This window comes from Synergistaceae bacterium, from assembly GCA_012521675.1.
Taxonomy (GTDB): domain Bacteria; phylum Synergistota; class Synergistia; order Synergistales; family Aminobacteriaceae; genus JAAYLU01.
Map to the genome: position 1 here is coordinate 1 of JAAYLU010000007.1, position 43331 is coordinate 43331.

The following is a 43331-nucleotide window of genomic DNA, read 5'->3' on the forward strand; positions in this document are numbered from 1 at the left end:
CCTCGAAGCAGACGCCTTTGACGGTCCTTCCGTCGAGGACGTCAAGGCATGGGATGATGCGGCGTCCTTTCACAAACGAGCCTCCTCGAGGGCGGATGATAGAGATATCCTCCCCTCGTAAAGGGTTTTCCCGAGCACGACCCCGGAAAGCCCGGCATTCTTCAGGACCCGAAGGTCGTCGATGGAGGAGACGCCCCCGGCCGCGATTATCTCTATGTCGGGATAGTCGGCCTTCAACCCTCGGTACAGTTCGACGTCAGGTCCGCTTTCCGTGCCATCCTTGTGGACCGCGGTTATTAGGAACAGACGAAACCCGATGATCCTCAGACGCTCTATCAGAGCCTTTGGGGGAATGCCTCCCTTCTCCTTCCACCCGGAGATCACAGTCTCCCCGTCACGGATGTCCACCGCGGGTATCACCTTGTCCCCATAGTAGTCGAAAAGCCTGTCGGCCAGGAAGCGATCCTTGACCAGGATGCTCCCTATGTAGATCCTGTCCGCTCCCGCGGCGAATGCGGCGGCGATGTTCTCCTCCGACCTGAGTCCTCCGCCGTACTGGACCTTCAGCCCCTTCTCCTTTATGCGCTCGATTAGGTGGAGGTGCCGCGGTGCTCCCTCGTCGGCCCCCTGCAGGTCGATCAGGTGAATCCAACTGGAGCCGGCCTCCAGGAAGCCCGCAGCCGTCTCCTCTATCTTGACCGGGTACACGGTCCTTGCCTTGAAATCCCCCCTTTGCAGCCTTACGACCTCTCCTTCGTACAGATCCATGGCGGGAAACACCATCATTTCAATCGCGCCTCCTTTCCTTGGAACGCGGAATCCATCTCGCCCGGAGGTCCGAATTCAGACCAGGGCCCCCTTTGTACTCTGTAGCTCGTCGGCCGGGAAGAGCGCCTGTCTGAACGCTCGTCCAGCGCCCTTGAACAGCGCTTCCGCGAGGTGGTGCGAGTTGTCGCAGGCCAGTGTCCGGGCGTGAAGCGTGATGCGCCCCTCCCTGCATACCGCGCGCCAGAACTCAGGCAACAGCTCAAGGTCGAAATCTCCGCACCTTGGAGACGGGAAACCGCCGTCCCACTCGAACTGCCCCCTGCCGCTGAAATCCACGGCGACAAGGACAAGAGATCCGTCCATCGGCATTGCGCACCAGCCGTACCTTTGAATGACACGTCCCTCCAGCTCGCTAGCGAAGGACCTGCCCATCATGATGCCAATGTCCTCGGTCAGATGGTGGTAATCGACCTCCACGTCCCCGCAGGCGTCTATCACCAGCCCGATCTTCGCGTGGAAGGCGAACAGCTCCAGCATGTGAGCCAAAAAACCGCACTGAAAGTCCAGATCTATCGCGGAATCGTCCAGATCCAGCGCGAGGACCACGGACGTCTCTCTTGTATTCCTCCTGAACTCCATAGGCTGCCTCCTCTCCGACCGCTACGATCGTCAAATACCGACGGCGGGTCTCTCTCTGATGCAGACTTCCTCGATCGCGTCGCTTATCCTGACGATCTCGGCCCTCCTGAGGGTCGCGCTCCTCCTCCCGGCCACCAGCCTCATTGATACCTCGGCTACGAACTCAAACTCCTGCAGTCCGTTGGCTCTCAAAGTACTTCCAGTCTGTACTATGTCGAGGATGCAGTCGCTGAGCCCGAGGCTCGGCGCCAGCTCGATGGAGCCGTTTAGGCATATCACGTCCACCTGCACTCCCTTCCTGGAGAAGTGCGCATCCGCGATGCGGGGGTATTTGGTCGCGACTCTGAGCCCCATCAGCTCCGATCGGTGTCCGCTGAACCTGGGGGCCTGCTGGGCTGGTCCCGCGACTACGATCCTGCACCTGCTCCTGCCCGTGTCGAGTATCTCGACCAGGGGAAGCGAACTCTCCTGCAGGACGTCCCCCCCGGCGAACCCAAGGTCGGCCGCGCCCCGACTGACATAGAGCGGTACGTCCGAGGGCTTGGCGAGTATATAGCGAAAGCCTCCCTCCTCCAGTACCAGCCTGCGTCCCGTCGATGCCAGGCTGGTCGTTGGCAGGCCCGCCGACGCCAGCAGATCGGCGGCCTCCGGGAAGCTCCGCCCCGTTGGAAGTGCGACAGTCAGCAATTATTTTAACTCTCCTTTCCAGAATTTGCACGGTTTAGTCCGATTTTTATCCAGTTCTATCTTCGATCCACTTGAAAGATCGATCCAATATGAACACTTTTTCGCCCGGGCTTGCTCAATGGACGAACTCCTGTCCTCGCTCCAATTCATCTCGATTCTTCCTCCCGCCATCGCCAGGCGTTCGGCCCTTTCGAGGGCCTCGCCCGGTCGAAGGCCGGCGAACCACGCCATGGCGGCAGGGGCTTGAGACTTGAAGCGCGACAGCTCTGCCATACGCTGAAGATCGAGCCCGAAGCCCGTAGCCTGACCATCGATCCCGCATAAAGACAGAAGCCTGTCGTAGCGACCTCCGCCTCCGATCGGCCGACCGCTGCTCTCCGAGTAGACCTCGAAGAGCGGGCCGCTGTAGTATCCGAGCTCGCGCACCAGAGACAGGTCAATCGTGATCCTCTCGCCGTACCCCAGGGACTTCAGAGTGGAGAGGATGCTCCTGAGTGGCAGAAGGGGCTCATCGTTGCCGAGGAGCCTTGATGCCTCGTCCAGAGCCCCTTCGTCCCCCTGCAGATCGGGGATCCTCTCCAGCACGGCCCTCCGGGAGTTAGAGAGTCCGCTATTGCCGACGACCCTGCGGTACTCCACAAGCGACCTCCTGCCGAGTGCCTCGACTAGATGTCTCGAAGTATCATCGTCCAGCCCCCTGGTGGCCCCGGCAAGAAAAGATGCGTCGCCCAGGACCAGGACGCTCCGGCCCAGCCCGATTTCCTCCAGGAAGCGCATCAGCAGAAAGAGCACTTCCGCGTCGGCGCCGGGCCACTCGCCTCCCACCAGCTCCCCGCCGATCTGAAACGACTCGATCGATCCCCCGCTCTGTTCTGCCTGCACGTAGACCCTTTCGGAGTAGCAGATGCGCAGAGGCCTGTCGCCGGGGGAGTGGTGCGACGCCAGGTGCGACACAGCCGCGAGAGTGATGTCCCCTCTCAGGCAGCACGGCTCCCCGAAAGGAGAGGAGAGGGCGACAAGTCTGCGTCGAAAAGGCGAGGGCAGGCGCTCCCAAGCGGACTCCATGAGCTGCATCCCGGACGGCAGAAAAGGCGTGTAGCCCCACCCGCCGAATAGAGAGTGAAAGGCGTTCCTGCACTCCTCCATGGCGAATGCCAGGTCGCCTCCTATATTTGCGCATCCTTTGGGTAGTCTGTTCACACGCCCTCGCTCCTTTCCAACCCTGTTCGCTTTAACCAAATGACATGCTAGCATAGTGTTTCGGCCCTCGGCATGATATCATTCTATTGCGCACGTGTAAAGGTCTCTCGACAGAAGGACGGGAGAGATATACACTTTGTGCGGGAGGCTGTTGCATGGCTAAGAGAGAGGCTGCAAGGTACTTCTGTTCCGTGTGCGGCGCGTCCTCCGCCTCCTGGGCGGGGCGATGCCCTTCGTGCGGAGAGTGGGGTACGCTGGAGAAAGGAGTCGCCGAGGCGTCCGACGGCTCGCGCGCTGCAGGGAGCGTTGTCGCCAGGCGAATCAGGGCGACTGACGCTGTCCCTCGGTCGCGTGTCTCGTCGGGCTTCGACGACTTGGACCGGGTGCTTGGCGGCGGCTTCGTCCCCGGGGGGGTCTACCTCCTGGGGGGGCAGCCCGGCATAGGAAAATCGACCCTGCTTCTGCAGACCTGCGGAAAGATGACCGAGCGGGGCGCCCCTGCGCTCTACATCTCCGGGGAGGAGTCCGAGGCGCAGATAGCGATGCGCGCCAAGCGCCTGGAGGTACTATCGGACGACCTCATCCTGGTCTGCACCGGCGGTATTGCCGGCGCTCTCGAGGCTCTGCCGGGAATGAGCTTCATGGTGGTCGACAGTGTGCAGGCCATGAGCGTGGAGGGGGAGAGCGGCTGGCCGGGGAGCCCCGCGCAGGTGCGAGCCGTGGCGCAGATGTGCATATCCGCGGCGAAAGACCTCGGGATCCCGGCCGTGCTGGTTGGCCACATCACGAAGGAGGGGCGCATAGCGGGCCCCATGCTGCTTGAGCACATGGTGGACGCGGTGCTCTCCTTCTCGGGGGAGGACTACTCCCCCTACAGGATGCTGCGGGCGGTGAAGAACAGGTATGGCAGCACGGAGGAGCTCGGCGTATTCGAGATGAGCGAATCGGGGCTCGCCCCCGTGCAGGACGTGAGCGGGCTCTACTGGAACAGGTCGCCCGAGACCGTCCCCGGAGTTGCGATGACCGTCGCGGTGGAGGGTAGCCTTCCGCTGATCGCGGAGATCCAGTCCTTGGCCGTTGCCACTGCCTTTCCGTATCCCAAGCGCACGGGAAGAGGTGTGGACGTCAACAAGATGCAGCTCTTCTCGGCCGTTTTGGAGAAGCGCTGCGGGGTGGGCTGTTCCCTGTTCGACATATACGTCAACATAGCCGGGGGGCTTCAGCTGAGGGAGCCGGCGGCCGACCTCGCGATCTGTGCGGCGCTGGCATCTTCGGTCCGCGACGAGCCCCTTCCCGCCGACTGCGTCTTTTTAGGAGAAGTTGGACTGGCGGGAGAGGTTCGCCCGGTGGTCAGGCTGGGCCGCAGGCTGCAGGAGGCGGCCAGGCTCGGCTTCAAAAAAGCGGTGATAAGCTCTCGCGAGAGGGAGTCGGGGAGGAAGCCTCCCCTCGAGACGATCCGTGCCTCTACCCTCAAAGAGGCTCTTAAGGCGGTGATTGGATGAGAAAGTATTTCATGCTGGTCGTGCTCCTGCTGCTCGCCTCGGGGCTCGGCGCCTCGCCCGCCCTTTCGGGGGAGAGGGGAGCGGTGTTCACCGCGCCGCTTGAGGGCACGGTCGGAGTGTCGATGGAGGTCTTCGCCGCCGGGGTTTTGGCGCGTGCGGCGGAAGAGGGGGCCGGACTGTTGGTCTTCACCATGGATACGCCGGGTGGCTTGGTAAGCTCGATGAGGGCCATGACCGCGGCGATACTCGACTCCCCCGTCCCTGTGGTTGTCTGGGTGTCCCCGGAGGGTGCGAGGGCGGCGTCGGCGGGCGCCTTCATTCTTCAGGCGGCGCACATCGCGGCGATGGCCCCCGGCACCAACGTCGGGGCGGCCCAACCGGTCATGGCCTCGGGTCAGGACGCCCCCGAGGAGGACATGAAGAAGAAGATAACCAACGATCTTGCCGCGCACATGAGGTCCCTCTCCCAGCTCAGAAGGCGAAACCCGGACCTGGCCGAGCGCATGGTCACGAACAGCGTCTCTCTCACGGCGGAGGAGGCGTTGGCCGGAGGACTGACCGACCTCGTCGCGCCTAGCCTGGAGTCGCTGCTTACCGCGGTGAACGGCAGGAGCGTGCTGATGAAGGGGGAGGAGAGGGTTGTGTCGTTCGACCCGTCCCTCGTAGTGGAGCTCTCCATGTCCCCCCGCGAGAGGGTGCTTCAGTTTATCTCCAGCCCGGACATAGCCTACATGCTGCTGTCGGCCGGTATCCTGATGATAGTGCTGGAGGTGCTGTCGCCGGGTGGCTTCGTGCTTGGTACGGCAGGTGCCGTGATGGTCCTTTTGGGCGCTTTCGGCCTCAGGATGCTGCCCTTCAACTGGGCGGGAGTTGTGCTCCTGGTCGCGGGCATCGGAGTGCTCGTACTGGACCTGATGGTCGGAGGCATGGGCGTCCTAAGCCTGTTCGGACTGGCGTCGCTGGTCACGGGCGGGCTGATCCTGTTCAGAGCACCGGGAGGTGAGCTGTTGAACGTGTCGATGAGCGTAATTGGCGGCATGAGCCTCGCCTTCGGTATCTTCTTCATAGGGGCGCTCTTCCTCGTGGTTCGCTCGCACGGGAGGAGGCCGGTCTCAGGTGTGGAGGGAATGATAGGCAGGAGGGCGGTCGTTGTGGAGGAGCTTGACCCCGACGGGATGGTCAGCTGCCATGGAGAGATGTGGAGGGCGAGGGGCGTCGGAGGCGCTGTCTTCGCAAGGGGAGAGGAAGTAGTCGTGTCGGATATGGAAGGGTTCACGCTGCTGGTTCGTGATTCCGCCCGGGAAGGAACGCCAGAAGCGTATATCGAGTCTGTCAAGGAGGTTTGATCGACATGTTTGACCTTTTGGATCTGCTGTTCAGCCTGGGGACGTCGTTCGGGTTTCTGCTTATCCTGGTTTTCCTCCTTACGTCCGCGATCAAGATCGTCCCCGAGTATCAGCGACTGGTGGTCTTCAGGCTCGGGCGCCTGGTCGGCGCCAAGGGGCCGGGAATGGTGCTGGTGATACCCGTCATCGACAGGATCGTCAGGGTGGACATGCGCGTTGTCACTCTGGACGTGCCGGTGCAGGAGGTAATAACCAGGGACAACGTGCCGATAAAGGTGAACGCAGTGGTCTACTTCCGCGTGATGGACCCGTCCTTCTCGGTCGTCGAGGTGGAGAACCACGTCCTCGCCACCAGCCTCCTGTCGCAGACGACTCTGCGCTCGGTCATAGGCTCGGTGGACCTGGACGAGGTTCTGTCGTCGAGGGAGAAGATCAACAGCGAGCTTCAGAAGATAATCGACGAGAGGACCGACTCGTGGGGGATCAAGGTCAGCGCGGTCGAGCTGAAGGAGCTTGAGCTGCCCGAGAGCATGAAGCGCGCGATGGCCAAGCAGGCGGAGGCCGAACGCGAACGCCGGGCGAAGATAATAAACGCCGAGGGAGAGCTCCAGGCCGCGGAGAAGCTGAGCGAGGCGGCCACGCAGATGGAGAGGTCGCCGATAACGCTGCAGCTTCGCTACCTGCAGACGATGCGGGAGGTGAGCGTGGCGGACAAGGCGACCACAACAATCTTCCCGCTGCCGCTGGACCTGGTGAGGCCCTTTATTGACCTCTTTGCCGGCCGGGAGAAGAAAGACTGATACAAGTAATAATCGCAGGATTCGAGGAGGAAGGTACATGGGCTACGATTTTCGATCCATCGAGCTGAAATGGCAGAAGAAGTGGGAGGGCGAGGGCACATTCAACGCGGACGCCGATCCGGGACGGGAGAAGTTCTACTGTCTGGAGATGTTCCCCTACCCGAGCGGCGCGCTCCACATGGGGCACCTTCGGAACTACTCGATAGGGGACATGCTTACGCGTTTCTTGTGGAAACGCGGCCTGAACGTGCTTCACCCCATCGGCTTCGACGCCTTCGGCATGCCTGCCGAAAATGCGGCCATAAAGAGCAAGACCCCCGCGCACAAGTGGACGTGGGACAATATCGAATACATGACCGAGCAGCTCAAGAGGATGGGGTGCAGCTACGACTGGCGGCGCAGGATCGAGACTTGCAACCCTGACTACTACAGGTGGACCCAGTGGATCTTCCTCCAGTTTCTGAAGAAAGGACTGGCCTACAGGAGGAATGCCCCCGTCAACTGGTGCGAGAGCTGCGGTACAGTACTGGCCAACGAGCAGGTGATAAACGACGGTCGGTGCTGGAGGTGTGACTCGCTGGTCGAGAAGCGGAACCTAGAGCAGTGGTTCCTCAAGATAACAGATTACGCTCTGGAGCTCCTGGACGACCTCGACAACCTGCCCGGCTGGCCGGAGAAGGTCAAGACAATGCAGCGCAACTGGATAGGCCGGTCGGAGGGGGCCCGTCTCTCCTTCACCGAGAGGACGACAGGAACCGTGATCGAGACCTTCACCACTCGCTTCGACACGATCTTCGGCGTGACCTTCCTCGCTCTCGCGCCGGAGCACCCGTTCGTCGAGAGGATGTGCGAGGTCTCCCCCAAGGCGGATGAGATCAGGGCGTTCGTCCGGAGCTGCGCCGCCCAGAGCGCGATAGAGAGGATGGCGGTCGGGGGAGAGAAGGAGGGGCTCTTCACCGGCTTCAATGCGGTCAACCCGGCGACCGGCGAGGAGGTCCCGATCCTGATCGCAAACTACATCCTGATGGACTACGGTACCGGGGCAATAATGGGCGTGCCTGCGCATGACCAGAGGGACTTCGAGTTTGCGCGAAAGTATGGCATCCCGGTGAAGGTCGTGATACAGCCTTTGGACGAGACTCTCGACGGGGATTCGATGGAGGTCGCCTTCGAGGACGACGGCCTGACCTGCAACTCCGGGGAGTTCGACGGCATGCCCACCGCAGAGGCGATCCCCGCCATGATTGACTGGGGTGTGGAGCACGGTTATTGCGAGAAAGAGGTGAACTTCCGACTTCGCGACTGGCTGATATCGCGCCAGAGGTACTGGGGTGCGCCCATCCCGGTCGTCCACTGCGATTACTGCGGCACGGTCCCCGTGCCGGAGGAGGATCTTCCCGTGCTTCTGCCAACTGAGGTGAAGCTGACCGAGAGCGGCAGGTCGCCCCTTGCGGACGATCCCGACTGGCTCTCCGTCCCCTGTCCCAAGTGCGGCAAGCCGGGCCGACGCGAGGCGGACACCATGGATACCTTCATCTGCTCTTCCTGGTACTTCTTCCGCTACTGCTCGGCCCGCGACGACACATCGGTCTTCAACACGGACGAGGCCAACTACTGGATGCCGGTCGACCAGTACATAGGCGGCATAGAGCACGCGTGCCTCCACCTGATCTACGCCCGCTTCTTCACCAAGTTCTTCGCGGACCTGGGGCTGTCCCGCGCGCGCGAGCCCTTCACCAACCTGCTGACCCAGGGCATGGTCATCAAGGATGGGGCCAAGATGTCCAAGTCGCTGGGCAACGTAGTGGACCCCAACGATATAATCAAGGTCCACGGCGCGGACACGGCGAGGCTCTTCATACTGTTCGCCGCCCCGCCCGCCAACGACCTCGACTGGAGCGAGCACGGGGTGGAGGGGGCGCATCGCTTCCTCAACCGGGTGTGGCGGCTGGTGGAGGAGAACCTTCCTCTGTTGAAGGCCGAATGCGCAGGGATCCCGATGAGCGCACTCGAGGACAGAAACCTTCGGGATATGAAGAGAAAGATCCACAGCACGATTCAGACCGTGACCCAGGATATTTCCGGCGAGAAGCAGTTCAACACCGCTGTAGCCCGGCTGATGGAGCTGCTTAACGCCCTGTTGGCCTTCGAGCGCGAGGGGGAGGCGGAGAGGTCGCTTTTCCGCGAGGGAGTGGAGACTCTGCTCGCATGTCTGAACCCGTTCTGCCCTCACATCACGGAGGAACTCTGGGAGATGACGGGGCACGATGAACCGCTGGCGATGTCCCCTTGGCCCGAGGCGGACGAGGATGCGCTGGAGATGGACTCGGTGACGGTGGTCGTCCAGATAAACGGCAAGCTGCGCGAGAGGACGGAGCTCCCGTCGGGATTGTCGAAGGAGGAGCTGCAGGAGAGGGTACTCGCCCTTCCGTCCGTCGTCAGGAGGCTTGAGGGGAAGCAGATTCTGCGCACCGTGGCCGTGCCGGACAGGCTTGTTAACATAGTGGTGAGGAATTAGTGCCCCATCTGAGGGTCATATCGTCAGGCGGCGCCTCCAGCAGAAGGCTTCTGGCCTCCGAGCTGGAGGCGCTCAAGAAAAAGGGACGGGCCCATGCGAGCACTCGCGAAGGTGGCGATTGGCACGAGATAATCTCCGCGGGGCAGACCATGGGGCTGTTCGAGGAGAGGCGGGTCACTGTGGTCGAGTCCGCCGAGAAGCTCGGCCCCTTCCCGGACGAGCTGATAGCGGGCCTCGAGGACGAGGATGCGGTCGAGGTCCTGCTTCTCGTCTACGAGAAGGATCCGGGAAAGACCTTCCCCCCCGCCGCCAAGAAGAAGATGTCGTTCGTCAAGGGGGAGTCGGTCCCATACTGGTCATCCCAGAGGAAAAGATGGCTGCTGGACATAGCGAGAGGGCAGGGGGCGGTGCTCGATGACGCCGCCGCCGCCCTGTTGGTGGAGCTCCTGGACGATCCGGAGGAGGTGCGTACGGAGCTCGACAAGCTGACCGGCTACGCGGACGGCGCCCGCATAGACGCAGACATGGTAAAGCGCCTCTCCTTCGACGAGGGGAGAAACCTGATGCTCAAGTTCCTCGACTCCTTCTGCCAGGGCAGGGCCTCCGACGTGCTGGCCCTCATGGAGCGGTTCAAGAGGGAGCCCTCCGTTCTGCCGCTTCTCACGGGCCTGTACAACAGGATCAGGCCCGCCTTCTACCTCGGGGCTCTCCCTCCCGCCGCGGCCGCCAGGGCCATGAGGGCCCTCAAGATCAACGATTATCCTATCAGGATGGCGAAGGAGGCTCTTCGGCACTACTCGCCAAGCGCCCTGTCCGAGCTCGCCTTCGGACTAGTCGCCCTATCGTGGAGGGAGAAGTCGACCCTCGCGGAGGGATGGCCGGGCTTCGAGGTCCTCGTGTTGAAATGCATGGGCGAAGCGGGAAGCGGGGGATAGGACAAAAAAAAGCTGAACGTTTTGCTCGTTCAGCTGGGTTCCTGGTCTGTCAAAGGGTGTTCCTATTCGGGTTGCTCCACAGCGGAGAGCCCTTTGACCTTCTTGGTGATCATGGATTTTCTTCGCGCCGCCGTGTTTCTGTGCATTACTCCCTTCACGACAGCCTTGTCGATAACGCTCTGGGCGACTGCAAGTTGCGTCAGGGCAAGAGCCTCGTCTCCGCCTTCGACCGCTTTCAGGACTTTTTTAACGGCGTTCTTGCAACGAGTCTTCCAGAACCGATTGTAAAGCCTGTTCCTTTCGTTTGTCCTCATTCGTTTGATCGCTGATTTCGTATTCGGCATGTTGTTCACCTCCTCCCGACACAACCGCGCCATTTTAGCACGGTTTAGGATGCTTATGCAAGAGAGAGCCGGGCGAAATTTTTAGCCTTCCCGGTCTCCGCATCGCAGGGCTCGATTCCGATCTACGCTGGCGATGGTCGGAATAGCAGTGTTTTTGGTGTATTATATTGCGACGCTTGGCAGGATATATGAGAATAGGAGAGAAAAGTGTGAAAAAAAGGCCTGTGATCGATAAGAATGAACTATACAGCCTGCTGCTGGACTTTGTGAGGATTCCAAGCGTGTCTCCGTCGATGGAATTCGAGAACAAGGCGGCCCGGTTTATATACGACAGGCTGGCGCGCTTGCCCTATTTCAGGGAACATCCGGAGGACCTCCGGCTTCTCCCGCTCGAGGACGATCCTTATGAAAGGCACTTTCTCGCCGCCATGGTGCGAAGCCGAAACACGACGGGGAACACGGTGCTCCTGGGAGGACATTTCGACGTCGTGACCGTGGCTTCCTGTGGCGATCTTGCCCATTTCGCCTTCGATCCGGAGGAATACACCGCTCGTCTTGACGCCGATTCCCTTCTGGAAGGGGCAGCGCGGGATCTGGGGAGCGGAGAATGGCTTTTCGGACGTGGCGTGGCCGATATGAAAAGCGGCCTCGCGGCGGGGATCGCCCTCCTGGAAGGAGCGGCGGCGAGCGCCGAGTGGCTTTACTCCAATATCATGCTGATCGCCGTTCCCGACGAGGAGGTGAACTCGACCGGGATGCTCTCGGCAGCTCAGCACCTGGCACGTCTGCAGAGAGACGAAGGGCTGAGATATCTCGGCTTCATAGAGCTGGAACCGACATTTGCCCCGGGAGACGGCGGGGGGCCCGCCATATATCTCGGCACCATCGGGAAGATAAACACCTTCTTCTTCTGCGCCGGGAAGGAGACGCACGTCGGGGAGTATTACGAGGGCTTCGGGGCCTCGCAGGTCCTGTCCCGGATCAACCTTGAGCTTGAAGGAAACCCTCGCTATTCGGATACCTTCGAAGGCGTCATTTATCCCCCCTTCGGCTGCATGCGCCAGTCCGACCTCAGGGATGAGTACTCGGCTACGATCATGTCTCGCGGTTTCTCCTTCTACGGATATTTGACGTCCACTAAACTCCCGGTCGAGATTTTGGAGGAGATAAAAGACGTGGCGAAACGGGCCGTGGCGGACAGCGTTTCTTCACTGGATCGGAATGCGACGGAGTTCGCGCGGTCGAGCGGACGTGAGACGGATTTTCAAAGGTGGAAACCTACCGTCGTCTCATTCCGGGAGCTCGAGGAGACGGTCAGGCAAAAGTTGGGAGGGGAGTTCGACTCGCTGGTCGAGGACACCCTTGCCGCAACGGCCTCCACGGACGATACAAGGATGAAGGCGATAAGGCTCGTCGAAAGATTGTTCGAGGCGGGTGGGCTGAGGCCACCTCTGGTGGTTGTCGGATTCCTGCCTCCGTGGTACCCTCACAGGGCCAATTACAATCTCACCGACGCAGAGCGCGATATGGTGCGTATATCCGGGGAAATCGCGGCCGAGGCTCGTGAGCGGCACGGTATCCAGCTTGAAATCCGCCCGTTTTTCGAGGGCGTCTCGGATCTGAGCTACTGCGGTTTCCAAGGAGATGCCAAGGAGATGGAGGCGTTCGCCCGAAACATGCCGGGTTGGAGAAGGCTTTACAGTTTGCCGACCGAGGCGTTGGGGGAACTGGATATCCCGATCCTTAACTTCGGGCCCGTGGGCAGGGATGCCCATAAAAATACAGAGAGGCTTCACTTGCCCTTCTACCTGGACGTCTACCCGAAGCTGCTGTGCAGTGCGGTGGCAAAGGTGTCGGAGCGGGGCGGTCTCTGACTTAAGCGGGCCGGATACGTGTGCGCCGGCCGGAAATAGGGGGCAGGCTCTATGTTGGTTCCGTCGATGGACTCCGTTTTTGGCCCGGACGGCGTACTCAAGGGAAGATTTCCAGGTTTTGAATACAGAGAGGAGCAGGCCGAGCTGGCAGAGGCGGTCGGCGAGGCTCTGTCCACGGATGAGTCATTCATCCTGGCGGCCGAGGCACCTCCGGGGGTAGGCAAGACCTTCGCCCTGCTGGCCCCAGCCATGCTTCGCGCGGCCGCGACCAATGAGACGATCCTCTTCCTCACGGCCAGCATCCCCCTGCAGGAGCAGCTGATAATAAAGGACCTGCCTCGCCTCAACTCTCTGCTGGGGCTGAGCCTGCCCTTCGGCCTTTTAAAGGGCAAGGGCAACTACGCCTGCCTCTCCAGGGCCGAGGAGGTCTATGAAGGAGAGGACGGACGCCAGGGGTACCTTTCACAAGGCGACGGAGGGCTGGCCTCGATGGAGATCGCGGAATGGTTGAGCAGAACCGTCACAGGCGATCTCTCGGAATTGCCCCTTTCTCCCGATTCTCCGGCCGTGAGCAGGATTGCCGCCTTTCCACGCATGTGCAGGGGGTTTCGGTGCCCCAGGCGAGGTGAGTGCTTCGTGCAGAGGGTCCTGAAGGCGGCGAAGGACTGGCGGGTCGTAGTGGCGAACTACCATCTCTTCTTCTCTTACCTCCTCGCCGCCGGGAAGCCCTTCCCCGTGCATTACGACATCCTGATATGCGACGAGGCCCATCGTCTGAGCGAGGCGGGACGCTCGTCCATGACCGTATCGGCCTCGGACGACGATATGGCGCGGCTGCTGCGCGCCCGTTCTTTCACGGAGGCATTGGCGGATATCGAGAAGGGGGGAAGGGATATCGCTCCGGCCCTCTCTCTCTCCACGGAGATAAGGGAGGAGTCCGCCCGTTTCTTCGAGCTGCTCGACGCTCTTCTGCCCGGAAGGAAGGAGATAATAACCGCACGCAACGAGGAGCTGCTCCAGGGACAGAGGATCCTATCGGGGAAGGTGGCGGACCTTCTGGCCTTTCTCGAACCCTTCCTGACGGGCGATGAAGTCCTGGATGGCGTGGACGACGGTGGACAGCCGGCATGGCTCGAGGAGTGCAGAAGGGCGAAGAGGAGCCTCGCCTGGTGCACGGAGGTGACCGAGTACCCGTCCTGGGCCTACTGGAAGAGTGATAGATCGCTTCACAGTTCGCCCGTATCCCCGGGGGAGGAGCTGTCGGCCGCGCTCTTATCGTCCCCCGCGAAAAAGATGATCTTTATCTCCGCGACCTTGACGATAGGGGAGAGGCTCGACTACTGGAGCAGGGAGACGGGGATAGTTCCCGACAGGCTGTTCGTCTGCGGGTCGCCCTTCGAACTGGCCGAACAGATGGAGATCATAGTCGTCGACACGGGGCTTGACGTCATGAACCCCGCCTACGACGGTACCATATGCAGGGTGGTGGAGAAGCTGGTGGAGGCAAACGGCGGCGCCACCTTGGTGTTGCTGGCCTCCCACAGGCTGTTGCGCAAGGTCGCGGGGGTTCTGAAGGGAAAAAAAAGAGGCTACAGGGTGCTTGTCCAGGGAGAGGGGCCCAGGAGCGATCTGCTTGAGGCGTTCAGAGACGATCCGTCGTCGGTGCTGGTGGGCACTGCCTCCTTCCGCGAGGGAGTGGACATCCCCGGAGAGGGGCTGACCCAGGTCATCATCGATAGGATACCCTTCCCGCATCCCGCGGACCCTCTTGTGCAGGCTCGAAACGCCCTTGAAGGCAGGGAGTCGTTCGCTCGCTCTACCCTTCCGGAGGCGAAGATGCTGCTCAGGCAGGCGGCCGGCAGGCTGATAAGAAGCCGGGATGACCGAGGAAAAGTGGCGATCCTGGACGGCAGGGTTCTGAGCAAGACCGAGTGGAGGATCCCGGCGGCTCTTCCGAAGGTTAAATATCGGCGGCTGGTCGTATCCTCTTGAAGAGTTTGTAACCGGAGAGAGGGCACACTGGGGACGACGACCGGAGCCGCCGGTGTCCTCCGTGCCCCAGTCGCGGGACAGCCGCGGATACGACTGATTGGGATGAAAATCCTGTTGCCCGCGACGAGGGTGTGTGATATAGTATCGAAGCTGAAAAAACGCCGTCCAAGACGGCTTGCTTTTATCGTTGTCAGGAGGTGTCGTCGTTGAAACGTACGTTCCAGCCGCATAACAGGCCGAGAAAAAGGAAGATGGGTTTTCTCGCCAGATCGAGTTCGCCCGCGGGCCGTCGCATACTCCGGAACCGCAGGAGAAAGGGCCGCTCCAGACTGGCCGTGTAGCCTTTGAGGTTCTTCTTCCCTCAGTCTTCTCGCCTGAAAAGAGGGTGGGAGTTCGACGTTGTCATCCGCACCGGTGGTCTGCTGAGAGGCGAACTGGTGCGGTTGTCGTTTGTGAAAGGCGTGGAGGGCAAAATCAGAGTGGGCATGGCTGTGGGAAAGAGGCAGGGAAAGTCTCACGAGAGGAACAGAGGGCGAAGGATGCTCAGGGAGGCCTTTCGCAGGCTGTTGCCTTGGATGCGCGACGACGTGTGGATCGTGGCTCGCCTGAGCCGTGCGGGCATGAAATCCGGGGCCAGGGAGATCTACGAGGAGCTGTCAAGGCTTCTGGCAAAGGGCGGATTTATGCTTCCTGAATGGCCGGGTCCGAACTGGGACGATCCCTCGAAAGGCGTGGCGGAGCAATGACGCCGGCCTCGTGGACCGGAGTGAAGCTCATCAGGGGCTACCAGCTTTTTATCTCCCCCCTGCTAGGACATAACTGCAGGTTTCATCCGACGTGTTCGCAGTACGCGATCGACGCCCTGACCATGCATGGCTTCTTCAAGGGCTCGTATTACGCCCTTATAAGGCTTTTCAAGTGCGCCCCATGGCACCCCGGAGGATACGACCCAGTACCGCCGGTGCCTGAAGATTCGGGGCTTAATCGTACGAGGACGGTGATTTAAGGTGGGTGCTATTTGGAAGTTGGGTGGAGACCTTATGATGAGGCTGATGGAGTTCGTTCACGGCTTCACCGGGTCTTGGGGATTTGCGATAATTGTCCTCACTCTGATCGTTCGGTTGCTTCTGCATCCTCTGACGAGAAAGCAGATGGACAGCATGCAGAAGATGCAGAAGTTGCAGCCCCGTATCAAGATGCTGCAGGAGAAGTACAAGGACGACAAGGAGGCCCTTAACAGGGAGATGATGGCGCTCTACAAGGAGAACAAGGTCAACCCGGCCGCGGGATGCCTTCCTCTGCTGGTGCAGCTGCCGGTCTTCATTCTGCTGTACCGGGTGCTTACAAACTACGATTTTTCCGGAGTCTCCTTCCTGTGGATACAGCTTGACGGCTCGGTACTTACCACCCTGGCCGAGGCGCTCAAGATGACGGTCGAGAAGGAGCAGCTAGGCATAATCGCCGTCATCTACGGGATAATGGCAAATCCCTACGCCCTGATCAACATCGGGGTCTATCTGCCGAACCTCCTTCTGCTTCTCGCAATAGGCTTCCTCACATGGTATCAGCAACAGCTCACCTCCAGCGGCAACCCGCAGATGTCCACGATGAACTGGTTCATGCCGCTCTTCCTGACATTCATCTGCCTCAGCCTGCCCGGCGGCGTGCTTCTTTACTGGGGAGTCTCGTCGCTTCTGGGAGTGTTGCAACAGCTGAGCACCGCGAGACGGACCAAGTTGGAGATGCAGCAGAAGCCCACCCTGCTCAGGGACAAACCGACCAAGAGCGGAGACTAGCCCGCGCAGCTTGGAGACCGAGAGAGGTTCGATAGGCACCGGAGTCCTCGTTGAGTCCGCAAGTCAGTGTCTTTTGGGAAATGGAAGGAGGATTATAGTGACCGAAAATATTCTTGTTCTGGACGTGGCCTCCGTCGAGGAGGCCAGAAGGAGCGCGGCCGAGACTTGGGAGCTCGATCTGGAGGATGTGACAGTAAAAGTCCTTGAGGAGGAGAAGAGCTTCTTTGGCCTTCTTGGCCGGAAACTCAGGGTCGAAGCCCGTCCTCTCGCCCCCCTTCAGCTCTTGAAGGGAAGAGGAGTTGTAGACAACCTGCTTGAGTTGATGAATCTGCACGTGACCTCCGAGATAGCGGAGGACGGCAGGATCAATCTCTCCGGCCCCGACGCCGGGATAGTAATTGGAAAGCACGGCGAGACCCTGAAGGCCACGGAGTACCTGCTGAACCTGATCGCAAGGGACGTCGGGGAAGGCCGCAGGATAGTGCTCGACAGCGATGGATACAGGGAGAGACGCGAGCAGAGCCTTCAGCGCCTGGCCCTCGCCGCGGCGCGCAAGTGCGCCGACAGGGGAAGGCCCGCCCACCTAGAGCCGATGACCAGCTGGGAGAGAAGGATAGTGCACCTCGCGCTCAAGGATAATCCCGATGTGGAGACAAGGTCCGTCGGAGAGCCTCCCTCGCGCAAAGTGGTGGTGTATCCGCTTCGCAGAGGTAACTTAAACGGGAGAGCCTACAGAAGGGGCTCCTGATGTACCCCGTCCTGTTCACCATCGGAGACACGCCGGTCCACAGCTACTACCTGCTGTGGACCTTGGCATTGATGATGGCCGTGCTGCTTGTTCGATCGAGGATGACTGGCATGTACGGATTAGTCGATGACGATGCCAGGGCGATAATCATATGGGGGTTCCTGGGAATGCTGCTGGGGGCTAGGATGGGAAGCGTCTACGACTCCTGGGCCATATACCGGGCCGACCTTTGGAGGATACTGAGGGTCTGGGAAGGGGGGCTCTCGGCCATTCCCGCCTTTTTGGGCGCGGCGGCTCTCTCCTTGGTCGCATCCCTGGCACGGGGCGTCTCTTTCTGGAAAGTGGTGGACGCCGCTGCGACGCCCGCGGCCCTGACTGTCGCAGTAGGTCGATGGGGGTGCTTCCTAAACGGCTGTTGCTGGGGAATTGTGACTACATCCCCTCTCGGAGTGCGTTTTATATCGGATTCCCCCGATGTACTGCGGCATCCGACCCAGCTTTACTACTCCTTCGGGGCCCTGGCTATCGCAGGTCTGCTCCAGTGGACGGAGCAGGCCCTCCTGGGGGACGGCGATGCCAGAAGGGTCAAGGGAGCGGTTCTCTGCCCCCTGTTCTCTGTTCTCTACTCGGTTATGCGCCTTTCGATAGACCCCTTCAGAAGTGATTATTACGGTGCCGGAATGCAACTGAACCGGTATATACTCTCGGTCACGGCAGTGGTGGGGGCAGCCTGGCTCGCTCATTCCCTGTTCGCAAAACGTGGCGGAGAGCGAGGTTTATAGAAAATGCGGATTCATCATTAGGTAAAAAAAACGATGTTTTTCCGCCCAAAAAGAATACAATAAAACCATCCAGATTCGGAGGTGGTTTACAGTGCAGTTAAAAAACAAAAATTTAGGGATCATAGGCGTCCCAGTAGCGCTGTTGCTCGTTTTGACGTTTCTGTTGCAGCTGACTTCACTCGCGACGCCCTCCTTCGCCCAGGATCCTTTCACGGACAACCCGGTGGCGAAGATCGCGAAGGAGCTCTCTCCGGCCGTCGTCAACATCGATGTCGAGGCGATGGTCACCCGCTCCATGAGCCCGTTCGGGGACGACCCGATCTTCCGGCAGTTCTTCGGGGAGGAGTTCCGCCGCTTCTCGAGGACCATCCCCATGAAGGGCAGGGGATCCGGGTTCATCGTGTCCAAGGACGGTCACATAATCACGAACAACCACGTCGTGGACGGTGCGGACAAGATCACCGCCACTTTCGCCGACGGCAGGACTTTCGAGGCCAAGGTGCTCGGCAAGGACCCGACCTTCGACCTGGCGGTGCTCAAGATCGAAGGCAACGACCTGCCCTTCCTCGAACTGGCTGACTCCGACAAGACCGAGGTGGGCGAGTGGGTGGTCGCCATCGGCAATCCCTTCGGGCTCGAGCACACGGTGACAGTCGGGGTCATCTCGGCGAAGAACCGCAGCATCCACGCGGGCAACGTCAACTTCGACGGTTTCCTCCAGACAGACGCGGCGATCAATCCGGGCAACAGCGGAGGCCCTCTGCTGAACCTCAGGGGAGAAGTGGTGGGGATCAACACTGCCATAGTACCCTATGCCCAGGGGATAGGTTTCGCGATCCCGGTCAACATGGCCAAGCAGGTGATGAACGACCTCATCGAGTTCGGCAAGGTCCGAAGAGGGTGGCTCGGTGTCACGATTCAGCCCCTGACCAGGGAGTTCGCCGAGGCGTATGGGGTTGACGGGGAGAACGGCGCTGTCGTCAGCGACGTGATGCCCGACTCGCCGGCGGAGAAGGCCGGGTTGCATAGGGGCGACGTCATACTGGAGGTGGACGGGGCAAGCGTCAAGAACCACCAGGAGTTCGTGATGAAGATCCGCCAGATGCTCGCCGGCACCAAGGTGAAGCTGACCGTGGTGCGCCAGAAGAAGACCATCGAGATAGACGCGACACTGGGCGATATGCCCGGCAGCGAGGTTCGCGCCGTCCCGGGGGAGGGAGGAGCCAAGGCGCTCAAGGGGCTTGGAATAGAGGTGAGCTCCGTCACCGACGAGGTGCGCAAGAAGAACGGCCTGAAGAAGGATGAGGGCGTGCTGATCTCCTCGGTCGAGGAGGGCTCGATGGCCCAGAGGGCGGGCATACGTGAGAACGACGTAATACTGGAGATGAACGGACTGAGGCTCTCCGGCCTCTCGGATCTAGACAGGGTGGATGACAAGAGCGGGTCGGCGGTGCTGTTGATCATGAGGGACTCGAGGACGTTCTTCGTCTCGATCAGGACCCGCAAGTAGTCTCCCCTTATTTTGGAAGGCAGATGAGCGGACGCCCCCGTCGCGAGCACGGGGGCGTTTGCTTATTTTCGCGGCAGGTGATAGTATTCGTCTCGACCCTTACTCGGATCTGCGCTCCGGACGCTCTTCTGAGTTTCGGGATTCTTTTCAAGAGGTGAAACAGTATGTTGCAGGGAGAGAAGAAACAGGGAATCATCGAGGAGTACCGGGTTCATTCAACCGATACCGGTTCCCCCGAGGTGCAGGTGGCGATGCTGACGCAGCGTATCCGCGAGTTGACGGAGCATCTCAAGATCCACACGAAGGACTTCCACTCGCGCAGAGGACTGCTGAAGATGGTCGGCAAGAGACGCAGACTGCTGCGATACCTGAAGGGCAAGGATTTCAACCGGTACAAGGTCCTTATCGAGAGGCTCGGTCTGCGCCACTAAAAATGCGATCCCGGGGAGCGAGGACGCGAAGTCCTCGCTCTTTTTTGGTCGATTGTGGTATTCTTACTCCGCATACGAGAAGAGATGAATACCGAGGAGGAAGAAAATTAATGGAGAAGACGTTTTCAGTCGAGATCGGAGGGCGGCCTCTGCAATTTTCCACGGGCAGAGTGGCCAGGCAGGCTAATGGAGCGGTGGTTGCCGCACATGGAGAGACCACGGTCCTGACCACGGCCTGCATCACCGACAAGCCGCGCACAGGGATCGACTTTTTCCCTCTGCTCGTCGATTTCGAGGAGAGATTTTACTCCGCCGGCAAGATACCCGGCGGTTTTATCAAGCGCGAGGGGCGCCCGTCGGAGACGGCGGTGCTGAGCTGCAGGATGGTGGACCGTTCCATCCGGTCGCTATTCGACGAGTCGATGCGTTACGACGTGCACGTGGTTTCGACCGTGCTCTCGGTCGACCAGGTCAACCCTCCCAACGTTCTGGCCATAAACGCGGCATCGGCAGCGCTCAGCATCTCCGACATCCCGTGGGGCGGGCCGGTAGGCGCGGTCAGGATAGGCCGGGTGGGCGACGATTTCGTGATCAACCCCACAGAGGAGCAGATGGAAGAGTCCACGCTCGACCTGCTGGTGACGGGACACCTGGATGGTGTGACTATGGTCGAGTGCGGATCCAGGGAGGTATCCGAGGAGCTGCTGGTCGACGCGCTGGAGCTGGCCCAGGGAGAGATAAAAAAGATTGTCGCCCTGTTCAACGAGATGCGCGACTCGGTCGGGCGCGAAAAACTGGTGTTCCCTGTGCCCCCCGTATTCTCGGATATCGACTCGTGGGCCGAGTCCAACCTGTCGGCCGATATACGAGCCGCGGTGACGATTCACGATAAGAAGCCGCGTGGAGACGCTATATCGGCGGTCAAGAACAGGCTGCTGGAGCGTTTCGAGGAGGAGTACCCCGACGCGGGCGACTATATTTCGGCGCTGGTGGACGAGATGGTCAAGAGCACCATGCGCTCGCTCATAGTCAACGAGGGAAAGAGGGCGGACGGTCGCAGCATGGACGAACTCAGGAAGGTGACCTCCGAGACGGGAGTGCTGCCGAGGGTGCACGGTTCGGCCCTGTTCACCAGGGGCGAGACCCAGGCTCTCGTCGTGACGACCCTTGGAATGATGGGAGTGGACGACCAGATCCTGGATGGTTTGAAGCAGGACGAGCCGGCCAAGAGGTTCATCCTCCACTATAACTTCCCCCCCTACTCGGTCGGGGAGGTACGCCCGATGAGGGGGCCCGGCAGGCGCGAGATCGGCCACGGCGCTCTGGCCGAGCGAGCGCTCCGACCGATGATACCGGACGAAGAGAGCTTCCCCTACGTCATGAGGGTCGTGTCGGACATACTGGAATCCAACGGCTCGAGTTCCCAGGCCTCGATCTGCGGTGCCAGCCTTGCCCTTATGGATGCCGGAGTCCCGACCAGCAAGCACGTGGCCGGGGTGGCCATGGGATTGATAAAAGAAGGAGACAGAGTGGCGATCCTCACTGATATCCAGGGGTTGGAGGATCACTTCGGCGACATGGACTTCAAGGTTGCCGGGACGCGCGAGGGTGTTACAGCCCTCCAGATGGACAACAAGGCGGGCGGGATAACCAGGGAGATACTGCAGCGTGCCCTCTCCCAGGCTCGCACTGCCAGGATGCTGATCCTGGACTCGATGGAGGCGGCGATACCGGCCCCGGCCGATCTCTCTCCCAACGCCCCCAGGATATTCATGACCACGATAGACCCGGAGAAGATACGAGATGTGATCGGCCCCGGCGGCAAGGTCATCCGCGGAATCACGCAGAAGACAGGTGTCAAGATAAACGTCGAGGACAGCGGCGAGATCTACATAGGCGGTCCGACGCAGGAGAAGGTCGACGAGGCCCTCTCGATCATTCGCGGACTCACCAAGGACCTGGAGGCGGGAGAGGTCTACTATGGTACGGTCACTCGCCTGATGGCGTTCGGCGCTTTCGTCGAGTGCCTCCCGGGCAAGGAGGGGCTTCTGCATGTCAGCGAGGTTAGCACTCGCCGCATACCCAAGGTCGATGACGTCTTCAAGGTCGGAGACCAGGTGCTCGTCATGGTTAAGGAGATAGACGACATGGGACGAGTCAACCTCACCAGGAGGCGCATACTGGAGAACGAACGCAGAATAGCCGCCGAGGGTCTCTCGGACGTGCTCCCGGCGGAGAGGGAGAGGGAGAAGGCGATAGAGGCTCTCGCGGAGGCGAGCAGGCAGAACCCCCATCCGGAGCGAGACAGGCCCGGCGGCGGGCGTGACAGAGGGGACAGGCGTTCGGGCGGAGGAGGGCCCAGGAGGCACTCCTCGGGGAGGTCTTAGACCCAGATGCCGGTCTCCGTACATATAACCCGAGACGGAAGAGCGAAGGGCTTTCCCCTTCCGGAGTACGCCACGGAGGGCGCCGCAGGCGTCGACCTTCGTTCAGTGGAGGACACTCTGCTGCTTCCGGGAGAGAGGATAAGCGTTGGGACGGGAGTCCGATTGGAGATCCCTATGGGATACGAGGGGCAGGTAAGGCCGAGGAGCGGCCTGGCCATCAGGCACGGGGTCACCGTGCTCAACGCCCCCGGGACCATCGACAGCGACTACAGGGGAGAGATTAGGGTCCTCTTGGTCAACCACGGCAAGGATCCCTTCAACATAGCCGCGGGTGACAGGATAGCGCAGCTCGTGATAGCGCCCGTCTCCAGGGTCGAATGGGTAGAAGCGGAATCGCTCGAGGCCACGGAACGAGGCGAGGGAGGTTTCGGCAGCACCGGGAACGGTTGACAGCCGTCATATTTGGCTGTATAAGAAACAGGCAAGAATGTTACCTGCGATGATGGGGAGAGTAGGGGAGTGGAGTCCGGACAGAGACGGGGGCACGAGGCTGAGAGGCCCCCTGCGGATGCCTCCCTGAAGACCGCCCTTGAGCGGGCGCCGAAATACCGTCAGGACAAGGCGCCGGGGTTTCGCCCCTTACAGCGGGTTCAAGAGCCGCGCGGCTTTTGCGCGGAAGTGGAGTGGGACCGCGACATGCCCGTGTCGTCTCCATAGCGGAGACGACACGGGCATTTTTCTTTCAATAATGAGGAGGTAGGGAGTATGGTGCGGTTTGTCGGAAACAACGGAAAGTCCGTGGACGTTCCCTCCGGGACGAAGGCGGGCGATGTGCTGGACTCGCTGGGAGTGAGGAAGGGGGCGGTGGCGGCCATCACCGGAGACGGTTACGTGGACCTGTTCCGCCCGCTGGAGGAGGGCGGCGAGATAGAGCCGGTGCTCGCTGACTCCGAGGAGGGGCTGGATATACTGAGGCACTCGGCCGCTCACCTGATGGCCCAGGCGGTGGAGCAGCTCTACCCAGGGACCAGGTACGGAGTCGGCCCCTCCATCAAGGACGGGTTCTACTACGACATGGAGATACCGGGTGGCATCACCGAGGAGGACCTGCCGAGGATAGAGCGCGAGATGCGGCGCCTGGCCAAGCGATCCATCCCCGTCGAGAGGCTCGTCATGAGCAAAGAGGAGGCCGTCGACTGGTTCAGAAAGAAGGACGACCCCTACAAGATGGAGATAATCTCCGACCTAGAGGAGGATACGGTGACCCTGTATGCCCAGGGCGACTACGCCGACCTCTGCCGGGGGCCCCACGTCCCGAACACCTCCTACGTCAAGCACTTCAAACTGCTCTCGGTGGCGGGGGCCTACTGGCGCGGAGATGAGAAGAACATAATGCTCACGAGGGTGTACGGCACGGCGTTCGCGGACGAGGCATCGCTTGCGGCTCATCTGCACAGGATGGAGGAGGCGAAGAACCGCGACCACCGCAAGCTCGGCAAGGAGCTCGATCTATTCAGCATACAGCCGGAGGGGCCAGGTTTCCCCTTCTTCCACCCCAAGGGAATGGTCGTTCTGAACAGCCTGCTCGACTTCTGGAGGAGGGAACACGTAAAGAGAGGCTACTGCGAGATACGCACCCCGCTGATACTCGAGAGGTCTCTGTGGATCCAGTCGGGGCACTGGGACCACTACAAGGACAACATGTACTTCACGGAGATCGACGAGCGTCCTTTCGCGATCAAGCCCATGAACTGCCCGGGAGGGATGCTGATCTACAAGAGCCAGATTCGCAGCTACCGCGACCTTCCCCTGCGGATGGCGGAACTTGGCGTGGTCCACAGGCACGAGAGGAGCGGGGTGTTGCACGGCCTGATGAGGGTCCGCTGCTTCACCCAGGATGACGCCCACCTCTACTGCGCTCCGGAGCAGGTGAAGGACGAGATAAAGGGCATAATGGATCTGTGCGACTTCATATACAGGGAGGTCTTCGGGTTCAAGTACTCGGTGGAGCTCTCCACCAGGCCTGAGAGCTGCATGGGCACGGAGGAGCAGTGGAATATCGCCGAGACCGCGCTCAAAGAGGCGTTGGAGGAGACGGGGACAGAGTACAGGCTCAACCCGGGCGACGGTGCCTTCTACGGGCCCAAGATAGACTTCCAGCTCGAGGACTGCATAGGCAGGACATGGCAGTGCGGGACCATCCAGCTGGACTTCCAGATGCCCGAGAAGTTCGATCTCAACTACATAGGCCCCGACGGCAGGGAGCACAGGCCGGTCATGCTGCACAGGACGGTGCTCGGCAGCTTGGAGCGCTTCTTCGGCATCCTGATAGAGAACTTCGCGGGCGCCTTCCCCTACTGGATATCGCCGGTCCAGGCACGCGTGCTGCCTGTGTCGGCTGAGTACACCGAGTATGCAGGCGAGGTGGCGGAAACGCTCAGGTCGTGGGGAGTGCGCACGGAGACCGACGAGCGAGACGAGAAGCTGGGCAAGAAGATCCGCGACGCCCAGACCCAAAAGATCCCGTACATGATCGTAATCGGTGAGAAGGAGAGGGAGTCCGGCTCGGTCGCCCCCAGGGAGAGGTCGAAGGGGGATCTGGGCTCGATGTCGCCGGAGCAGTTCAGGGAGGTCCTCAGGGGAGAGTTCGACCCTATGAGGTAGTAGCTGAAAAACCCGGTAAAGCCCTGCCGGACTCGTGTCAGGCCGACATAGCGGAGGAGTTGCTTCTTTTGCTCGAAAGCCCTACAATCCTTGAGAACTATTTCCAGTTCCCATCATGCGGGGAGGTAACTCAATGAGCATAGAATCCAAGTTCGCGTCCTACGAGGGGTTTACATTCGACGACGTCCTGCTCGAGCCGGCGTTCAGCGACGTGCTGCCCTCGGACGTCTCCATAAGGACAAGGCTGGCCGAGGCGATTCCGCTGAACATCCCTCTGTGCAGCTCCGCAATGGACACGGTGACGGAGGGGCGACTCGCCATAGCCATGGCCCGCGAGGGAGGCATAGGCATAATCCATCGCAATATGCCGATCGACAGGCAGGCCAGGGAGGTGGACATCGTCAAGCGCTCCGAGTCCGGGGTGATAGTGGACCCCTTCTTTCTGAATCCGGAGGACATGGTGAGGGAGGCAGTCTCCCTGATGGATCACTACCATATCTCCGGGGTACCGATAGTAGACGAAAGGAAGCGACTGGTTGGGATAATCACGAACAGGGACCTGAGGTTCATCCAGGACTTTGATCAGCCGATCAGCCGGGTGATGACGAAGGAGAACCTCGTGACGGCGGCCGAGGGCACGACGCTCGAGGGCGCAAAGTCCATCCTGATGAAGTACAAGATAGAGAAGCTCCCCATAGTGGACGGCGATGGCATACTCAAAGGACTTATAACCATAAAGGACATACAGAAGGTCAAGGACTTTCCCGATGCGGCGAAGGACTCCGGGGGACGCCTCCGGGTGGGTGCCGCGGTCGGGGTCGGCGCCGATCTCTTCGAACGGGCGGCGGCCCTTGTCGGGAGCGGTGTTGACGTGCTCGTCGCGGACACCGCCCACGGACATTCCAAGAAGGTTCTGGACTCGATCGGAACCCTCCGGTCCGAGTACCCGGACATGACCATCGTGGGTGGGAACATAGCCACCGCCGAGGCAGCGGACGCGCTCGTCGACGCGGGAGCGGACGCCGTCAAGGTGGGGGTCGGCCCGGGAAGCATATGCACCACTCGGATCATCGCAGGCATTGGAGTCCCCCAGCTGGGGGCGATCTACAACGTCGCCAAGGCCGCTCACGCCCGGGGAAAGGCTGTCATCGCCGACGGCGGCATTCGGTACTCCGGGGACATAGTCAAGGCACTGGCCGCCGGCGCCGACTCGGTGATGATAGGCTCGCTCTTCGCGGGCACCGAGGAGAGCCCGGGAGAGCCGGTCATCTACAGGGGCCGCTCCTACAAGAGCTACCGTGGAATGGGCTCGCTCGGGGCGATGAAGGACGGGTGCAGCCAGGACAGGTACTTCCAGGAGGGGGCGGCGGGAGACAAGCTGGTGCCGGAGGGGATAGAGGGGCTGGCCGCTCACAAGGGGCCGATATCGGGCGTCATTTTTCAACTGACGGGCGGGCTGCGCTCCGGGATGGGGTACGTCGGTGCCAGGGATATCCTGGAACTGCAGCGGAAGGCGCGCTTCGTAAAGGTGACCCCGGCATCGGTCAAGGAGAGCCATCCCCACGACGTCGTCGTCACGAAGGAGGCCCCCAACTACTGGTTAGAGTAAATTTATTCCGGACTCTGCTTGAGCATAGCCCAAGAGTCTGATATTATACCGAAATGATTTACGGCACTGGTTTTTCGTGCGCCGGAAGTCCAAAAAAAGAGGAAGGTGGATGAGGAATGAGAAAGAAGAGTATCGTTGTTCTTTGTGCGTTGTTGCTTGCATCCGCATTTGCGGGGGCCGCCTTTGCCTCCACACAGTTCATCACTATCGTGACCGGCTCCACGGGCGGCACCTACTACCCGATTGGGACCATCCTGGCCAATCACTTCAATGCGGAGCTGATGGACAAGGGATACAAGTTCTCGGCTCAGAGCTCCGGCGGCACGGTGGAGAACCTCGACATGATGCTGCGCGGAGAGGCAGAGATGGCCATCGCGATGGCCAATCTCACGGGCTTTGCCTACACGGGAACGGTGCAGTACGAGGGCAAGGAGAAGAATGAAAACCTTCGCTACATAATGGGGCTCTGGCCGGATGTGACCCAGTTCATAGTCAGCGGCGCCTCCGGGATAGAGAGCTGGGCCGACCTCAGGGGCAAGAAGATCGCGGTGGGACCAGCGGCCTCCGGCACGGAGTTCAGCAGCAGGGTGTTGCTCAAATCCCTTGCGGGGCTCGACTTTGACGATATAAAGCCCGAGTACGTCGGCTACAGCGAGGCCGCCCAGGCCCTCCAGAACGGTCAGCTCGACGGCTTCAACGCCGAGGCCGGCTTTCCCGTGGGGGCCGTCGCGGAGCTCTACGCCGGCCGCCAGAAGATCAACATGATGGAGTTCTCCTCCGAGGACCTGGAGAAGCTCAAGGTGGACGCCCCCTTCTACGCCGGAGTGGTCATCCCTGCGGGAATCTACCCCGGCCAGGACGAGGACCTTCGGGTGGCCGGGATCAAGTCCGCGCTGATAGTGAACGAGGACGTGCCGGAGGACCTGGTCTACGAGATGCTGAGGATCATCTACTCCAAGAAGGACGAGTTGCTCAACGAGCATGCGGGCTTCAAAATGGTGGACTTCGACAACCCAGTCGACGGACTCTTCGCCGCGCCCCTTCATCCAGGCGCTGTGAAGTTCTTCACCGAGATTGGGATGGCGATCCCCGAGGACCGTCTCCCCTAATTCACATAGCACATTACCGCAGCACAACGAGGGCGGCGTGGGGCATCCCCATGCCGCTCATTGTTCAGGAGGGTCTTATTAATGCTGATGAAAAGCTTTTTATCTCTTTTTACTCCGGGCGACTCCATACCCGCCAGGAAGCTTACGGGATCAACCGGCATGGCCGCCCTGGTTCTGACCGTGTCCACCTCATTGGTGCACTGCTGGATGAACAGCATAGGGCTTCTGATAGCTGTGAAGATGAACTCTATTCACCTCGGCACCCTCATGGCCATCGTCTTCCTGTTCTACCCCGCCACGCGGAACTCGCCGAGGGATCGTCCCTCCCTGCCCGACTGGATCCTTGTCCTCGCGTCGCTCGGGAGTATGGCCTGGCTTCTCCTCACCTACGACAGGCTCCTTTACGCCAACCTGCAGACAACCATTCCCGACCTCGCCGTAGCCGTGCTCACGATGGCGCTCCTAGTGGAGGCGAGCCGCAGATCTGTCGGTCTGCCCTTGACAATACTGAGCGTCCTTTTCCTGGCGTACACACGTATAGGCCCGATGCTGCCCGGCCTCTTCGCGCACCGGGGATTCAACTGGGAGCGCATCATAGTAAGAATGGCTCTGACGGACCAGGGGATCTATGGAGTAACCCTCATGGTTTCATCAAGCTACGTCTTCATGTTCATCCTCTTCGGGGCCTTTCTGTCCGCGTCGAGGACGAGCGACTTCTTCAATGACTTCTCCCTGGCCCTTGCGGGAAAGTACCGAGGAGGTCCGGCCAAGGTGGCTGTCGTTGCATCGGCGCTCATGGGAAGTATCTCGGGCAGCGCCCAGGCCAACGTTGCGACCACCGGGGCTTTCACAATACCCTTGATGAAGCGTGTCGGCTATCTCCCCTATTTTGCAGGCGCCGTCGAAGCCGCGGCGAGCACCGGCGGCATACTGATGCCCCCCATAATGGGCGCCGCCGCCTTCGTCATGAGCTCGTTCCTGGGGATTCCCTACGGCAAGATCATGCTCGCGGGCATCACCCCGGCACTCCTGTACTACGTAGCGATAATGTTCATGGTCGACCTGAGAGCCAAGAAACGAGGGCTGACAGGGCTGTCGGATTCAGAGATCCCTTCGCTGAAGGCCACCATGCTCGACAAGGGACACATGACAGTGCCGCTGGTGGTCATCATCTATTACCTGGTCGCAGGCTACACGCCCCTCTTCTCCGCCTTCTTGGGCCTGTTCGCAATAATCCTGGTCTCATCACTGAAAAAATCCACCCGCATGAGCATCAAGGACATGGTCCTAGCCCTTGACGAGGGCGCCAGGAGCGCCGCTCCGGTCGGCATCTCCTGCGCAATAGTCGGGTTTATCGTCGGGGCTGTGGGAATGACCGGGCTTGGGCAGGTGATCGCTATGAACATCGTTATGTTTGCAGGAGGCAAACTCTGGGCGGCGCTGATACTATGCATGATCGCAGCTCTGGTCCTGGGGATGGGACTGCCGGCCACTCCCTGCTACATAATCACCGCGACCATCGCGGCTCCCGCGCTGCAACAGATGGGAGTCCCCGCCCTTGCCGCTCACTTCTTCGCCTTCTACTACGGCTCCATGTCCGCGGTCGTTCCCCCCGTGGCCCTGACCAGCTACACGGCAGCGGGCCTTGCGGGGGCCAGACCGTTCAAAGTCGCGATAGCTGCGCTGGGGTTGGCCCTTTCAGGGCTGCTGCTCCCCTTCCTGTTCGTCTATAACCCGGACCTCCTGTTCGTAGATTTCGAACTTGCGAAGTACCTCGTGAACCTCTCCACGTCGATAACGGGCCTGTTCGCCCTGTCGTGCGGCCTCATAGGGATGTTAAGACGAGACATGCCAGTCTGGGAACGAGTGCTTTTTGTCGCATCGGGGATCATGATGGTGAATCCGTTGATGGTCCTCAGAATAGCCAGCTTTGTCTTCCTCGGCGTGCTGCTGGCGTTTCACTTTTTGTTTGGGAACGACGGAGGGCTTGAGGAGAGACCGGCGTGATTCAAGCGGAAAAACATTTGCGACATACTGCTTCTCATGATATAATTCTGCCGTCAATTGAATACGAGTAAGAAGAGGGGCCACCCTCTCACCTGGCGAAGTGCCCATTCGCATGGTTTGCAGAGAGAGTCGCGCTTATGCGGGCCGGTGGTTTGCCATCGGCCCCTGATTTTTTCATGGAGGTGAAAGGCTATAGTAGTAAGAAAGGGCGAAGGAGATCCCCGAGTCAACCGGGGAATTACAGCCAAGGAAGTCCTGATAATCGATGAGAACGGGGTTAAGCTTGGAGTCCTCCCGACATCGGAGGGCATCGCGATGGCCGAGGAGAAGATGCTCGACCTCGTCGAGGTGGCGCCTCAGGCCAATCCGCCTGTTTGCAGAATTCTCGATTACGGAAAGTATCGGTACCAGCTCCAAAAGAGGGAGAAGGACGCCCGGAAGAAACAGAAAGTACAGACCCTGAAAGAGATGAAGATGCGCCCCAAGATCGACGAGCACGACTACAACTTCAAGGTCAAGGCCATAAAAAACTTTCTTGAGGACGGGCACAGGGTGAAGGTATCCGTATTCTTCCGAGGCAGGGAGATGGCCTTCCTCAACAAGGGTGAGGAGGTCCTCTCGAGGGTTGTTCAGGACTGCAGCGGCCTGGGTAGGAGCGAGGGAAGACCCCGCATGGAGGGGCGCTACATGAGGATCATGATGACTCCTCTGCCACAGGCCCAGTTGAAGCAGGCTGAAAAATCGAGCGCGAAGGACGGCTCCCGAAAGGCCTCCGACAACTCGAGGCAGGCCAAGAACGAGACCTTGCCGGTAATGGTGCCGAGCCAGGCGTCTTCCGAGTAGCCCGGGCCAATAAATTAATTTGCGATGACGTCAAGCTCGCCGATCGCGTTTTTTGCGGCGGGCTTTTATCTTGATACAACACTCGAGGAAGGAGGATTCAGAAGATGGCTAAACATAAGACCCATTCGGGGGCGAAAAAGAGGTTTTCCTACACTGGGACCGGCAAACTTTCCTACAGAAGAGTGGGGAGAGGGCACAATCTCACGGTCAAGGGAACTGCGCGCAAGCGCAAGCTGCGCAAGACCGGCTATGTGGACGACGCGGATTGCAAGAGGCTTAAGAAGCTTCTGCCTTTTGGCTAAGACGAGTTCTATTTTACGAAAGAGGTGACATGCGATGCCCCGAGTCAAAGGCGGTAGCGCAAGCGATAGAAAAAGAAAGAAACTTTTCGCTGTAACAAAGGGTTTTTGGGGACGCAAGAAGAACGTCTACAGAAGAGCCAGAGAGGCCTATCTTCACTCCCTCTCCAGGGCGTACATAGATAGAAGGCGCAGAAAGAGAGATTTTCGCAGGCTGTGGATCACCAGGATTAACGCGGCCTCCAGATCCTGCGGGTTGTCATACAGCTCTTTCATGAACGGGCTGAAAAAGGCCGGAATCGTCATAAACCGGAAGATGCTATCCGATCTTGCGGTCAACGATATGGCGGCCTTCACCCAGCTGACCGTCAGAGCGAAGGAGGCCCTGGGCAAGTAATCCGGGGCCGACCATACCAGTTCGGAAGCGTCGCGGCCCCTGCGCCTTATAAGGCGAGGGGCCTTTTTTCATGGCGGGCGCGATGATGAAAAATATGGAGCGCACCTGCCCGTGATGATATAATCCACGGTAAACAATTGAATCGTCCTTTAGGATGGGAGGAGACGGCGCATGACGCCCATTAGTGCAAAACTCGACACAATCGAGCAGGAATTCATGGAACAACTATCGGAGGCGGACTCCTCGGAGGCGATTCAGCGGGTCAAGGTCGCCTTTCTCGGAAAGAAGGGGACCGTCACCTCCTTCCTGAAAACCCTGGGCTCTCTGCCTCCAGATGAGCGTCCCGCGGCCGGACAGGCGGTGAACACCCTTCGCGACCGCATGGACGAGATGATCGAGAGGAAGAGGGCGTTGCTGGAGGGGGAGGAGGCGGATGCCGCCGAAAGGGCGTCCTTCGTCGACGTGACCCTTCCGCCGAGGGGCAGGGGTGCCGGAGGAATACATCCGGTCGAACAGATGACCCACGACGTGGTAGAGATCCTTGCCGGCCTCGGCTTCTCCGTGGCCCTCGGGCCGGAGATAGAGGAGGACTTCTACAACTTCGAGGCGCTGAACATCCCCCCGTCCCATCCGGCCAGGGATATGCAGGACACTTTCTACTTCCCCGACGGCAGGCTTCTTAGGACTCATACCTCTCCCGTCCAGGTGAGGTCCATGCTACGACACGGCGCCCCTATCAGGATAGTTTGCCCCGGAAAAGTCTATCGCCGCGACAGCGACCCGACCCACTCCCCCATGTTCAACCAGCTCGAAGGGCTGCTGATAGACAGGGACATATCGGTGGCGGACATGAAGGGATGCTTGGAGACCCTCATGGCCGCCATCTTCTCCCGTCCGTTGAAGGCCCGGTACAGGGCCAGCTACTTCCCCTTCACCGAGCCCTCCCTGGAGCTCGACATAGAGTGCGTCGAGTGCTCGGGCAGCAACCCGTCCTGCAGGATCTGCAGGGGTAGCGGATGGCTCGAGGTGGCCGGAATGGGAATGGTCCATCCAACCGTCGTGCGATACGGAGGGATAGACCCGACGGTCTACAACGGGTTCGCATGGGGTATCGGGCTCGACCGCATCGCCATGCTCAAGTACGGTCTTACAGACCTGCGTGTCCTTTTCGAAGGAGACGTGCCATATCTTCTCTCGGGGAGGAGCTTCTGATGCTTATATCCTGGAACCTTCTGAACGAAATACTTGCGATCCCCGCCTCCCTGGAGGAGGTCGCCGAGCGCCTGACACTCACGGGCTGCGAGGTAGAGTCCATAGACTACCCGTGCGCCCGGCTAGAGGGGGTCCTCTCCGCCGTCATCGAGAAGCTGGAGAGGCATCCTGCGAGGGAGAACCTGTATGTCGCGACCGTGGAGGACGGTGCGGGGAGCGCTCTGGTTGCAACGGCCGCGCCCAACCTGTCGGAGGGGGACGTGGTCCCGTGGGGTCGACCGGGCGCCGTCCTCGCCGACGGTTCAGTTCTCGGCACAAGGGACTTCGACGGGGTGGAGAGCCAAGGCATGCTCCTGTCCGCCTCGGAGCTGGGCGTCCCGGAGGTCGCGGACGAATTCGGCATTCTGAGGCTCCCCGCGGACACATCGCCCGGGGAGGATGTGAAGGCCCTCATGGGACTGGACGACGCCGTGCTGGACCTGTCGGTGACGCCCAACCGGGGCGACCTGCTGAGCATGCTCGGGGTGGCCAGGGAGGTCTTCGCCCTCTTTCCCGGTGCTGAGTGGAAGGACAACCCGCTGGACATCAAGATCGACGGCGGAAAGGAGTGGCCCGGGGAACTGGAGTTCAGGGGGATCTCCCTGGAGGACGAAGGGTGCTCTCTATACTGCATGGGGTTGATAACCGGCCTTGAGCAGGGCGCGTCGCCTCTGAAGATCAGGGTCCTTCTGACCCTTCTCGGCATGAGGCCGATATCCGCCATGGTGGACGCCACCAACTTCGCGATGCTGATGTTGGGACAGCCGACTCACGCCTTCGACGCCGCCTACCTGCCGGCCAGGGAGATCACAGTGCGCCGCGCACGGGAGGGTGAGGGTGTTACGACCCTGGACGGAAAGGATCATGACCTCAAGACGGAGGACATGCTGATAACCAGCGGGGGACAGGCCGTTGCAATAGCCGGGGTGATGGGCGGGGAGAACAGCGAGATACTGGAGACCACGAAGGACGTCTTCCTCGAGGCGGCGAACTTCGACCCGATACGGGTCAGCAGGACCTCCCGCAGGCTGGGGATACCCTCCGAGGCGGCATACCGTTTCTCGCGGACGGTTGATCACCGGCTGACGAAGGCCTCGTTGCACTATATTTTCTCCCTTCTCGAGGAGTGGAGCGCGGGTGGCACAGGCTACGCCGTTAAGTACGCCTCCAACGTGCGCGACGAGGAGAGGACGGTCGTCCTCACACGTGAAAAACTGAAGAGATACCTTCTTACCGAGGACATGGAGGAGGCGTCCGCCATTCTCGCTAGGCTCGGCCTGGAGGAGGTCTCCTCCGCGTCGGACGAGAGGGCCTACTCCGTGCCCTCTTGGCGTCCCGACATCTCCATAGAGGAGGATCTGATCGAGGAGGTCGGGAGGATAAGGGGGTACAACGAAGCCCTTCCCTCGACCCTTCCCGGTGCACTGCACGAGCACGGCGATATAGGGGGCACGACCCGTACCAAGGGGGACGTGCGTGCGACTCTGATGGCGAGGGGCTATGTGGAGCTGATGAACTACAGCTTCGTGTCCCCCTCGTTTGTTAAGCTGCTTCGCCTGCCCTCCGACGACCGCCGGGCCAGGCCTCTCTCCCTCTCCAATCCCCTGAGCGTTGAGCAGTCTAGGATGAGGACCATGCTCCTGCCCGGGCTGCTTCGCAGCGTGAAGCGCAGCGTCGCCTCTGGGTGGAGGTATCCCGTGCGAGCCTTCGAGATCGGCAGTGTCTTCCTGCCGCTCGAGCAGGGCGGACACGAGGAGGTCGAGAGGATCTGCGGCCTTTCATACGGAGGAAGGGATCCTCGTCTGCCGTACGGCCCGTCGGACGCGGACGACCTGTTCACTCTGAAGGCCGACATAGAGGCCCTTGCGCGGAAAAGCTGCGTATCGGTAGAGTATGAGCAGGGAGAGGAATGCTTCGGGCACAGGGGACAGACAGGCCTTCTGTCCTGGGAGGGCAGGCGGATCGGCTATCTCCTGCGCTTAAAGCCCTCGATAGAGAAGGAGCTCGACTGCTCCCCTCTCTACGCCTTCGAGATAGACCTCGAGCCCTTCGAGTCGGCGCGACTTCCCTCTTTCAGGGAACCCTCTCCCTTCCCGCCGGTCTTCAGGGATATCTCCCTCTTCGTTCCGGTCTCCGAGTCGCACGAGAGGGTGCTTGAGCTGATAAGAGGCGAGGGAGGGAGTCTGCTTGGAGATGTGCGCCTGTTCGACGTCTACACGGGCAAGGGGGTGCCCGACGGTTTCAGGGGGCTTGCCTTCTCCCTGGCCTACAGGAGCGAGGACAGGACCCTTACCGATGAAGAGGTGGACAGGGTGAACGAGCTGGTGCGAAAGAAAATGGCCGATATCGGCTATATCCTCAGATAAAGGAACCCGGATATGACTAATATAAACAAGTTGGACGAGCTTGTGGACAAACTGTGTTCGACCGCCCTCTCGCTTCGCGAGGAGAGGGATCGACTCCGCCAGGAGGTCGAGGAGCTTCGGGGAAAGTTCGCCGAGAAGGATCTCGAGATGATCCGGGCGGGAAAGGAGAGCCGGAGGGCCGTGGAGGTGCTGGAACGAGAGAAGATGGCCCTTCGAAAGGAAAAAGAGCAGATTGAAGGTCAGCTCAAGGCGATACACGAGCGCATCTCCGTCCTGATGCCCGATTTGGTCGACGGCGTTCGCGGGACAGGAGGCGAAAGGAGCGCTGGAAGGTGACGTCGTCTTCGCGCGATGTGACGATCAAGGTTGGAAAAAACTCCTACAGCATTAAAACCACTCTCGACGACGACAGCCTGGGCAGGATTTCGTCGCTTCTGGCCGATGCGGCAGAGAGAACGGATAGCTCGCAGGACCAGGAGAAGGTGTTGCTGATCCTCTGTCTTCAGCTCGCCTGGGCACTTGAAAAGACACTCTCCAAACTAGAAGCGATCAGCGAGGAGCTTGAGAAGGAATGAACGTGGCGTCCGTTTTCGATATCGTGGTGTTGCTAGTCGTGATAACCCTCGTGATAAGAGGGGTGGCCCGGGGGCTTTCAGGGGAGGTCTTCTCCCTGCTCGGGACGGTGGGAGGGATAATCCTCGCGTGGAAGTACTCCGACGCTCTGGCCGATATACTGGCGGGATACTGGCCGCAGGCGGGGGGCGCCATACTCTCCGTCTCGTCGATGGCGGCCATCTATATCACCTCGGTCGTCTCGGCCGCTCTCATGTGCAAGGCGGTCCGGGCATTCCTCAAGTTCACCTCCCTTGCCTTCGTGGACAGGGTGCTCGGCGCCCTCGCCGGCCTGCTTAAAGGGGTGGCGCTCGTCCTGTTCCTCTATGTCGCCTTGTCCACCTATTCACCCATACTTCCGTCGGAATGGATGGAGAAGAGCGTGGTCATGATGAGTGCGCACGCAGCATGGCCAGCGATCCAGAACAGGCTGAGGGAGTGGAACGTCTTCCCAGAGGACTTCTCACTGCCCGAGCTCGATCTTCCCTCCCTCTTCGGCGCGGGTAAAGAAGAGGGGGCGTAGTTCGGCTCGATGGAGCTCTCCGAGGGCATCCGGCGAATACTCGAGATCCCGAAGGTCGTGGGAGTCTTCGCAGCCTGTGTGCGCGGCGATCTCGGCAAATCGGCCCTTGAAAGATTAAAACCTCAATCATCCCTTCGGGGTCTGTTGGACAGACTGGAGCTGTTCGACTCCTTCATGGAGTTCCAGGACAGGGGCGGCGAGTGGCCGTGGAACCCCAAGGTAGCCCTGGTCGGCGAACTGCTCGAGGGCGCGAAACGCTCGGGCATGCTCTCCGGCCCCGAGCTCGTCTCCGTCCGTTCTCTCCTCTCTCTGGCCGGCGCCACGAGGGAGGCCCTGGGGAAGAATCGTGAGGACTTCCCCTCCTTCGAGGCCCCGTACCGCAGGATCCGGGACTTCTCCTCGGAGGTTCGTGCCCTCGGTGTTTTGGACGACAACGGGGAGCTCTTCGATACAGCGTCGCCCGAGCTGGCAGCTATACGCAGGGACGTGGAGCACCTTCGTACGCGCCTGCGCAGAGCAGCCCAGTCCCTCCTGGAGACCTCCTCCATTTCGCAAATGCTCCAGGACAGGGTCGTGGCCTACAGAAACGGCCGGTTTTCGTTCCTGGTGCGACAGGAGTGCGTCAATCGTTTTCCGGGCACAGTGGTCGACAGGTCTGGCTCGGGCAGCTCCGTCTACATGGAGCCGACCGAGCTGGCACCATTGGACAACGCTCTGGCCGTGCGTCTTCGCGACCAGGAGGACGAGGAGAGGAAAATTCTTCGAAATCTCACTGAGGCGGTTCTGTCGCGCGAGCGGCCCATCGCGGACGCGCAGGATATCCTCTGTGACCTTGATCTTCTGTACGGCGCCTCCGAGGTAATAGCAAAGCACGGGTGGAAGCTTCCCCGGATCGAGGAGAGACCGCTCTTCTCCCTTCACGAGGCGAGGCATCCTCTTCTCGGAGAGAGCGCCGTTCCCGTCAGCGTCAGGTGCGGCGAGGGCTTCAGAAGCCTCGTCATAACAGGGCCGAACACCGGAGGAAAGACCGTGGTCCTCAAAACGGTCGGAGTGTGCGTGTTCCTCGCCTGGTGCGGACTGCCGATTCCGGTCGAGGACGGCTCCAGGGTGGGGAACATAGGCGCTCTGTTCGTCGATATCGGAGATGAACAGAGCATGGAACAGAACCTGTCCACCTTCAGCGCCCACCTGAAGAATATCATCTCCATCCTCGACAGGGCCGATCGCACCTCCCTGGTCCTTCTGGACGAGTTGGGGGCGGGAACGGACCCGCAGGAAGGCGCTGCCCTCGGAGTCGCCCTGCTGGAGACCCTGACGAGGGAGAAGGGGCTTACCCTGGCCACCACCCACCACAACCCGATAAAACAGTATGCTCTGACGGCACCCGGAGTGGAGACAGCCAGCATGGAGTTCGACTCGGACACTCTCTCTCCTACCTACAAGCTGCTCATGGGGGTGCCGGGAAAGAGCAACGCCCTGCTCATAGCAAGCCGCTACGGCATGCCGGAGGCAGTCCTGGAAAAGGCGCGCAAAGCCCTGAGCGAGCGGGAGACCCCGGTTGAGGAGCTCATCGGAGAGTTAAACGAGAGGAAGGCTTGGCTTGACAGGCAGGAGAGGGAGATGCGAACTCTCAGGGTCGATCTTGAGAGGGAGAAGAAAAAATACAGGCACGCTATACGCGAGACCGAGGCCGAGAGGGACAAGATGATCTCGGAGGCGGAAAAAAAGGCCGACGAGATACTTGCCAGGGCGGAGGAGTCGAGCAGGGAGCTGATAAGAAAGCTCGACGAGGCCTCCAGATCCGGGGCGCATCGAGCGACAGCCGACACCTCCGAGAGGATTCGCAAAGAACGCAAAGCCATCGAGGACAGGCAAGAAAAGAGGCTCCTGAAAGGACGCGACCACTCCGGGGATCAGCCGTTGAAGGTCGGATCGGCCGCGCAGATCGCCGGGACCGACTATGTCGGAATCATAGAAAAACTTCACGGGGGAAAGGCCATCCTGCGGGTCGGTGCGATCAAGATGGATGTAGACGCAAGAAAGCTGATGAGGACCGAGAAAATGCCGAAAGGGCCCCCTCTCCCGAGGGAGCACGTCTCCCGTGCACCCAGAGCTGTCGGCTCGTCGATACTCGTCAGGGGCATGAACGTCCAGGAGGCTCTTCCCCTGGTCGAGCGGTACCTGGACCAGGCCATGAGGTGCGGCTACTCAAGCGTCCTGGTGATCCACGGACGCGGGGAGGGGATACTCAGGCGGGAGATACACGCCCTGTGCGCCTCTTTGAAATATGTCGACTCCTATCGCCTTGGGGAGATGGGAGAGGGAGGGCACGGAGTGACAGTAGTGTCCTTCAGGAGGTAGGCTTGTCGACCGGCCTTGCTTGGTTTCCTTGCGAGATGACAGCAGATACCGGGGGGAATGACGATGATAGTACTGAAAGAGGCGGAGAGCCGTGCGCCGAAGGAGGACCTTGTACTGGAGGGCCTGGTCGCGGAGATACTTGAAAGCATCCGGATCGGCGGGGACGAAGCCCTGCTCGACTGCTCCGAGCGGTTTGACCGGGTCCGGCCTCTATCCCTGCGCGTGACCCGCGAGGAGGTAGAATCCGCCTACGACTCGGTACCCCCGGACGTGGTTGCCACCATAGAGTTTGCCGCGGACCGCATCAGGGACTTCGCGGTCCGTCAGAGGGGGAGCCTCGGCGACCTCGAATACGAGATATCGCCGGGAGTGACGCTTGGACACAGGCTCATCCCCGTCGCGTCGTGCGGCTGCTACGTGCCCGCCGGGCGATATCCCCTTCCTTCATCTGCACTTATGTCCGTGATCCCGGCGCGCGTCGCGGGGGTCGGGCGGATAGCCGCCTGCTCTCCCCCTCGCGGGGAGAGCGGCATCCACCCCGCCGTACTGGTGGCGATGGATATAGCCGGAGTGGATGAGATCTACTGCATGGGAGGGGCCCAGGCTATCGCGGCGTTCGCGTACGGGACGGAGACAGTGAAGAAGGTGGACTTCATCACCGGCCCAGGGAACAGGTACGTCACGGAGGCGAAGATGCAGGTGTACGGCGTCGTCGGCATAGACATGCCTGCGGGGCCGAGTGAGGTCGCGATACTGGCCGACGCTTCGGCCAACCCGGATTGGGTTGCCGCGGACGCCCTGGCCTGCTGCGAGCACGACCCGGACTCCTGGTCGGTTATAGTGACCACCGACAGGAGGCTGGGCGAGGAAGTGTTGAAGAGAGTGGAAAAACAGCACCCCTCCCTCCCGACCGGGGAGCAGGCTTACAGGGCTTGGAAGGAGAACGGAAAGGTGATCTTGGCGGAATCGCTCGACGAGGCGGTGCGTATAGTGGACGAACTGGCGCCGGAGCACGTCCAGGTCATGACGGAGGGCGCGAAGGAGGCGGCGGCCAAACTTTCGAATTATGGCTCCCTCTTCGTGGGGGGCCACGCCCCGGTGGTGTTTGGAGACTATGCGTCCGGCCCCAATCACATCCTGCCCACGGTCGGGTCGTCGCGCTTTGCCAACGGAGTTTACGTGGGGACCTTCCTGAGGACCTGTTCATTCCAGAGAGTGTCGGCCGAGGGTGCGAAGGTCCTGGCCGGCCCCTGCTCCGTTCTCGCCGGCCTGGAGGGGCTGTTCGCCCATAAGCGCTCGTCGGAGCTGCGACAGGGTATAGAAAGCTGATATTTTTTTCAGGGTGTCGCACACGACGGATTATCGGCTATAATGGCTTCTATTCAGCCAAAAAGCATCCTTAGCAGGCTGAGAATTTTTTATGGATGGAGGGATTGTAGTGAGAGTAAGAAAGAGAGTAGCGAGCAGAGTTTGCTTGGTCCTTATGCTGTCCCTTTTCCTCGTCTCCGGGCAGGCCACGGGAGGAGAGAGACTGGACAGGATCTTGGACACCGAGGTACTATTGGTGGGAACGCCCGGAGATTATCGCCCCTTCTCGATGTATGACGCAGATGACTGCAAGTATGAGGGTCATGACATCGATTTGGCGGAGCTCCTAGCGCGGGAACTCGGTGTCAAGGTCGAGTTCGTTCCTACAACTTGGACCGACCTTATGCAGGACTATTTGGACGGGAAGTTCGATATTGCCGTTGGAGGCATAACGAGAAGCCTCGCCAGGATGTTGAAGGGAGATTTTCTCCCCCCCTACGCGCCAAACGGCAAGGTGGCGATCATCCACAAGAAGAACAAGGGCAGGTTCACCTCGCTTGAGGCCATGGATGTCCCGGAGACCACAGTCATCGTCAACCCGGGCGGGACCAACGAGAAGTACGTCAACGAGAACTTCAAGAGGGCCAAGGTCGTGACGCACGAGAACAACGCGGAGATACCCGGAATGATCGCCGAGGAGAAGGGGGATGTGATGATCTCGGAGGTATACGAGGCCGTAGTCTACTCCAGGAAGGACGACAGAATCTACGGAGCGTTCACAGACAAGCCTTTGACCAAGATAAGCTTCATGGGGTTTTTCATCCAACAGGACGACCCGGAGTTCCTCAAGATAATGAACTACCTGTGGAACGATGCTAAGTTGCGAGGTGACCTGGACGTTCTAGAAGAAAGGTGGCTTAAATAGCCATTGTGTATTCCGCTTTAAAAGTGCTATAATGTCGTGCGCTTAGCGACGGCAAGAGCGGTTGCCTGCGGGGAATCCAGTCCCGTGCGGCGGAGACCTTCGAATCCTGTCAGGCCCGGAAGGGAGCAGCAGTAAGGAGAAATCTCCGGGCGCCACGGGGAGGCTGGGTTTCCCGCAGGCAACCGCCTTTTACCCGTCGTCCTCCGGTAAATCCGGATTTGAAGGCGATAGCTCGATCAGCGCCTCGATGAGCTTCTCCAGGTTCTCGAACTCCGGCGACTTTATCTCGCTGACGCATTTTTGAAGGTAATTCTTCAGTATCTCTATGCACGCTTTCTGCATGGCCTTTCTCGCGGCCGAAAGCTGCAGAAGTATGTCGTAGCAATTCTTCTCCTCGATTATCATGCGCTGTATTCCGCGCAGCTGCCCCTCAACGCGGCGAAGGCGATTAAGCAGGGCCTTCTTCTCCTTGGGCAGGTTGTCGAGTTTCTCTATAAGCGAGTTGTTCGTCATTCCCGGCACTCTCCTCGATTAATAATATTCCTACAGGGTATATCTTACTTCGCGAAAGGTTGAAGGTCAATCGGTTTTTATGCTATAATTTCGTGTCCTCAATACGCACACGGGCTGATGGCGCGGGCGGTGTCGACTCTGTTGATCCCCGCTTCAGGCGATGTCCGTGGAGGGAAAACCATTTTACATCAGGAGGGGTTATTTTGGCAGTTGTCAGCATGAAGCAGCTCTTGGAGTGCGGGGTTCACTTCGGTCACCAGACGAGGCGGTGGAACCCGAAGATGAAGCCGTACATATTCACCGAACGGAACGGCGTCTACATAATCGACCTTCAGAAGACAGTCCGCGGCCTTGAAAAGGCCTACAACTTCGTAAGAGAGATAGCACAAAACAACGGGACCCTACTGTTCGTCGGCACAAAGCGCCAGGCGCAGGACACGATCAGGGATGAGGCCGAAAGAGCGGGACAGTTTTACATCAACCAGCGCTGGCTTGGAGGGCTGCTGACGAACTTTGCGACCATCAGGAAGCGCGTGATTCACATGACCGAACTGCGCAGGATGGAGGACGACGATGACTGGGGCGACCTCCCGAAGAAAGAGATAATCCTTCTTCGCAAGCAGCTTGCCAAGCTCGAGAAGAACCTCAAGGGGATCAAGAACATGAAGACCGTTCCGGACGCTGTCTTCCTTATCGACCCCAGGAGAGAGGAGAATGCCGTCCTCGAGGTCAGGAAGCTAGGCATTCCAGTCATCGCGATAGTTGACACGAACTGCGACCCAGAGATGATCGATTTTCCGATACCCGGAAACGACGATGCGATCCGAGCCATCAAGCTGATCTCGAGCCTAATAGCCGACGCCTTCATCGAGGGCAAGCAGGGCGAGGACTCCGTCGCGGAGATAGAGGCGGAGGCCCCGGAGGACGAAGAGCCCGAGGGCATCATCGAAAAAAAGGAGCGTCTGCACAAAGTCTATGATGACGATGACGACGCCGCCGAAGAGGCCTAGAGTTTCTTTGTAAACCTGTAAAGAGTTGTTAATATAGAGGAGGCAGTGAATATGGAGATCAGCGCGGGCACTGTAAAGGAGCTCCGTGACAGAACCGGCGCGGGGATGATGGACTGCAAGAACGCCCTTGTCGAGAATGCGGGAGACGTCGAAAAAGCCATCGACTATCTGAGGGAGAAGGGCCTGGCCAAGGCCGCCAAGAAGTCCTCGCGAACCGCATCCGACGGCAGGATTTTCTCCTACATCCACACTAACGGCAAGCTGGGTGCCTTGATTGAGCTCAACTGCGAGACCGACTTCGTCGCCAAGACCGACGAGTTCCAGAGCCTGGGCCACGAGCTGTGCATGCAAGTCGCCGCGGCCGCGCCGCAGTTCCTGGTCCCGGAGGACGTCACATCCGATGTGCTTGACAGGGAGCGCGAGATATACAGGCAGCAGGCGCTTGAAGAGGGTAAGCCGGCCAAGATTGTGGACAGGATAGCCGACGGAAAGATAAACAAGTTCTACGAGAACAACTGCCTGATGGAGCAGGCCTGGATCCGCGACTGCGATAAGAAGATCAAGGACGTAGTCGTCGAGGTGATCGCGAAGCTCGGCGAGAACATCGTGGTCAGGCGTTTTTCCCGTTTCTCGATCGGAGAGTAGCTTGTTGTGATAAAGAAGGCGGGGCTTCAAGCCTCGCCTTTTTCATGGGCAAAAACCGGCAAGGAGGAAGGGCATTTTGAAATACAGGCGAATTCTATTGAAGCTCTCCGGAGAGGTGCTGGCGGGCGACCGAGCTTTCGGATTCGACTTCGACGCAGTTCGAAGGATAGGTGCGGAGATAGTCGAGGTCGCACTGGCAGGGGTGCAGGTCGCAATGGTCGTCGGCGGCGGGAACATGCTGAGGGGAAGGGAGCTCGAGGCCTTGGGCGTCGAGCGCTCCCAGGCGGACTATATGGGCATGTTGGCCACCGTGATGAACGCCCTGTGCCTCCAGGACGTCCTGGAAAAGTACGGAATTCCCACGAGGGTTCAGACCGCGATAGAGATGCGCCAGATGGCCGAACCTTACATACGCCGAAGGGCCCTGCGACACCTCGAGAAGGACAGGATCGTCATCTTCGCGGCGGGCACCGGGTCTCCCTATTTTTCAACTGATACGGCGGCCGCTCTTCGTGCTGCGGAGATGGAGGCCGACTGTCTGTTGAAAGCTACGAAGGTAGATGGTATATATAGTGCGGACCCAAACAAGCATCCCGAGGCCGTCCTGCTGCACAGGCTCACGTACATGGA

Annotated in this window: 41 protein-coding genes, 1 other RNA gene and 1 other annotated feature; of the genes, 36 read left to right on the forward strand and 6 right to left on the reverse strand. The window is 60.1% G+C overall.

All coding sequences use genetic code 11. The features are described 5' to 3' along the window. Positions 1 to 69: 69 nt before the first annotated feature. The 4 genes from GX181_00520 to GX181_00535 are packed head-to-tail and all read right to left on the reverse strand — an operon-like array spanning position 70 to position 3294. Complete coding sequence (locus GX181_00520; protein NLM70427.1) at positions 70 to 786, reverse strand: 1-(5-phosphoribosyl)-5-[(5-phosphoribosylamino)methylideneamino] imidazole-4-carboxamide isomerase; 717 nt, start codon at positions 784 to 786, stop codon at positions 70 to 72. A gap of 57 nt (positions 787 to 843) precedes the next feature. Beyond that, positions 844 to 1407, reverse strand: coding sequence for an imidazoleglycerol-phosphate dehydratase (locus tag GX181_00525; protein NLM70428.1), 564 nt, complete (start codon positions 1405 to 1407; stop codon positions 844 to 846). A gap of 30 nt (positions 1408 to 1437) precedes the next feature. Then, a complete protein-coding gene (locus GX181_00530) occupies positions 1438 to 2094 on the reverse strand; it encodes an ATP phosphoribosyltransferase (protein NLM70429.1) in 657 nt (218 codons plus the stop codon). Then, positions 2095 to 3294, reverse strand: a complete 1200-nt coding sequence (locus GX181_00535) for an ATP phosphoribosyltransferase regulatory subunit (protein NLM70430.1) — start codon at positions 3292 to 3294, stop codon at positions 2095 to 2097. It abuts the gene before it with no gap. A gap of 155 nt (positions 3295 to 3449) precedes the next feature. Between GX181_00535 and radA the strand changes: the two genes are divergently transcribed. From radA to GX181_00560, 5 genes are read left to right on the forward strand one after another with little or no spacing between them, the layout of a single operon-like run. Beyond that, positions 3450 to 4796: a DNA repair protein RadA gene (radA, locus tag GX181_00540; protein ID NLM70431.1), complete on the forward strand. Its 1347-nt coding sequence runs from the start codon at positions 3450 to 3452 to the stop codon at positions 4794 to 4796. Next, on the forward strand, positions 4793 to 6142 hold the full coding sequence (locus tag GX181_00545) for a nodulation protein NfeD (GenBank protein ID NLM70432.1): 1350 nt from the start codon (positions 4793 to 4795) through the stop codon (positions 6140 to 6142). The genes radA and GX181_00545 overlap by 4 nt, the downstream gene beginning before the upstream one ends. A 5-nt stretch (positions 6143 to 6147) precedes the next feature. Then, entirely contained in the window at positions 6148 to 6942 is a 795-nt protein-coding gene (locus GX181_00550; protein NLM70433.1) for a slipin family protein, read from the forward strand. Positions 6943 to 6979: 37 nt separating this feature from the next. Continuing rightward, a complete protein-coding gene (locus tag GX181_00555) occupies positions 6980 to 9460 on the forward strand; it encodes a leucine--tRNA ligase (GenBank protein NLM70434.1) in 2481 nt (826 codons plus the stop codon). After that, entirely contained in the window at positions 9460 to 10395 is a 936-nt protein-coding gene (locus GX181_00560; protein ID NLM70435.1) for a hypothetical protein, read from the forward strand. The genes GX181_00555 and GX181_00560 overlap by 1 nt, the downstream gene beginning before the upstream one ends. A 62-nt stretch (positions 10396 to 10457) precedes the next feature. Here the strand turns inward: GX181_00560 and GX181_00565 are convergent, their stop codons facing one another. After that, positions 10458 to 10739 (reverse strand): 30S ribosomal protein S20, encoded by a 282-nt coding sequence (locus tag GX181_00565; protein ID NLM70436.1) that lies wholly within the window; start codon positions 10737 to 10739, stop codon positions 10458 to 10460. A 209-nt stretch (positions 10740 to 10948) separates the two neighbouring features. Here GX181_00565 and GX181_00570 point away from each other — a divergent pair, with 209 nt between their 5' ends. The 28 genes from GX181_00570 (at position 10949) to ffs (ending at position 40705) form a co-directional block, all read left to right on the forward strand. Further along, positions 10949 to 12613 (forward strand): M20/M25/M40 family metallo-hydrolase, encoded by a 1665-nt coding sequence (locus GX181_00570; protein ID NLM70437.1) that lies wholly within the window; start codon positions 10949 to 10951, stop codon positions 12611 to 12613. 51 nt (positions 12614 to 12664) lie between these two features. Beyond that, a complete protein-coding gene (locus GX181_00575; GenBank protein ID NLM70438.1) occupies positions 12665 to 14605 on the forward strand; it encodes an ATP-dependent DNA helicase in 1941 nt (646 codons plus the stop codon). 206 nt (positions 14606 to 14811) lie between these two features. After that, entirely contained in the window at positions 14812 to 14946 is a 135-nt protein-coding gene (rpmH, locus tag GX181_00580) for a 50S ribosomal protein L34 (GenBank protein ID NLM70439.1), read from the forward strand. A gap of 3 nt (positions 14947 to 14949) precedes the next feature. After that, positions 14950 to 15351 carry a ribonuclease P protein component gene (locus GX181_00585; GenBank protein ID NLM70440.1) on the forward strand — a complete coding sequence of 134 codons (402 nt, stop codon included), beginning with the start codon at positions 14950 to 14952 and terminating at the stop codon, positions 15349 to 15351. After that, a complete protein-coding gene (gene yidD / locus GX181_00590; GenBank protein NLM70441.1) occupies positions 15348 to 15611 on the forward strand; it encodes a membrane protein insertion efficiency factor YidD in 264 nt (87 codons plus the stop codon). Before GX181_00585 ends, yidD begins: the two co-directional genes overlap by 4 nt. Positions 15612 to 15648: 37 nt before the next feature. Continuing rightward, positions 15649 to 16401, forward strand: coding sequence for a membrane protein insertase YidC (locus GX181_00595; GenBank protein NLM70442.1), 753 nt, complete (start codon positions 15649 to 15651; stop codon positions 16399 to 16401). Positions 16402 to 16495: 94 nt separating this feature from the next. Next, on the forward strand, positions 16496 to 17149 hold the full coding sequence (locus tag GX181_00600) for a KH domain-containing protein (protein ID NLM70443.1): 654 nt from the start codon (positions 16496 to 16498) through the stop codon (positions 17147 to 17149). Further along, positions 17149 to 17931: a prolipoprotein diacylglyceryl transferase gene (locus tag GX181_00605; GenBank protein NLM70444.1), complete on the forward strand. Its 783-nt coding sequence runs from the start codon at positions 17149 to 17151 to the stop codon at positions 17929 to 17931. The genes GX181_00600 and GX181_00605 overlap by 1 nt, the downstream gene beginning before the upstream one ends. Before the next feature lie 91 nt (positions 17932 to 18022). Further along, positions 18023 to 19441, forward strand: coding sequence for a Do family serine endopeptidase (locus GX181_00610; protein ID NLM70445.1), 1419 nt, complete (start codon positions 18023 to 18025; stop codon positions 19439 to 19441). 164 nt (positions 19442 to 19605) lie between these two features. Continuing rightward, positions 19606 to 19872, forward strand: a complete 267-nt coding sequence (gene rpsO, locus GX181_00615) for a 30S ribosomal protein S15 (GenBank protein NLM70446.1) — start codon at positions 19606 to 19608, stop codon at positions 19870 to 19872. Positions 19873 to 19982: 110 nt separating this feature from the next. After that, complete coding sequence (locus tag GX181_00620; protein NLM70447.1) at positions 19983 to 22259, forward strand: polyribonucleotide nucleotidyltransferase; 2277 nt, start codon at positions 19983 to 19985, stop codon at positions 22257 to 22259. Positions 22260 to 22265: 6 nt separating this feature from the next. Next, positions 22266 to 22709 carry a dUTP diphosphatase gene (dut, locus tag GX181_00625; GenBank protein NLM70448.1) on the forward strand — a complete coding sequence of 148 codons (444 nt, stop codon included), beginning with the start codon at positions 22266 to 22268 and terminating at the stop codon, positions 22707 to 22709. Positions 22710 to 22749: 40 nt separating this feature from the next. After that, positions 22750 to 22975, forward strand: a binding site (T-box leader). A gap of 49 nt (positions 22976 to 23024) precedes the next feature. Continuing rightward, entirely contained in the window at positions 23025 to 24923 is a 1899-nt protein-coding gene (thrS, locus tag GX181_00630) for a threonine--tRNA ligase (GenBank protein NLM70449.1), read from the forward strand. Positions 24924 to 25056: 133 nt separating this feature from the next. Then, the gene (guaB, locus tag GX181_00635; GenBank protein NLM70450.1) at positions 25057 to 26532 is read left to right on the forward strand and encodes an IMP dehydrogenase; all 1476 of its coding nucleotides are present in this window, start codon (positions 25057 to 25059) and stop codon (positions 26530 to 26532) included. 116 nt (positions 26533 to 26648) lie between these two features. Beyond that, positions 26649 to 27641: a TAXI family TRAP transporter solute-binding subunit gene (locus tag GX181_00640; GenBank protein NLM70451.1), complete on the forward strand. Its 993-nt coding sequence runs from the start codon at positions 26649 to 26651 to the stop codon at positions 27639 to 27641. Positions 27642 to 27728: 87 nt separating this feature from the next. Continuing rightward, positions 27729 to 29648 (forward strand): TRAP transporter permease, encoded by a 1920-nt coding sequence (locus GX181_00645; GenBank protein ID NLM70452.1) that lies wholly within the window; start codon positions 27729 to 27731, stop codon positions 29646 to 29648. A gap of 192 nt (positions 29649 to 29840) precedes the next feature. After that, on the forward strand, positions 29841 to 30491 hold the full coding sequence (locus GX181_00650; GenBank protein ID NLM70453.1) for a translation initiation factor IF-3: 651 nt from the start codon (positions 29841 to 29843) through the stop codon (positions 30489 to 30491). A 104-nt stretch (positions 30492 to 30595) separates the two neighbouring features. Next, positions 30596 to 30793 (forward strand): 50S ribosomal protein L35, encoded by a 198-nt coding sequence (rpmI, locus tag GX181_00655; protein ID NLM70454.1) that lies wholly within the window; start codon positions 30596 to 30598, stop codon positions 30791 to 30793. 34 nt (positions 30794 to 30827) lie between these two features. Next, positions 30828 to 31187 carry a 50S ribosomal protein L20 gene (rplT, locus tag GX181_00660; GenBank protein NLM70455.1) on the forward strand — a complete coding sequence of 120 codons (360 nt, stop codon included), beginning with the start codon at positions 30828 to 30830 and terminating at the stop codon, positions 31185 to 31187. Between the two features lie 171 nt (positions 31188 to 31358). Next, on the forward strand, positions 31359 to 32399 hold the full coding sequence (gene pheS, locus GX181_00665; protein ID NLM70456.1) for a phenylalanine--tRNA ligase subunit alpha: 1041 nt from the start codon (positions 31359 to 31361) through the stop codon (positions 32397 to 32399). Beyond that, positions 32399 to 34804 carry a phenylalanine--tRNA ligase subunit beta gene (locus tag GX181_00670; GenBank protein NLM70457.1) on the forward strand — a complete coding sequence of 802 codons (2406 nt, stop codon included), beginning with the start codon at positions 32399 to 32401 and terminating at the stop codon, positions 34802 to 34804. The genes pheS and GX181_00670 overlap by 1 nt, the downstream gene beginning before the upstream one ends. 12 nt (positions 34805 to 34816) lie before the next feature. Beyond that, positions 34817 to 35140, forward strand: coding sequence for a hypothetical protein (locus tag GX181_00675; protein NLM70458.1), 324 nt, complete (start codon positions 34817 to 34819; stop codon positions 35138 to 35140). After that, positions 35137 to 35379, forward strand: coding sequence for a hypothetical protein (locus GX181_00680; GenBank protein ID NLM70459.1), 243 nt, complete (start codon positions 35137 to 35139; stop codon positions 35377 to 35379). Before GX181_00675 ends, GX181_00680 begins: the two co-directional genes overlap by 4 nt. Continuing rightward, the gene (locus GX181_00685) at positions 35376 to 35939 is read left to right on the forward strand and encodes a CvpA family protein (GenBank protein NLM70460.1); all 564 of its coding nucleotides are present in this window, start codon (positions 35376 to 35378) and stop codon (positions 35937 to 35939) included. Before GX181_00680 ends, GX181_00685 begins: the two co-directional genes overlap by 4 nt. Before the next feature lie 9 nt (positions 35940 to 35948). Continuing rightward, positions 35949 to 38300 carry an endonuclease MutS2 gene (locus GX181_00690; protein ID NLM70461.1) on the forward strand — a complete coding sequence of 784 codons (2352 nt, stop codon included), beginning with the start codon at positions 35949 to 35951 and terminating at the stop codon, positions 38298 to 38300. 63 nt (positions 38301 to 38363) lie between these two features. After that, the gene (gene hisD, locus GX181_00695) at positions 38364 to 39629 is read left to right on the forward strand and encodes a histidinol dehydrogenase (GenBank protein NLM70462.1); all 1266 of its coding nucleotides are present in this window, start codon (positions 38364 to 38366) and stop codon (positions 39627 to 39629) included. A gap of 109 nt (positions 39630 to 39738) precedes the next feature. After that, on the forward strand, positions 39739 to 40533 hold the full coding sequence (locus tag GX181_00700; protein NLM70463.1) for a transporter substrate-binding domain-containing protein: 795 nt from the start codon (positions 39739 to 39741) through the stop codon (positions 40531 to 40533). Positions 40534 to 40606: 73 nt separating this feature from the next. Then, an RNA gene (ffs, locus tag GX181_00705) (signal recognition particle sRNA small type) lies at positions 40607 to 40705 on the forward strand. A gap of 17 nt (positions 40706 to 40722) precedes the next feature. Here ffs and GX181_00710 read toward each other — a convergent pair. Beyond that, positions 40723 to 41046, reverse strand: a complete 324-nt coding sequence (locus GX181_00710; protein NLM70464.1) for a metal-sensitive transcriptional regulator — start codon at positions 41044 to 41046, stop codon at positions 40723 to 40725. Between the two features lie 203 nt (positions 41047 to 41249). Here GX181_00710 and rpsB point away from each other — a divergent pair, with 203 nt between their 5' ends. From rpsB to GX181_00725, 3 genes are all read left to right on the forward strand, one after another. Then, entirely contained in the window at positions 41250 to 42056 is an 807-nt protein-coding gene (rpsB, locus tag GX181_00715) for a 30S ribosomal protein S2 (protein NLM70465.1), read from the forward strand. 51 nt (positions 42057 to 42107) lie between these two features. Beyond that, complete coding sequence (gene tsf, locus GX181_00720) at positions 42108 to 42701, forward strand: translation elongation factor Ts (GenBank protein NLM70466.1); 594 nt, start codon at positions 42108 to 42110, stop codon at positions 42699 to 42701. A 73-nt stretch (positions 42702 to 42774) separates the two neighbouring features. Further along, positions 42775 to 43331, forward strand: a 557-nt coding sequence (locus GX181_00725) for a UMP kinase (protein ID NLM70467.1), incomplete at its 3' end; no start/stop codon positions are given.

Coding starts and splice junctions, on each gene's coding strand:
- radA (NLM70431.1), top strand. CDS start 3,450: ATGGCTAAGAGAGAGGCTGCAAGGTACTTCTGTTCCGTGTGCGGCGCG.
- GX181_00520 (NLM70427.1), bottom strand. CDS start 786: ATGATGGTGTTTCCCGCCATGGATCTGTACGAAGGAGAGGTCGTAAGG.
- GX181_00710 (NLM70464.1), bottom strand. CDS start 41,046: ATGACGAACAACTCGCTTATAGAGAAACTCGACAACCTGCCCAAGGAG.
- GX181_00605 (NLM70444.1), top strand. CDS start 17,149: ATGTACCCCGTCCTGTTCACCATCGGAGACACGCCGGTCCACAGCTAC.
- guaB (NLM70450.1), top strand. CDS start 25,057: ATGAGCATAGAATCCAAGTTCGCGTCCTACGAGGGGTTTACATTCGAC.
- GX181_00690 (NLM70461.1), top strand. CDS start 35,949: ATGGAGCTCTCCGAGGGCATCCGGCGAATACTCGAGATCCCGAAGGTC.
- rpsO (NLM70446.1), top strand. CDS start 19,606: ATGTTGCAGGGAGAGAAGAAACAGGGAATCATCGAGGAGTACCGGGTT.
- rpmI (NLM70454.1), top strand. CDS start 30,596: ATGGCTAAACATAAGACCCATTCGGGGGCGAAAAAGAGGTTTTCCTAC.
- tsf (NLM70466.1), top strand. CDS start 42,108: ATGGAGATCAGCGCGGGCACTGTAAAGGAGCTCCGTGACAGAACCGGC.
- GX181_00525 (NLM70428.1), bottom strand. CDS start 1,407: ATGGAGTTCAGGAGGAATACAAGAGAGACGTCCGTGGTCCTCGCGCTG.
- GX181_00645 (NLM70452.1), top strand. CDS start 27,729: ATGAAAAGCTTTTTATCTCTTTTTACTCCGGGCGACTCCATACCCGCC.
- hisD (NLM70462.1), top strand. CDS start 38,364: ATGATAGTACTGAAAGAGGCGGAGAGCCGTGCGCCGAAGGAGGACCTT.
- GX181_00575 (NLM70438.1), top strand. CDS start 12,665: ATGTTGGTTCCGTCGATGGACTCCGTTTTTGGCCCGGACGGCGTACTC.
- GX181_00640 (NLM70451.1), top strand. CDS start 26,649: ATGAGAAAGAAGAGTATCGTTGTTCTTTGTGCGTTGTTGCTTGCATCC.
- GX181_00545 (NLM70432.1), top strand. CDS start 4,793: ATGAGAAAGTATTTCATGCTGGTCGTGCTCCTGCTGCTCGCCTCGGGG.
- yidD (NLM70441.1), top strand. CDS start 15,348: ATGACGCCGGCCTCGTGGACCGGAGTGAAGCTCATCAGGGGCTACCAG.
- pheS (NLM70456.1), top strand. CDS start 31,359: ATGACGCCCATTAGTGCAAAACTCGACACAATCGAGCAGGAATTCATG.
- dut (NLM70448.1), top strand. CDS start 22,266: ATGCCGGTCTCCGTACATATAACCCGAGACGGAAGAGCGAAGGGCTTT.
- GX181_00595 (NLM70442.1), top strand. CDS start 15,649: ATGAGGCTGATGGAGTTCGTTCACGGCTTCACCGGGTCTTGGGGATTT.
- GX181_00550 (NLM70433.1), top strand. CDS start 6,148: ATGTTTGACCTTTTGGATCTGCTGTTCAGCCTGGGGACGTCGTTCGGG.
- rplT (NLM70455.1), top strand. CDS start 30,828: ATGCCCCGAGTCAAAGGCGGTAGCGCAAGCGATAGAAAAAGAAAGAAA.
- GX181_00670 (NLM70457.1), top strand. CDS start 32,399: ATGCTTATATCCTGGAACCTTCTGAACGAAATACTTGCGATCCCCGCC.
- GX181_00555 (NLM70434.1), top strand. CDS start 6,980: ATGGGCTACGATTTTCGATCCATCGAGCTGAAATGGCAGAAGAAGTGG.
- GX181_00565 (NLM70436.1), bottom strand. CDS start 10,739: ATGCCGAATACGAAATCAGCGATCAAACGAATGAGGACAAACGAAAGG.
- GX181_00685 (NLM70460.1), top strand. CDS start 35,376: ATGAACGTGGCGTCCGTTTTCGATATCGTGGTGTTGCTAGTCGTGATA.
- thrS (NLM70449.1), top strand. CDS start 23,025: ATGGTGCGGTTTGTCGGAAACAACGGAAAGTCCGTGGACGTTCCCTCC.
- GX181_00620 (NLM70447.1), top strand. CDS start 19,983: ATGGAGAAGACGTTTTCAGTCGAGATCGGAGGGCGGCCTCTGCAATTT.
- GX181_00675 (NLM70458.1), top strand. CDS start 34,817: ATGACTAATATAAACAAGTTGGACGAGCTTGTGGACAAACTGTGTTCG.